Genomic DNA, 57,671 nt, shown 5'->3' with positions numbered 1-57,671 from the left:
ACGCCTGACGCGCCGATGGAAAAGACGCTGTCGTGCTCGACGCCGGTCAGCGCGATGGCCGGCATGCACGTGTACACGATCGAAGGGCTCGCGCAGGACGGCACGCTGTCGCCGCTGCAGCAGAGTTTTCTCGAATCGTTCGCGTTCCAGTGCGGCTACTGCGCGTCGGGATTCCTGATGGCCGCGACCGCGATGCTCGATCATCTGCGCGCGCAGCCGGTACCCGCCGCCGAGCTGGACGCGATGATCGAAACGTGGGTGGGCGGCAACGTGTGTCGTTGCACCGGCTACGTCAAGTACATCGAGGCCATTCGCAAGGTGGCGATGCGCTACACGAAGGAGGCGGCATGACGATCAGGACCTGCATCGCGGCGCTGGCGATGCTGCTGGCCGCGCCCGCCTCGTTTGCCGCGGAAGGCGCCGATGCCTCCCTGCACGAATACGCGCAGCAATGCACCGACGAAATCGGCGAGATTCCCGCGTTCGACTGCAACAGCGGGACGGACGTGCCGATTACCGTCAACGGCAGCGTGCCCGCGCGGTACACGGCTCACATGACCTGCGATCGGCCGGCGCTGTTGCCGTACGATGCGCCGACCTCCGGGCAATGCACGCCTTACTCGAAGATCCTCGACCTGTCTCACGGCGACACGCAGATCTCGGCGTTTTGCCGTCGCAAGCAGATCCGCGAGAACCGCAGCCCGTATTACGACGAAGTCGACATCGTGCTGCACCACGTGCGCAACGGCAAGACCTGCTGGTTTCATGCGGACAAGGGCGGCACGGGCGGCATGGACGCGTCGCGCGTGCCGCCGCCGAACGAGAAGACCCCGCCGCCCGGTCGTCCGTCGGCCGCGGAATTCTGGTGGAAACCGGCTGCGACCGCGACGAAGCGCTGTGTGTCGTGCCACGATGAGAGCCCGGTCATGTACAGCCCGTGGATCGGGCAGGTATGGAATCGCGTGCCGACCGATCCGTGGGGCAAGTACATCAATCTCGGTGCCGACTTCGCATCATGGACGTCGCACGCGATCAGCACGCCCGGTAACACCTGCATCGGCTGCCACCGGATCGGCGACCAGAACAGTTGCAAGATCTACGTGCCGCTCGCCGCCGGGTTGCTGCCGCCGCCGAAAGGCAGCAACCAGCTGGCGAGCAGCTATCCGCTGACGCACTGGATGCCGATCGACAACAACCGCAGCCGCGACGAATGGAACGCGGCCAACGTGAAGTCGGTGAGCGACCTGCTCGAGTGCTGTTCGGCCCGGGGCAAGAACGATCCGAAGTGCTCGTTCACGCCGGCGGCGCGGGCGGCGAAGTAGGGGGCCGACGAGCGGCACCCTCCGCATGCCCGCATGCTGGAGAACGAGTCGGCGGCGGGCCGGCATCTGCCCTGAATCCCGGACGATGCGCCGCGCCCGATTTCGCCGGCGCACGTCGCACGTAATGTGTCGGAAAGGTTCCACCCACACGACTGTCTCATCCGCCGAGCCAATCGCATCGATGCCTTGAGTTTCATCATCCGCCGCGCTACATTGCCGCTCGCAGCATTCCGCACGGACTCCTGCGCATCCTGTAACGCGTACGTAAGGAATCCCCGATGGGGCAACAGGCGGAAGGCAACGACGACATTCCCGGCAGCCCGGCCGGCCGCGACGCAGTCGCGCCGGTCGCAGGCGCCGCCGCGTTGCTGGTCGCCACGCTCGGCGCGCTGGGCGCCGTCGACTTCCTGCCCGCCGACCTGCGCTGGTGCGCACCGCTTGCCAGCGCCTGGTGCAATGTACTCGTCGTCGCGATCGGCGTGCTGCTCGCCGGCCGCGCACGCCGCCATCCTCCCGACATATCGGCCGCCACGCTGCTCGGCGACTGGCTGCGCGATGCATTCAGCCGCAAGCACGAGCCGGGACACGACGCCAACCCGTGGCCGGCGATCGCCGCCGCGCTCGCGTGGCAGCCGCCGTCGCCCGGGATGCTGGTGCGCGCGATGGCTGCGCCCGAGCCGACGCTCGCGGCCGGCGCGGCCTGCATCGTGCTCGCCTTCCTCACACTCGTCGCCGAACGCCACCATGCGGCGGCCGCCAGCCGTTCGGCAGTGTCCGCGTCGCTCACGCGGGTGCTGCGCGTCGCGCTCGTCACCGCGCTCGCGGGTGCGCTGGCCGCTGCATGGTTCGCATTCCGGCACCGCACCGCAGACGGGCTCGTGCAGGCGATCGCGCTGCTCAATGCAGCTGTTGCCGCCGAACTGGCGCTGCGCGGCGTGCTGTCGTGGTTTGCGGTGCCGCGCGGCGCCATCGTGCCGACCAGCGCGATCGCCGGGCTGCTGAGCCGGCGCCCGTCGCCGTTCGCGTCGCTCGGCGCCGAGCTGCGCCATCGTTACGGCATCGACCTGCGGCAGAGCTGGGGCTGGCGCAGCTTCGTGCGGCTGCTGCCCGGCGCGTTCGCCGCCACCGTCGCGTGTGCATGGCTGCTCACCGCCGTCGTCGTCCTGAACCCGGAGCAGCGCGCGGTCTATGAGCGCTTCGGCGCGCCGGTCGCCGTCTGGCAGCCGGGCCTGCACGTCGGCCTGCCCTGGCCGTTCGGGCGCACGCGCATCGTCGACAACGGCGCGGTGCACCAGGTCGCGATCGCGGGCAACGCGAACGACGGCAGCGCCGATACGTCGCCCGTGCCGGCCGACGGCCCGACACCCGAACGCCTCGACCGCCTGTGGGATGTGCCGCATCCGTGGGAAACCACCCAGGTGATCGCCGGCGCGAACGGCGACCGCCAGAACTTCCAGATCGTCAACGCCGACGTGCGGGTGGACTACCGGCTCGGCCTGACCGATGCCGACGCGCGCGCGGCGCTCTATCGCACGATCGACCCGGAAATCACGGTGCGCACGAGCGCCAATCGCGAACTCGTGCACTACCTCGCGTCGCATACGCTCGAAGCGCTGCTCGAAACCAACCAGGCCGCGATGGCCGATCAGTTGAAGCGCGCGATCCAGCAGCAGCTCGACCGGCTGCAAAGCGGCGTCGACGTGATCGCGGTCGTGATCGAGAGCGTGCATCCGCCGACCGGCGCAGCCGCCGCGTTCCACGACGTGCAGGCCGCGCAGATCCGCGCGCAGGGCAGCGTCGCGCAGGCGCGCGGCTTCGCGGCCGGCCTGCTCGGCAACGCGCAGCAGCAGGCGCTCGAACGGGTCGCGCACGCCGAAGCGCAGGCCGGCGACACGGTGTCGTCGGCGCGCGTGCAGCAGATCGATTTCGACGCCGATCTGGTGGCATACCGGCTCGGCGGCCCTGCGTTTCCGTTCGAGTATTACCTCGACCGGCTGCAACGCGGCCTGCGCGACGCGCGCATGACGATCATCGACGACCGGCTGGCCGACGGCACGCGGGCGACCGTCGATCTTCGCAATACGCCTGCCGGCGATCTCGCCGGCATCCATTGACATGTCGCGGCGATTTCCGCACGGACGGCGCGACACGGCAACCAGCCGTGTCGCCGCACCGCACGCGGGCGACGCCGCACCCGGGGCGACATCGTGAGTCTGTTTCATTCGCACGCGCATGATCATGCGCACCACGGCCATGGCCACGGCCACCACCATCACGCACATCACGGTGCGCCGCAGCCGCCCGGCGCGTTTCGCCTGCGCGTGGCCGTCGCGGTGCTGTGCGTGCTCGTCGCGCTCGCGGTCGCGAGCTTCGTGCAGGTGCGTGCCGGCGAGGCATCGGTGATCACGCGCTTCGGGCGGCCCGTGCGCGTGCTGCTCGAACCCGGGCTCGCGTGGCGCCTGCCTGCGCCGATCGATGCGGTGACGCCCGTCGACCTGCGCCTGCACACCACGTCGAGCGGCCTGCAGGACGTCGGCACCCGCGACGGGCTGCGCATCATCGTCGAGGCATACGTCGCGTGGCGCGTGCCGGCCGATGCGCGCGACATCGGGCGCTTCATGCGCGCGGTCGGCAACGAGCCGGACGAAGCGGCGCGGCAGATCCGCTCGCTCGTCGGCTCCGCGCTGCAGACGACGTCCGCCGGATACGATCTCGCGTCGCTCGTGAACACCGATCCGGCCCAGGTGAAGATCGGCGAGTTCGAAGATGCGCTGCGCCGGCAGATCGATGCGCAGCTTTATGCGGCTTATGGCGTGCGTGTTGCCCAGGTCGGGCTCGAACGGCTCACGCTGCCGGCCGTCACGCTTGCCGCGACGGTCGACCGGATGAGCGCGGAACGCGAGACGGTGGCCGCGCAGCGTACCGCGGAGGGCAATCGCGAGGCCGCGCAGATCCGTTCCGACGCCGAGCGCGACGCGCGCATCGCGCTGGCCGACGCGAACGTGAAAGCGGCCGGCATCGAAGCGCAATCGCGCAAGGATGCGGCCGACATCTACGGCAAGAGCTATGCGGGCAACCCGCACCTGTACACGATGCTGAGGTCGCTCGACACGCTGAATGCGGTGGTCGGCACCAATACGAACCTGATCCTGCGTACCGACGCCGCGCCGTTCCGCGTGCTCGTGCAGGGCCCGGGCGACGCGTCGGGGCAGGCCGCGCCGGCGCCCAACGCGCACAAGGCCGCGCGATGAGCGAGCCGTCCGCACCGCCGCTCGGGCCGGGCGCGCAGGCCGTGCGCCTGTCGTTCTGGTTCGTCGCCGCGCTCGCGGTGCTCGCCGCCTGCGCGTGGGCCGGCTCGAACATCCGGCGGATTCCGGCAGACAGCCGCGCGGTCGTGATGCGGTTCGGCGCGCTCGTGCGCACCCAGGACGCCGGGCTCGTGATCGCGTGGCCGCAGCCGTTCGAATCGGTCCTGCTCGTGCCGGGTGCCGCCCGCGTGCTCGAGCAGCGGATCCGCTCGCTCGACCGCGATCCGCGGGCGCTCGCGCTGTCCGCGAAGGGCGTCGCGCGGTTGTCCGACGCGCTGGCCGGTTCCGGCTACGTGCTGACGGGCGACGGCGGCGCGGTCGCGTTGAGCGCGGTGCTCTATTACCGGGTCAGCGATCCGTACGCGTACGTGCTGCAGCAGGCTCGCCTCGACGCGGCGCTCGAGCGGATCGTGTCCGCGTCGGCCGTCGAAGTTGCGGCGACCCGCGATCTCGACGCGATCCTGGTCGCGCGGCCCGAGCAACTGGCCGCCGACCGGCAGATGGCCGCGCGTCGCGAACGGTTGCGCGGCGATCTCGCCGATGCGATCGCGCGGCACCTGCGTGCACTCGACGCGGCGCACGCGGGGCTCGGCGTCGAAGTCGCGCGCGTCGACGTGCAGCCCGCGTTTCCCGGTGCGGCCGCCGATGCGTTCAACGCGGTGCTGACGTCGCTGCAGGTCGCCGAGCGGACCATCGCCGAAGCCCGCACCGCCGCCGAACAGCGGCGCCAGGATGCGCAGCAGGACGCCGACCGCATCGTCCAGGATGCGCAGGCCCACGCGGCCGAACGCGTCGCGACCGCCCAGACCGACACGCTTGACATCCGGCAGCTCGACGCGACGCTCCGCGAGAACGGCGATCCGGGGCTGCTGGCGCGGCTGTATCGCGATCGCGTGCAGCGCGTGCTGTCGAAAGCCGGACGCGTGACGACGATCGATCCGCACGATACCTCGAACCTGATCCTGCCCGGAAACGCCCGATGAATTCGCTCGCCGAACCGGCCACGCAGCCGGACGCCGCGCCTGCCGGCACGACCGCCTACGCGCTGTCCTCCGACGAGCGCCGCACGATCACGCGGCAGATCGCGCTGGCGCTGCTCGCGGGCGGCCTGCTCGTGCTGTCGTTCGCATGGCGCATGCTGTCGGTCGGCGGCGACACGCTTGCACAACTGCTCGCCGCGCTCGCGTCGCTGATCGTCGCGGGGCCGGTGTTCGCGAGTGCGTGGCACAGCCTGCGCGCGCCGAGCCTGCACGGCGTGACCGATCGCCTGATCGCACTCGCGATGCTGGCCTCGTGGGCGATCGGCGACATGACGACGGCCGCGCTGCTGCCGATCGTGATGACCTTCGGCCATGCACTGGAAGAGCGCAGCGTGCTCGGTTCGCAGGAGGCGATCCGCGCGCTCGGCCGGCTGACGGCCGGCCGCGTGCGTCGCATCGATGCCGACGGCCGTATCGTCGAAGTCGCGTACGACGCGCTGCGTGCGGGCGACCGCATCGAAGTGGTGGCCGGCGCGCGCATTCCGGTCGACGGCGTGGTGGTGGCGGGCACGTCGAGCGTCGACAACGGGCCGATCACCGGCGAATCCGTACCGCACGACGTCGAGGCAGGCAGCGCCGTGTATGGCGGCGCGCTGAATCTCGACGGCGTGCTGCGCATCGACGTCACGCACACGGGCAAGGATTCGACGCTCGGCAAGATCATCGCGTTGATGCAGCACGCGGAACAGGCGAAACCGCCCGTCACGCAGGTGCTCGAGCGGCACATGGGCGCGTATCTCGCGCTCGTGCTGCTGATCGCGGCGATCGTCTGGTTCACATCCGCGAATGCCTCGGCGATGCTCGCGGTGATCGTGGCGGCGTGCCCGTGCGCGCTGGTGCTCGCCGCACCGTCCACGGCCATCGCGGGAATCGCGGTTGGCGCGCGGCACGGCATCCTGTTTCGCAATGCCGCGTTTCTCGACAAGATCGCCGAAGTCGATTCGCTCGTGATCGACAAGACGGGCACGCTCACCCGCGGCGAATTGCAGGTGCGGCAGGTGTGGTTGCAACCCGGCGTCGACGGCGCGCACGCGCGTGCGCTGGCCGCGCGGCTCGGCGAAAGCAGCGCGCACCCGGCGAGCCGCGCGCTCGTCCGCGATGCCGCCGCGTCGGGCTTGACCGGCGCAGCGGTTGCGCCGTTCGAACGCACGCGGGAATTGCGCGGGCTCGGCGTCGTCGCCGACACGCCGGACGGCACGGCGGTACTCGGCCGGCCCGCGCTGCTCGCCGACCATGCCGGTGACCTGCCGTCGCCCCCGGAAGGATTCGACGGGCCGCTCGTCGGCCTCGTGCTCGATGGGCGGCTGCTCGCGTGGTTCGGTTTCGCGGATACCTTGCGGCCCGACGCGCGCGACGTGCTCGCCGAACTGCGGACGCTGGGCCTTGGGCGGCAGACGTTGCTGACGGGCGACCTCGAGCGCGTGGCCAGCAAGGTCGCGACCGAGACGGGCATCGAGACGGTGGTCGCGCAGGCGCTGCCGCACGACAAGCTCGACTACGTGATGCGCGAGATCGGCGCGGGGCTGCATCCGCTCGTCGTCGGCGACGGGCTGAACGACGTGCTGGCGATCAAGGCCGGCTCGACGAGCATCGCAATGGGCGAGCGTGGCGTCGACATCGCGATCGCATCGGCCGATGTCGTGCTGCTGGGCGACGACCTGAAGCGGATTCCGACCTGCATCCGCCTTGGCCGGCAATGCCGTCGCACGGCGACGACCAATGCGGCGATCGGCCTCGCGTGGACGCTCGCGGTGATCGCGCTCGCCGCGACCGGCATGCTCGGCGCGGTGTGGGCGGCGATCCTGCACAACGTCGGCACGTTCATCGTGATTGCGAACGCCGGGCGGCTGCTGCGGATCGACGAGGACGTGCACGGCGCGTGAGCGGTGGAGGGGGCCCGCCGTAGCCGGCTGCGGTCGTCACTGAAAGTGATGCACGTACCGCAGCACCATCCGCGTGCCTTGCGGCCGGTTGCGCGCATAGGTCTCGAAGTACGCGTTGAACATCAGATGATCCTGCGGCGAGAAGCTAACCATCGCCCCCGGGCCGATCGCGAACACGGCTTCTCGCGTGCCCGGCACGTCCTGCCCGTTTTCCTTCATGTCGGTGATCTGGCGCAGCCAGTAGCCGTTGAGCCCCAGCCGCAGGCCGGGGCGCACTTCATACTCGGTCGCGAAGTTCGCGTGGATCGCCTGGCCGGCCTGGGTCGACGACACGTCCGGGCCGAGCGACGTGGCCGGCTGATGGTTGGTCGCGTTCCACAGATAATGCAGCCGCCACGACACGGTCCACTTGGGCGTGAGCCACAGCGTCGCCGCCCAGTACGGATCGAACGACCAGACATGGCTGCCGGGATTGATCGCGCGCGACGGATCGTATGCGCCGGTCGGCGCGATGAACTGGAACTCCACGCGCTGCGCGAAGCGCGGGCCTTGCGCGCCCATCACCGGATCGAACTGGATGAACGGGCCGATCAGCAGGTCGCCGAAGCCGGCGCGCGCATTCAGCGCGACGTTGCCGATGCCGTCGTCGGTTCGCGCGGACGCGATCCACGGCAGGATCACGTCGAGGCCGGGATGCATGCCCGCGAACGTCCGCGGCGACTGATAGACGAGCTGGCTCAGCCCCGCGAACAGGTCGATGTCCTGCTTCGGCAACCCGACCTTGTTGCCCGCATTGTCGTTGACGCGGCCCGCCGTGTAGTACTGCAGGTACTGCGTGCCGTACCAGCCGGCGCCGGCCGGCGGCATCCCGTCGAGGAAGCTGGTCATGCCGAGGTTGACCGCCGGCAGGTCCGCCGCGCCGGCCGGCACGCTTGCGGCCATGCCGGCGATCGTGAGGCCTGCGACGACGAGCACGCGAGAGCCGAGTTTCATGTTCACCACCTCCTGGGATATTGATTTGTATAACTAATCAAATGGCGCGAAAAAGATCGGGATGATCGGCGATCGCGCGATACTGGCCCGCATGGAACACCAGCGGTGCACGACCGAACGCGTCGAACTGTTCGATCTGGCCGATGAAGAGCAGGTGATCGCCGCCTTCGTAATGGCCGACGTTGCGGCACACGAAGCGCGCTCGCGCCGTCGAGGCAGGGCACGCCGCCGGTTTCCGAATCGACGTGAAGCACGCCGTCGAACTTGTCGGCGCTGGGCGTCGCGAAGCGGCGCGACAGCTCGATCTGGTCGTGCGCGAGGATGTTGATCGCGAAATGGGTGGCCGCGACGAAATCCGGGCGGCTCGGCGCGACCTTGCGCAGGCTCCACAGCACGAGCGGCGGATCGAGCGACAGCGACGAGAACGAATTGGCGGTGAGGCCCACCTTGCGTCCGTCGGCCGCGCACGTGGTGATCACGGTCACGCCGGTCGGGAATTGCCCGAACGCGGCGCGCAACTGCAGCGGGTCGAGGGCCGGGCGAGCGGTAGCAGTCGTGTCCATGCCGGTTACTCCGTGCGTGCGCTGTGTTCGCGGATCATCGCCGCGCAGGCCGACGGCTCGAACCACCACGGCGAGAAGCGGCGCGGATCGTCGAAGCCGTCGACGATCGCCGCGGCGAGCGACGGCAACTGGCCGGCCGCGCCGAGCAGCTCGAGGATGTGCGGCGGCGGGGGCGTGAGCAGCGAGTTGGTCCAGCGCACGACATGCTGCGCATACGCCCAGTACCCTTCGAACGTCTGCTGCATCCAGTCTTCACCGAACGGCGCGGCATCGCGTGCGACGATCGCATCGAAATACGCCTTCGCGCATTTCGCGGCGTTGTTCGATCCCTGGCCGGTGATCGGATCGTTGACGACCACCGCATCGGCCATCCCGAACACCGTGCGGCCCGACGGCAACCGGAAGAACGGCTTGCGCACGGTCGGCGTGAAGCGTCCGGCGAGCGCGCCGTTCGGATCGGTGAGCTCGACGTCGCGGCAGCGATCGAATTCCCACGGTACGTACTGCTGCAGGAACGACAGGCTGCGGTCCAGATGCTGCTCGGGCGTCTTCACGTCGGCCCAGCAATCGAGCGGGCCGCCCGGAATGCCTTCGAACACCATGATTTCGCAGGGGCCCGTCGTGGTCAGCGCGGGGAACACGAAATACTCTCCGATGCCCGGCAGCAGGTTGAAGCGCACGCGCGAATACGGCTGGCTCGGCGTCATCCCTTTTACGTAGGTGAGGGCCAGCGCGCGTTGCGGGCGGTCGAACGCGCTGCGTGCAGCGTCGCGGCCGAGCAGGTTGACGATCTCGCCCTTGCCGGCCGCGAGCAGCACGAGGTCGTGGCTGCGCGCCAGCTCCTCGAGTTCGGGCACGCCGACGTCGGCAATGCGCACGTCCGCGCCCCGGCGCTTCACGCCGTCGAGCCAGTCGGCCATCTTCACGCGCTGGTCGACCGATTGCGCATAGCGCGTCAGCCGCGACGACCAGTCGATCACCTTGCGGCCGTTGCCGTCCGGATGCGGCACCGCGATGCCGATCCCGTCGACGGACGGGCACGCTTCCTCCCACGCGTTCAGGCCGAGATCGCGCTCGATCTGCAACGACGTGTGGAACATGCACTGGCTCGACATGACCTTGCCGGTGCGGATCTGTTCGGCGTCGCGGTTGGTCGCGAGCGTGACGTGATAACCCTGGTCGAGCAGGGCGAAGGCGAGTTGCAGGCCGGACTGGCCGGCGCCGACGATGGCGATGCGTCTCATGATGTGTCCTTGGTTGGCCGGATGCCGGCCGGAATCGAAATGATGGCGGGAAGCGGCGGTGACGAACGGTCACTCCGCGAGACGCGGAATGGCCGGCACCGCCTGTTCGGGGCCCATCGCGGCATAGCCGCCATCCACCGCGTAGTCGGCGCCGGTCACGAAGCTCGCCGCGTCGCTGCACAGGAACGTCACGACCTGCGCGACCTCCGACGGATCGCCGACGCGGCCGAGCAGGTGGAACGGCGCGGCGACGCGATCGGTCTTCGCGCGGTCGCCGTGCGTCAGCTCGTCCATCACGCGCGACCACGTCCAGCCCGGCGACACCGAGTTGACGCGAATGCGGTCGGGCGCGAGATCCATCGCCATGCTGCGCGTGAGCTGGCGGATCGCCGCCTTGGATGTCGGGTACAGCCAGCGGCCGGTTTGCGCGCACTCCGCCGAGATCGAGCTGAAGTTGACGATCGCGCCGCCGCCGCGCCGGACCATCTGCGGATGCACGGCCTTCGCGAGCATCGCCGCCGACACGACGTTGACGTCCATCGCGGCGAGCCAGTCGTTGCGGGTCGCCTGGATGCCGTTGTCGACGTAGCTGCACGCGAGGTTGACGAGCACGTCGATCGCGCCGAACCGCTCGACGATGGCCGCGACCGCATGCGCGATCGCGCGATCGTCGGTGATGTCGAGCGCGACGAACATCGCCCGTTCGCCGAGCGAATCGGCCACGCGCGCGCCGTTCTGCGCATCGAGATCGAGGATCGCGACGCACGCACCGGCGCGGCTCAGGTCCTGCGCGACCGCGGCGCCGATCAGCGTGGCGCCGCCGGTGACGATCGCGACTTTGCCAGCAAGGGCAGTCATGGGGTGTCTCCGGAAATCGTTGGGTGAGGGAGGGGCCGCGTCAATGCGCACCGGTCGATGGTTCGCTGTCCTGCCAACGGCGCATCAGGCCGTTCGACGGCACGGTTTCGTCGAGCAGCTTGCGGGCCGTTTCGACGCCCGCGACCGGCAGGCCGGCCGGATCGAGCAGGCCGATCTGCACGAGCACGCTCGCCTGGTCCCAGTAGATGTGCTCGTGATAGAGCTTGTCGCCGCGGAACTTGACGATCGCGACGAGCGGAATCTCGACGCGCTTGCCGGTCGGCGCGACGCCCGGCAGCATCCAGTCGATCTCGGTGGTGTGCGTGAAGCAGAACAGCAGCTCGTCGACGATCTGGCTCGCGCCGACCGTGCGCGAGATCGGCGTGATCGTTGTGTCCGGCGGATTCGCGTGCACGAAATGATGCGTGTAGAAGCGCTTGAGCTCGTCGTAGCCGACGCCGCCCGTCAGCGTCGGAATATGGTTGACGTACGGCTCGGCAACCATCGTCGCCATCGTGGCATCGACGTTGCGCGTGTCGAACTCATGTTGCAGATGCGCTTCCCACAGTGTGGACAGGTCGTAGTGCAGGCCGAGCGCGGCACGGAACGTGGCGATCGCGCGCTGATGGGCCATGCTCGCGGCGGCCTTGTCGAAATGATCGCCGCCGGCGCGTGCGAACGCGTGATCGACACCCGGATACACATATACTTCGACGCCGTGGCGCCCGGCGAGCGCGTCGGCAATGCGCTGCTGCGCGTCGGGCGGGCAGAAGCGATCCTGCCCCGCGATCTGCAGCACGAGCCGGCCGTGCAGGTGCGACGCCTCGTCGAGCGCCTGCTCGATGCCCACGCCGTAGTAGCTGACCGCCGCGGCCACGCCCGGCAGCCGGCACGCGGCGAGATACGCGAGCTTGCCGCCGAGGCAGTAGCCGAGCACGCCGGCTTCGCCGGTGCATTCCGGTAACTGCTTGAGTGCGTCCAGCGCAGCGCCGACATCCTCGACGCCCTTGTTCTCGTCGTATTCCTGATAAAGGGCCATCGCGCGTTCCAGGTCGGCGGCTGTGTAACCGAGTTCGATCCCCGGCGCCTGGCGCCAGAACAGGTCAGGCACGAGCACCGTATAGCCTTCCTCCGCGTAATAGTCGGCCGCTTCCCGCATCGTCGCGTTCGCGCCGAAGATCTCGTGACACAGCACGATGCCGGGCCCGGTGCCGCCGGCCGGCGTGCTCAGGTACGCGCGAAACGTGCCGCCGTCCGGCGACGGAATCTCGATGTGACGTCCTTGCATATGTCCCTCCATTCCAGTTCTTTGCTGCGACGGGCCCAGTATTGGCGGACGAAATGGGCACTTCTATCCGCTTTCTTCGGCCGGTATCCGCGAATTCCGGAAACCTGTTGCACCGGCCGCCGCGCGTGGGCAGGCGCGCGGCTGACTGCGGGTATGTGCGGATGCGGAAGCCCCGCACAGTTTTCTACGATGCGCGAACGGTCCGCTTCTTGCGTCATGTGGGCGGGACTCGCGTGCTTGGGCGTCCGGACTGTCCGGATACTCCGGACGCTATCCGGATCGTGCGGCGGATGCCCCCACATCGGGAATGCATGCACGGCGCGAGTGCAATGGAGCATGACGGGAGAACTTCGATGGCGCAATTTTCCGAAACGGGCTGGCTGCCGGATACGGCCTGTTTCAATCACGACAACCTGCTGCTGCAGTCGAACGACGTCGACGAGGTGCGCGCACGCGTCGCCGACGTTTTCAAGCCGCACCGGCTCACGCCGACCGGCGAATCGCGCGCGCTGCGCAGCTGCATGCATCACGCGCGCTGGGGCAACCTGTCGTTGAACCTGCTCGATTATGGCGGCGGCGTCAGCATCGAGCCCGGCCCGCTCGAGCACTTCTTCCTGTTGCAGATCCCGTTGCGCGGCGACGCGGAGATCGAGTGCGGATCGGCGCGTTTCGTGTCGTCGCCCGGCACCGCGTCGCTGATCTCGCCGACGCTGCCGCTGAAGATGCGCTGGGGCGACGCGTGTCCGCAAGTCATCCTGCGGATCGAGCGCGAAGTGATGGAGCGTCACGCGCAGCGGCATTTCGGCGACGACCGGCGCGCGCCGGTCGAATTCGAGCCGGAATTCAGCCTGTCGTCGTCGCAGGGCGCGTGTCTGATGCAGATGCTGCCGATCCTCGCCGGCGCGATCGCGACGGACGCGCATCCGCTGCGTCATCCGCTCGCGTTCGAGCAGCTCGAATCGACGCTGCTCAACCTGCTGCTGCACGGCCACCCGAACAGCGCGCGCAACGGCACGCGGCACCTGCCGGTGGCGATCGCGCCGTTCTACGTGCGGCGCGTCGAGGACTACATCCGTGCGCATCTCGACGAGCCGCTGACGATCGAACGGCTCGCCGAACTCGCCGGCGTCAGCCCGAGCACGCTGTTCGCCGGCTTTCGCCATCGCCACGGCACCACGCCGATGGGCTTCGTGCGGCAGTTGCGGCTGCAACATGTGCGCGAGGAACTGCTGGCCGACGCGTCGCCGGGGCTCGCGTCGGTGACGGACATCGCGCTGAAATGGGGCTTCGCGCACCTCGGGCGGTTCGCGATCGAGTACAAGCGGGCGTTCGGCGAGTCGCCGTCGGCGACGCTCAGGATGCGGCGCGGGCGCGCCTAGCGGCTCGCGCGGCAACCCGCTCGCCGATCCGCTACGGCAGCGGCACGCCCCAGACTGCCGTCACGTCCCCGCCGAGCCGCCATTCGGTGAACGGGCGGCGCGGCGCGATGATCGCCGGCAGCCGCGCGTCGTGAAAGCGTGCGTAGTACGGCTCGACCCAGCTCAGTTCATCGCGGAACGTCCACGGAAACAGGTCCTGCCTGACCGGCGTGATGGCCGTGAAGCTGGCGGGATCGTCGACCGCGTTGATGACCAGGTTCGCCAGGCGGCCGATCGCGCCGTCGTTTTCCCGATAGAGATCGATATGGCGCCGCTGCACGAGTTCCGCCGCGAACACGAGCGGGAGCAGCGCGAACGTGTGATAGTGCAGCGCGCGGTTGCCGCGTTTGACTTCGCGTGCCAGCGAACCGTCGGGGCCGATGTCGCGGATGCCTTCGCGTACCCGCAGCAGCCCCGAATCGACGAGGCTCGCGTTGCCGGTCACGGTGCCGATGGCGATCAGGTCGAGTCCGGCCCAGTACACGAGGTTGTTGTGCAGATGGTTGATCGCTTGCGCATCGCGGGTGGCGATCGCGATGCGTTCGAGCCACGGATCGATCGCGTCGAACCGCGCGCGGTTCGCGTCGCGTACGTCGCGCGGCATGCGCAGGATCACCATCGCGAAGTCGGTGCCGGCCCACGAGCGCTCGTAGTCGCCCTGGTAACCGGTGATCCGGCCCATCAGCGCATCGGCCCGCGCCCAGCTTTCCAGCAGGCTCACGGCGCATGACCAGTCCCCCTTGTCCGCCGACGCATTGAGCCGTGAAATGAAATCGCGCATCGGCTTGACCGCGCGCGCATAGCCGGCGGCGTCGTCGTAGTAGCCGGGCGGATCGATCGTCGTGACGGCGGCCGGGATGTCGCAGGCGCGTGCCGGCGGCACGGCACAGCACAGTGCGCTCACCGCGAGCCACGCGGCGAGCAGGGGGCGAGTCGACAGGCGGCGCATACGGTCCTCGGTGGTGACGTGACGGTGACGCGGCAAACACGGAAGCCGAACCGGGGGCGGACAATCTCGCGATGCAGGACGCGCGCGGCCGCCAAGGCACGACGAACCCCGGTGACGCGCGCGGGCCGTACAGCCCGCGGCGGTTTCCCGTGGCGCACGCAGTCTAGCGTCCCCATCTTTCATCCGCCTTGCCCGGCGCCGGCCGACGACGCACTTTCTTTTTCGAGACTGCGCCACGTTCGCCCGGTATCATCGCTGCGCTTGCGACCGACGCCATGGGCCGGTGCATGCCGACTCGCGCGCAACCAGCATCGCCAGGAAGACAACGCAGGGCGGACGCCGACGGCGCGTCGCGCCGCGATCGGGCCGAATCGGCCACCAGCACGACGGAGCAAGGAACGATGGTAACGGGGACGGGCGCGGCGCGACGCGCGAGGGCGATCGCGGCCGGGAGCGCATGGGTCGTGGCGGCGGCGGGCGGCGTACACGCGCAGGCATCGGGTGCGGCAGTCACGCCGCCGGCCGGCGCGGCGGCGGCCGTGCTGCCGACGATCGACGTGACCGGGAAGGCCGACGGCGCGTCGAGCGGGCTCGTCGGGCTGCGCACCACGGCCGGCACGAAGACCGACACGCCGGTGGCCGAGATCCCGCAAACGATCAATCTCGTGACCGCGCAGCAGATCGAAATGACCGGCGCGACCGACCTGAACCAGGCGCTGCGCTACGTGCCGGGATTTGCGACGTTCGGCGCCGACAGCCGCACCGACTGGTATGCGGCGTTGCGCGGCTTTACGCCGACGCTGTACGTCGACGGCGTCGCCGCGCCGAATACGCCGGTGATCGCGAACTGGCGCGTCGACCCGTACACGATCGACTCGATCGCCGTGCTGCGCGGGCCGACCTCGGTGCTGTACGGCGCGGGCGAACCCGGCGCGATCGTCGATGCGCATACGAAGCTCGCCGACGGCGAGCGCATCCGCGAAGCCGGCGTGCAGATCGGCAACGACGCGCGCAAGCAGTTCATGCTCGATGTCGGCGATACGCTCGACCCGGACGGCCGCTATGCGTACCGCTTCGTCGGCGTGGCACGCGACGGCAACGCGGTCACCGGCCCGAACGGCGACCGGCGCGTCGCGCTGGCGCCGTCGTTCCGATGGCGGCCGACCGCCGATACGTCGCTGACGCTCTCGGCGACGTTCCTGCAGGACGGCAGCGATATTTCGTCGAACTTCCTGCCTGCGTCGGGCACCGTGTTGCCGAACCCGAACGGCCGCCTGTCGCAGGACATCTACATGGGCGCGCCCGGGTTCAACGACTACCGGAAGAAGCAGTGGTCGCTCGGCTACGCGCTGGAGCATCGCGTGAATGCGATCTGGTCGCTGCACCAGGACGTGCGCTGGTCGCACCTGTCGCTCGACGACGCGACGGTGTTCGGTATCGGCTACGTGCCCCGCAGCAGCACCGACATGATGCGTTATGCGGGGCTGTTCCAGCTCAACTACAGCCGCTTCGACATCGACAACCACGCGCAGGCGCGCTTCGGCACGGGGCCGCTCGAACATACGCTGCTGCTCGGTGCGCAATATGACCGGCAGACGGCGACCCAGAGCGTGTGGCTCGCGCTGGCGCCGTCGCTCAACCTGTATCACCCCGTCTACCGGCCCGTCACGGACGCGATTTTCTCCGGCCCGACGTCGCTCGGCCACGTCGACCAGTACACGGCGATGAACACGTTCGGCGTGTATGCGCAGGACCAGATCCGCTGGCAGCGCTGGACACTGACGCTCGGCGGCCGCGAGGATTTCGTCAATGCGGGGTTCGACGACCGGAAGGTCGGCACGCAGGCGCAGCAGGATGTCAGTGCGTTCTCCGGGCGCGTTGGGCTCACCTATCAGGGCGACGCCGGGTTGTCGCCGTACGTGAGCTATTCGACGTCGTTCGATCCCGTCATCGGCGTGCGGATGTATGGCGGCGGCATGCCCAAGCCGACGCGCGGCAGGCAGACGGAAGCGGGGCTGCGCTGGCAGCCGCCCGGCAGGAACCTGCTGCTGACTGCGGCCGTCTACCAGATCGACCAGACCAACGTCGCGACGCCGACACCGGTGAGTCTCGACCCGACCGGCACGACGTCCGTGCAGACCGGCAAGGTGCGCTCGCGCGGGATCGAGCTGAGCGCGCTCGGCAAGGTCACCCGCGAGTTGTCGATCGTCGCGTCGTATGTGTATCAGGACGTCAAGAACGTGCAGGCGAACGACGCGTCGCTGAACCACTGGCCGGTGGCGGTGCCGCTGCCGCGGCAGATGGCGTCGATGTGGGCCGACTGGACCTGGCGCACGGGTGTCCTGTCGGGCGTCGGGGTCGGCGGCGGCGTGCGCTACCAGAGCGCGTCGGCCGGCGCACCCGACAACTCGCTGACCGTGCCGAGCGTGACGCTGTATGACCTGGCGCTGCACTACGAGATGCCGCACTGGCGGTTCGCGCTGAACGTCGCGAACCTGTTCGACCGGCGCTATGTCAGCGGCTGCCAGTCGTACGCCGTCTGCGTGTTCGGCAACGAGCGGACCGTGCTGGCCACCGCGAAATACAACTGGTAATCGCGTACGCGCGGAACGGCCCTACGCGTCGCGTTGCGGCTCCCGGCGCACGGCGCGTTCGCCGGTGTGGCGCTGGCGCCGCCACTCGGTCGGCGTGAGGCCGAAACGTTCGCGGAATGCGGTCGCGAAATTCGCCGGCGTGGAAAAGCCGATCTCCTTCGCGATGCTGGCGATGCTGAGCGACGTCGAATCCAGCAGGTCCTGCGCGATTCGCAGCCGCTCGTGCCGCAGATACTCGAATACCGTCTGGCCGAGGTTGTCGCGAAACGCGCGTGACAGCCGCTTTTCGTGCGTGCCGACCGCGCGGGCCAGCTGCTCCACCGTCGGCGGATCGTTCAGCGTCCGTGCCAGGTGGCGGATGGCCGCGCGCACGATGATGTCGTCGTCCTTGCCGGCCATGAACGGGCTGTCCATGTCGACCGGCCGCTCGCGCTTCGCACGCGCGAGCTGGACGCGAATCCGCGCGAGCACTTCGGCGGGCTCGAACGGCTTCACCACATAGTCGACGCAGCCGATGTCGAACCCCTCGAGGCGCTCGTGCAACGCGCCGGCCACGGTCAGGAAAATCACCGGAATCGCGCACGTCAGCGGATCGGCGCCGAGCAGCCGGCACGCGGTGAAGCCGTCCATGCGCGGCATGCGGACATCCATCAGGATCAGGTCGGGCACGAGCGCCTGCGCGCGCTGGCACGCCTGCAGCCCGTCGGATGCAATGCTGATCCGGCACCCGGTGCCGCGCAGGATGTCGATCAGCAAGCGAAGCTGGTCGGGCTGATCGTCGACGATCAGGATATGGGCGTCGCCCAATGCGGAGGTCGATGGATGCATCGTGCACCTGTTCTGGAATGGCTGCTGGCTGCGTTCCTGCGGGTGGTCGGCCCGGTTCGGATCAATCGTCGGAAGCTGCGCGATGGCGACGTACAAGCGCATCGATAGTCGAATGTCGCCCCACGACACGACGGACGGCCGGTCGGCGTAATGCCCGGCATGGCGGGTGTTGATCACCGATCCGGTAAAGGCGCGGCGTGTTGTCGTCGTCGCGCGCTGAAAGGTGCGCGCCGCCGGTATCGATTCGAGCCGAATTGTAGGGACATATTTCAATTCTCGCCAGACACATGGACTCTATTTGCTTCATGTCTTTTTCCGGATGATTCATCGTATATCGTGATTTTCGTTTGCGGTGCGGCATGTCGATGCCTGTCCATTTCCGCCATTTTCATTTGCGCCGCTACGTGCAGTCGCGCAGTTCCGCGTTTTTCGCGAAAAACATCGCAATGAATTTTTCTTCAATCCGTCTCAGCAAAGGTTTTATCCGCCCGATAAAACATCTCGATTAATTTCGATGGCGCGAAATCGTTTGCGAGATGCGCGTTTTTATCGCAACACCTTGAATATATTGAATTTTACAATCTATAAAGAATGTCGGCTTCAATAATTTTAAATCGTGTCTCATAATTCGTCCGAACTTTGAGTGCAGGGTTGCACCAAGCAACGCAAGGCACGGCGGGTTGTGACGGACGGTGTGCGGTTCGGGTCCGGGGCATCAATTGATGTGACTCCGAGCGCAGGTCCGTTGGGCGCAAGCGAAAATCCGGTTGCCGTGGGTGAAATAAAAGAAGCGGGGTGGGTCGCGGTCGGCGCGACATCAAATCAGGGGTGTCCATAACGGCGGGTTGAATCTCCGGATTCAGTCGCTGGGCGAATTCGCCCATATAAAACGATATGCATTCCTAATGCATCAACCGAATTAACGGAACGGGCCGTCACACGAACGACGTGCCCGCGCTGTCGAACGTCCCGTCGCCACCGGCGGACGATGCGTGTCGCCCTCGGCACGCTCGAGCCGCGCACGGGCAACGGGTTCCGCACTGAAGTCGCAATCGCAATCGCAGCTGAAGTCTTCAACAAAAGTAAGTAGTCCGTATTCAAACCAAACGCTACAAAACGGAGCAGAAGACCATGAAGAGGAAGCAGATTTCGGCGCTCGCCGCCGCCATGTTCACGGGTGCAGGTGTCCTGATCGCGGGTGCCGCGCATGCGGACAATTTCGTCGACCGCGGCAACCCGGACAACGCGCTGAACGGTCAGTGCATCGACGGGACGAACCCGCTGTGTGTCGCGACCAAGAGCGGGAGTTACGTGGCCGTGAGCACGGCCAACGTCAAGATGGGCACGAATGCCAAGGCCGGCACCAGCGGGATCGCGATCGGCGACCAGTCGAATGCCAGCAGCAATGGCGGCACCAGCAGCGGCGGCGCGATCGCGGTCGGCGTCGGCGCGCAGGCGCTGGCGAACTCGGCCACGGCGATCGGCACGGTAGCCGTCGCACAAGGCAACACGGCGCTCGCCATCGGTCGGCAGTCGGCCGCGGTCGGCGATTTCTCGATGGCGCTCGGCAACGTCGCCGATGCGCACGGCACGAGTTCTATCGCGCTGGGCCACTCGGCGCTCGCCAGCGGCGATCGCTCGGTTGCGATCGGCGGCGCCAACCCGACGTCGAGCGACGGCGTGTCGGCCGGCGCGTCGTATGACGCGGCCACCCAGACGCGCGCCGGCGGCACGCAATCCGTCGCGATCGGCGCAGGCGCGCAGACGAACGACAACAACCAGGTGGCGATCGGTTCGGGCAGTGTCGGTGCGAACAATGGCGGCACGCCGGTGTTCGGCGGCACGGCCGCGCCGGTTGGCGGCGCGGTGTCGTTCGGTGCAATCGGCAAGGAGCGCCAGCTCAAGAACGTCGCGGCAGGCGCGGCCGATACGGACGCCGTCAACGTCCAGCAATTGAAGAACGTGAACGGCACGCTCAGCACGAGCATCGCCACGGTCGACGCGCGCGTGACGTCGGTCGGCAATTCGCTGTCGACCACGATCTCGAACGTCGACCAGCGCGTGACCAACGTGGGCAACAGCCTCAGCACGAGCATCGTGACCGCCACGAAGAACGTCGTGAAATACACCGACGATTCGCATGCGGCGATCGCACTCGACGGTGCCAACGGCACGACGATCAACGGTGTCGCGGCCGGTGTCGCCGATACCGATGCGGTCAACGTCGGCCAGCTGAAGGGCAGCGTCGCGCCGCTGCAGACGTCCATTTCGACGGCGGCGTCGAACATCACGAACCTGCAGGCCAGCGTTACCGGCATCAACACGTCGCTGAGCACGGCAACCACCAATATCAGCAACCTGCAGGCCGCCGATGCACGCAACGTGAAGTACGACGGGCAGAGCGGCTTCGACTCGGTGACGTTCGCCGGCACGAACGGCACGACGCTGCACAATGTCGCGGCAGGTATCGCGAACACCGATGCCGTGAACGTCGGCCAACTGAACGGTGGCCTGTCGTCGCTCAGCACGAGCGTGACGAACAGCATCAGCACGACGCTGGGCAACCTGAGCACGTCGATCAACAACCAGATCGGCAACGCGACGAAGAACGCCGTGCAGTACGACGATGACGCGCACAGCGGCGTGACGCTCGGCGGCAAGGGCGCGCAGTCACCGGTCGGCCTGCACAACGTCGCGGACGGCATCGCCGCGAGCGACGCCGTGAACGTCGGCCAGCTCGGCAAGGCGACCGACACGCTGAACCAGTCGATCACGACCGTCAGCAACAGCGTCACGACGCTCGGCAATCAGGTGACGACGAACACGGGCAACATCGCCGCGCTTCAGCAGGACGCGTTGTTGTGGAACACGACCCTCGGCGCGTACGACGCAAGCCACGGCGGCAACGGCCCGCAACGCATCGGCAACGTCGCGGCCGGCGTCGCCAACACGGACGCGGTGAACGTCGGTCAGCTGACGAGCACCGTCGCACCGCTGCAATCGTCCATCTCGACGGCAGCATCGAACATCACGAACCTGCAGGGCACTGTCACAGGCATCAATGCATCGCTGAGCACCGCGACCACGAACATCAGCAACCTGCAGGCAGCCGACGCCCGCAACGTGAAGTACGACGGCCAAAGCGGCTTCGACTCGGTGACGTTCGCCGGCACGAACGGCACGACGCTGCACAACGTCGCAGCAGGTATCGCGAACACCGATGCCGTGAACGTCGGCCAACTGAACGGTGGCCTGTCGTCGCTCAGCACGAGCGTGACGAACAGCATCAGCACGACGCTGGGCAACCTGAGCACGTCGATCAACAACCAGATCGGCAACGCGACGAAGAACGCCGTGCAGTACGACGATGACGCGCACAGCGGCGTGACGCTCGGCGGCAAGGGCGCGCAGTCGCCGGTCGGCCTGCACAACGTGGCGGACGGTGTTGCCGCAGGCGACGCGGTGAACGTCGGCCAGCTCGGCAAGGCGACCGACACGCTGAACCAGTCGATCACGAATGTCAGCAACAGCGTCACGACGCTCGGCAACCAGGTGACGACGAACACGGGCAACATCGCCGCGCTTCAGCAGGACGCGCTCCAGTGGAACGCGACGCTCGGCACCTACGACGCAAGCCACGGCGGCAACGGACCGCAACGCATCGGCAACGTCGCGGCCGGCAAGAACGGCACGGATGCCGTCAACGTCGACCAGTTGAACGCGGCGATTCAGGACGGCACGAGCCAGCTCGACGCGCTCGCGGTGAAGTACGACGACGCGAGCAAGAAGCAGGTTTCGCTCGGCGCAGGCAACGGCGCGAGCCCGGTGCGACTGACAAATATCGCGGAAGGCAACGTCGCGGCCGGCAGCACGGACGCGGTCAACGGCGCGCAACTGCGTCGCGCGACCGACGGTACCGCAGCCGCGCTGGGCGGCGGTGCGACGGCGAATCCGGACGGCTCGATCAGCGCGCCGGCCTATAAAGTCGGCGGCGGCTCGTTCAACAACGTCGGCGATGCGCTCACGAACCTCGACGGCCGCGTCGGCAGCAACACGACGACGCTCGAGAATCACGAAACGCGCATCGGCAACGCCGAAACGAACATCGCCGGCAACACGGCCGCGATCGCCGGGCTGCAGCAGGACGCGCTCCAGTTCGACCCGAAGGCCGGCGCCTACAACGCGGCGCGCGGCGGCGCACCGACGAAGCTGACGAACGTGGCCGACGGCAACATCGCCGCGGGCAGCACGGACGCGGTGAACGGCGGCCAGTTGTCGGGCGTGAAGTCGTCGCTCGAACAGCAGATCACGCAGGTGTCCAACCAGGCGGGTGAGGCCGTGAAGAACGTCGTCAAGTACGACGTCGACACGAACGGCAACCGGCTGAATTCGGTATCGCTGATCGGCGGCGACACGAATGCGGCCGTCGTGCTGAAGAACGTCGCCGCGGGCACCGACGATACGGACGCGGTGAACGTGAAGCAGCTGAAGGGCGTGCAGTCGAGTCTCAACCAGCTCGGTGCGCTCGCGGTGCAGTACGACGACAGCTCGAAGAGCTCGATCACGCTCGGCGGCGCCGGCGGCACGCGCATCACCAACGTGCAGGCAGGCACGCTCAGCGCAACCAGCACGGACGCGGTGAACGGTTCGCAGCTCTACGCGACCAACCAGCAGGTCGCGAAGAACACGACCGACATCACGAACCTGCAGGGGAACGTGACCAACATCGCGAACGGCAAGGCGGGCCTCGTGCAGCAGCAGGATCCGAACGGCGCGATCACGGTCGGGAAGGACACCGGCGGCACCAGCGTGAACTTCTCCGGCACGTCGGGCGACCGCGTGCTGACCGGCGTCGCGGCGGGGGTGAACAACAACGACGCGGTCAACATGGGCCAGTTCAACAACGCGCTGAAGAACGTCGCGGCCAACGACCAGATCCGTGCGGCGGTGACCGATGCGAACACGTCGTGGATCGCGCGTGCCGATGCGGGTGCGATCGGGTCGACGGCAACCGCAACCGGCAAGAACGCGGTGGCGGTCGGCCAGGGCTCCGTCGCCGATCGCGACAATTCGTTCTCGGTCGGCGCGAAGGGCAGCGAGCGCCAGGTCACGAACGTCGCGGCCGGCACCGCGCCGACCGACGCGGTGAACGTGCAGCAGCTGAACGACAACCTGTCGGCCGCGTCGAATCAGGCGAAGGGCTACACCGACCAGCGCATCGGCCAGATGTACAACTCGTTCAACGACCTGAAGAAGGACATGTACGGCGGCGTGGCCTCGGCGATGGCCGTGGCCGGCCTGCCGCAACCGACGGGCGCGGGCCGCTCGATGGTCTCGGCGGCGACGTCGAACTATCACGGCCAGCAGGGTTTCGCCGCCGGGTACTCGTACGTGACGGAAAGCAACCGCTGGGTCGTCAAGGCGTCGGTGACGGGCAATGCGCGTTCGGACTTCGGCGCGGTGGTGGGCGCGGGTTACCAGTTCTGACGTTATCCGTGCAGCAATGATTGACCGGTGGTGCCGGGCAGTGGTCGTGATGTCCGGCACCGGCGGGAAATCCGTGGCCCTGGGGTGGGTTTGCCACCCTCGGGCCATCGACGCTTGATGCGTCGCGCAGCGTTCAGCCGCCGGCGCGGGTGTGCGAAGGCCGGATGCGTTCCGCCCAGTGCCGATCGTTGCAGCGCGCGACACCGCCGATCCGCACCACCCGCCACGCGACGCGCGGTTTGCCGCTCGGCCGGACTTCAAGAGCAAGAAACGGAGTGCCTACCTGTATGCAGCCGCTTACATTGCCGTGATGAACCTCACTCACGGGATGTGAAAACCATGACCTTGCTCGAAGGGAAAGTCGCCATCGTCACCGGTGCGTCCAGCGGTATCGGCCGAGCGATCGCGTTGATGTTCGCGGCGCACGGCGCGTCGGTCGTATTGGGTTCGCGAAGCGAAGCCCCGCTCAATCAGGTGGCCGACGCGATCCGTCGTCAGGGCGGCCAGGCGCGCGCCTGCGCGGGCGACGTCGGTCACGTCGATACGCATCGACGGCTCGTGGCGACGGCGCTGCGCGAGTTCGGCGGTCTCGACATCGCGATCAACAACGCCGGAACGGTCGGGCCGCTCAAACCGCTCGCCGACATGTCGCTCGACGATTGGCAGCAGACGCTGTCTACCAACCTGACGGCGGCCTTCCTGGGCGCCAGCAACCAGATTCCCGTGATGCTCGAACGCGGGGGCGGTTCGATCGTCTTCACGTCCAGCTTCGTCGGAACGAGTGTCGGGCTTCCCGGCATGGCTGCGTATGGCGCGTCCAAGGCCGGCTTGATGGGATTGGTGAAGGGCATCACCGCGGACTACGCGGCACGCGGGATTCGGGCCAATGCACTGATGCCGGGCGGGGTCGATACCGCGATGGCGGGAGACCGTGACCAGAAGGAATGGGCGGCCGGGCTCCACGCGATGAAGCGTATCGCGCACCCCGACGAGATCGCATCCGCGGCGCTGTTCCTGGCCAGCCCGATGGCCAGCTTCGTGACCGGCTCGGCCCTGTTCGCCGACGGCGGCAATGCGGCCGTGAAGTGACGTCCCGATGGCGCGCGCTCAACCGCCGGCGCGGGCCAGCCTGTCGATGACCGCGCGGGTGTCCGAAGGCCGCGTGATTTCCGTCCAGTGCAGATGCGCGAAGGCCGGGTCGTCCCGCAGGGCGGCGAACTTGATGCGATTCCTGGCGAACGTGGTGTACGACCACAGCAGCACCGACTCCCGCGAGAACGCCATCCGCAGCGATTCGCGGTTGCCGTGCGAAAGCTCGGTGCGCATGAACCCGCGGCTCAACGTGCGCCAGAGCACCCGGGAGAATACCGTCCGGCGTCCGAAGTTGAGCCAGACCACGTGCGTGGCGCTCGACCACAGCACGTCGCGCACGGCGCTGTAGTTCCCGTCGGCGACCCAGCGCTCGCCGGCCGTCGCGGCCCGCACGGCGTTCTCGAATTGCGCCGGCGGCACGGCTGTCCAGTCGGGGCCCCAGTACAGGCGATCCAGCTCGATGTAAGGGCAGCCGGCTGCTGCCGCCAGTGCGCTGGAGAAAGTGGATTTCCCCGCTCCGCTGGTTCCAACGACGACGACGCGCATGGGTTTGACGGCGGTTGAATGTTGAAGCCGCGTATTGTGCCTCATGCCTGGGCGACAACCGCGTGCACCACCGTTGACCGAGCATGAGCCTTCCGATGCAAAAGACAGTGTGACGTCCACATGCGATGGATTGCGCCGCGCCGCGCCACTCGAACGAACGATTCGTAGAAAGCATTATCTCGTGCGTCGCTCGGCAGTCATTGACTACGAATTTAAAGGCATCGTCGTCTAAAGCGATAAGCGAAGAGCCATTGAAATTTTCATTGGCACGCCGACAATGGCAACAATTCAAATAAATATTTAATAAAGCAAGTAGTATCTGCCGCTTTATCCCGGCTTCGCCTCATCCGTCCTCCCCGACGCGTGCCGCGCGCCGCCTCGCCACGGCAGCACGAGCCTCTCCGACACATTCCCCGATGCAACCTTGTCGATCCCGCCATCACGACCAACGAGATCATTTCAAGTTTCTCACCAAACCATGACTCGATTAACAGCAATGACAGAAAAAATTAAACTGTCAGAAAATATCTTGTAATTATAAAAATGTCCTTCTAGCATCCCTCTGCGGTTCGTGACACGTCTTACATCAAAAGTCTGTACTTGATGCATTTCTCGAACATCACCCACTTATAAGCCGGGGGATTACATGAAGAAACTGTCTCGTCTGCTGTCCATCTCCGCGATTACCGTCGCGAGTCTCAGTGCTTTTGCCCAGGCCGGCGACCCGTCGGCTGCGGTCGACAAGGCACTGCAACTGATCCAGCAGAACCCGTCCGCCTTCAGCCTCGCAGCCGGCGGCGCAGCACGCACGTTGAAGTTCGCAGGGCCGCAGGCGAGCGCGCCGGCGGATGGCGATCAGTTCCAGGTGCGCGACGTGATCGTCGACCCCGACGGCACCGAGCACGTGCGTTTCGACCGCTTCTACGCGGGCCTGCCCGTGATCGGCGGCGACGTGGTCGTCCACTCGCGCAACGGGCAGTTGAAGCAGGCGAGCGTGACCCAGCTCGCGCCGATCAATCTCACGGGCACGATCGGCAAGGTCGGAAACCGCGCGGTGGTACGCAACGCACCCGACATCGGCGCTGCGCGGGTCAAGCGCATCGCAGCCGCGCGTTTCAACTCGGACGTGCGCCGCGTCGAGGACGCGGAACTCGTCGTGTTCGCACGCGACGTCACGCCGACGCTGGCCTACGCGGTACGCGTCTACGGCAAGGCGACCGACGTGCATGGCGACGCGGTGCTGTACTACGTCGATGCGCGCACCGGCACCGTGCTCGACGCGCAGGACCTGATCAAGACGGCCGCCGCGACCGGCACCGGCCGCTCGCTGTACTACGGCAACCTGACGCTCACCACCGACCAGACGGGCACGAATGCGTACCGGATGCTCGATCCGAGCCGCGGCTCCGGCTCGGTCTACGACGGCCGCGGGCTGACCTCGGACGACGTCGAGCAGGCGACCGACCTGCCGATCTTCACGAGCAGTACGAACGTGTGGGGCAACAATACGACCACCGACCGGCAGACGGTCGCCGCCGACATCGACTATGGTCTCGCGCTGACTTGGGACTACTACAAGAGCGCGCACAACCGCAACGGCATCTTCAATGACGGCCGCGGCGTGAAGAGCTATGCACACGTGGTGTTCAACACGGGCAGCGGCACGACCGGCGCGAATGCGGCATGGCTGGATTCGCACGTGATGGTGTACGGGGACGGCCAGCCCGGCACCAGCCTGCCGAAACCGGTCGTGTCGGTGGACGTCGCCGGACACGAGATGAGTCACGGCGTGACCGAGGCCACGGCCAACCTGAATTACTCGGGCGACGCGGGCGGCCTGAACGAGTCGACGTCCGACATCTTCGGCACGCTCGTGAAGTACTACGCCAACAACCCGAACGATCCCGGCAACTACGTGATCGGCGCGCGCGTGGTGAGCGGCGGCCTGCGCAAGATGTACAAGCAGGATCTCGACGGCCGGTCGTTCAGCTGTTACCCGTCCGGCGGATTCTCGTGGTCGAATCCGCGCCACGATCCGCATTTCACGTCGGGCGTCGGCAACCGCCTGTTCTACCTGCTCGCGGAAGGCCCGACGGTGCCGTCGACCGATACCGGCCTGACGAAGGCGCAGCTGGTCTGCAACGGCGACACGACCTTCAGCGGCGTGGGCCGCGAGAAGGCCGGGAAGATCTGGTACCGGACGCTGACCGTGTATCTGAACGCCAACTCCAGCTACCCGAGCGCGCGTCGTGCGTCGATCCAGGCGGCGAACGACCTGTATGGCGCGAACTCGGCCGAAAGCGCCGCGGTCGCTCGTGCGTGGAGTGCGGTCGGGGTGAATTGATAGTGTCCGTGTGAGTGCGTTGAACGCCCGAAATGCGCGTGGCGGACCCGTCGCTTCGGAGTAGTGCGAACCAGTCGAAGCCACCCGATGCCCGGGCGAATAAAGGGCAGCCGTTGATCGACCGCCTGCGATTGCAGGCGGTCGATTTTTAGCATCCGGTTTTCATTCCACCCGCCGCCCAAACCCCCGTTCCCCCATCCCTCCGCGTTTCGGCACTTTTTCCCAAAAAAATATCTGCCGTGCAATCGTTTGCGCCCGGCCGCGCGGCGTTCAGTTTATTCATCGCATGCCGATATCGTGAAGGCGCGCCCGATCGAAGCGGCATGGCCGCCGCCGCGTCGATCGGGCATGGCATCGGCCCATGCGACGGATAGGGGAAGAAAGGTTTTGGTGACAGTTTTCGGGTGCATCGTTCATCGGCACAACCACTGGCTGGTGTTGCTTGCCGCACTGCTGTGCGCAGGCGGCTCGTGGGTCACCGCGCGCTTGTTCCAGCGCACGGTGAACACCTCCGGCACGCAGCGGATCGGCTGGCAGGTGCTGACGGCCATTTCGGCCGGCGTGGCGATCTGGTGTACGCACTTCATCGCGATGCTCGGCTTCGACGCCGGCGCGCCCGTCCACTTCAACCTGCCGCTCACGCTCGTGTCGCTGCTCATCGCGGTCGTGGGCAGCACGCTCGGCTTCGCGCTGACGACCTGTCGCATCGTCAAGGTCGCGCCCGCGCTCGGCGGCGCGATCGTCGGCGTCGCGATCGTGCTGATGCACTACACCGGCATGCTCGCGTGGCGGGTCGAGGGGATCGTGTCGTGGGACGTCGGCTACCTGAGCGCGTCGGTGGTCCTGGCGATGACGCTCGCCGCGCTCGCGCTGCACCTCGCGATGCGGCCGTCGCCGCACGCCGTCAACCAGATGGCCGGCGTGCTGTCGCTCGCGATCCTCGCGCTGCATTTCACCGGGATGTCCGCGCTGCGCATCACGCCGCTGACGCTCGACGGCAACTGGACCGACATGAGCGAGATGCGTCCGCTCGCGCTGGCGGTCGCGGGCACGTCGCTCGTGATCGTCTGCACGGGGCTCGTGAGCTACGTGATCGACAGCAACGTGCGGGCCGAATCGCTCGAACACCTGCGCCGGCTGGCGCTGAGCGACATGCTGACCGGCCTGCCCAACCGGGCCAGCTTCAACGAGCGGCTCGACCTCGAGATCGCGCTCGCGCAGGAACAACGCACGAAGCTCGCGCTGATCGGCATCGACCTGAACCGCTTCAAGGAAATCAACGACCTGCGCGGGCACCACGCCGGCGACGAGGTGCTGCGCATCCTGGCGCGCCGCATGGCGAACCTGCTGCGCGAAGGCGAATTCGTCGCCCGCATCGGCGGCGACGAATTCGCGGCGCTCTGCCGGATGGACGACGACACGCGCCTGATGGATCTGCTCGAACGGCTCGAGCCGGCGCTCTACAAGCCGGTCAGGCTGGACGACTACGAGGTCGTGCCGGGCGCGAGCTTCGGCGTCGCCATCTACCCGGACGACGCCGCCACCAAGGCCATCCTGATCAACAACGCGGACCTCGCGATGTACCGCGCGAAGGGCGGCATCGGGCAATCGATCTGCTTCTACGAGCCGGCGATGGACCTGATCGTCCGCGCGCGCCGCAGCCTCGCGGCCGACCTGCGCCGCGCGGTGGCCGACAACCAGCTGAGCATCCACTACCAGGTGCAGACGTCGCTCGCGACCGGCGAGATCCGCGGCTACGAGGCGCTGCTGCGCTGGCAGCACGCGACGCTCGGCACGATTCCGCCCGCCGAGTTCATTCCGCTCGCCGAGGAAAACGGCGTGATCCTGGACATCGGCGCCTGGGTGCTGCGCGAGGCCTGCGCGCGGGCGGCCACGTGGGAGCCGCCCTATGCGGTCGCGGTGAACGTATCGGCCGTGCAGTTCATGCACGCGGACCTGACGGCACTCGTGGCGGACGTGCTCGAAGCCACCCGCCTGCCGGCGTCGCGCCTGCAGCTGGAGCTGACCGAATCGACGATCTTCGCCAGCCGCGAGCGCGCGCTGGACACGCTGCGGCAGATCAAGGCGCTGGGCGTTAGCATCGCGCTCGACGATTTCGGCACCGGCTATTCGTCGCTCGACACGCTGCGCTCGTTCCCGTTCGACCGCATCAAGCTCGACCAGTCGTTCGTCGCGGACGCGGAAGCGAAACCGCAGGATCGCGCGATCATCCGCGCCGTGCTCGCGCTCGGCAAGAGCCTGGGCATTCCGATCCTGGCCGAAGGCATCGAGACGCACGACCAGCTGGCGCTGCTGGCCGACGAAGGCTGTGACGAAGCACAGGGCTTCCTGCTCGGCAGGCCCGCCCCCCTCAACGAGATCGTCGGCAGCGGGCAGATTGCGCTGACCGGCGGCGACCGCGTCCGCACGGCGGTTCCTGCGTCCGAATCGGCCGTCGCGGCCGATTTCGACCCGGACCCGCGCGGGTAACCCTCGACGCCGGACACGGCCGCCCGCTCCCGGGTTGCCGCCGGCAGGCTCACATGAAAATCCTCTACGTACGGATGGCAAGACTGGCAAGCCTCGCGGCGCCGGACCGGAACCCGGACCTGCTCGCGGCGCAATACCGGGTATTCGCCGGCCAGATCCCGGTGTCGTACCTGATCCTCATCTCGAGCACCTGGAGCCTCGCCGTCACGCACCTGGGCAGCACGCCGTGGTGGCTGTCGGTCGCGATGCCGGCCGCGATGACGCTCGCCGCGCTCGCGCGGCTGCTGCACTGGTACCGCACCCGGCTGCTGGCGCCGACGCCCGACACCGTGATGCGCGCGCTCACGGTCACGAACTGGCTGGTGATCCCGGTCGCGGTGACGTTCACCACCTGGGCGCTGCTGCTGTTCCCGTACGGCGATGCGTGGCAAAAGGCCCAGGTGGCGTTCTACATGGCGATCACGATGATCGGGTGCGTCTTCAGCCTGATGTACCTGCGGACGGCCGCGCTGAGCGTGGCCTTGATCGTCAACGTCGCGTTCATCGTGTTCTTCATCTCGACCGGCCAGCCGACGCTCGTCGCCACCGCGGTCAACATGGCCTTCGTGTCGGCGTCGCTGATCGCCGTCATCTCCGTCAACTACCGGAGCGTCCTGCGCACCGTCGACGCGCAGGACGAATCGCGTCTGCGCGAGCAGGCGCAGACGCGGCTGATGCGGATGATCGACGACATGCCGGTGGCCGTGATGACGGCCGACCCGGAGACGTTCCGCATCAACTACCTGAACGCGACGTCGCGCAACCTGCTGCGCTCGATCGAGCACCTGCTGCCGATCCGCGCGGACGACGCGCTCGGCGCGTCGATCGACTTCTTCCATCCGCACCCGCAGCACCAGCGCCGCCTGCTCGCCGATCCGGCGAACCTGCCGCATCGCGCCCGCATTCCGCTCGGGCCGGAAGTGCTCGACATCCAGGTCTCGGCCGTGCGCGACGCCCAGGGGCGCTACATCGGCCCGATGCTGTCGTGGTCGATCGTCACGCAGCAGGCCGAGGCGGAGGCGCGCATCCACCAGCTCGCGCATCACGATTCGCTCACCGGCCTGCCGAACCGCGCGACCTTCCTGGCCGAATTCGACGCGAGCCTGCGCCGTTCGGACAAGGTGCTCGCGCTGCTTTTCATCGACCTCGACGGTTTCAAGCTGATCAACGACGCGTGCGGGCATTCGGCGGGCGACGCGGTGCTGCGCCAGGTCGCGGAGCGCCTGCGCGGGCAGTGCCCCGAGCCGGGGATGATGCTGGGGCGCATCGGCGGCGACGAATTCGCGGTGCTGCTGCGCGACACCGACGCGGACCGCGCGATGGGCGCGGCCGCGCGGCTCGTCGACACGCTCGTCGCCCCCTATGCGCCGTCGCCCGACCGGCCGTTCCGCATCGGTGCATCGATCGGCTGCGTGCTGGCGCCGCATCACGGCAACGACGCCGGCGCGCTGCTGTCCCGCGCGGACATGGCGCTCTATGCGGCGAAGAAGGCCGGGAAGGGCACCTACCGGATGTTCTCGCCGGACATGGAAACGAGCGCGCAGGAACGGGTCGCGCTCGAATCGAAGCTGCGCGTCGCGCTGGACGAGAACCAGGGGCTGTACGTGTTCTACCAGCCGATCGTCGATGTCCTCACCCGCCGGATCACGGCGCGCGAGGCGCTGCTGCGCTGGCATCATCCGCGCACCGGCTGGATTTCGCCGGGCTGCTTCATTCCGGTGGCGGAGCGCGGCGGCCTGATCGACCGGCTCGGCCGCTTCGTGCTCGAGCAGGCCTGCCGGGAGGCGGCGCGCTGGCCCGACGGTGCGCGCGTTGCCGTCAACGTGTCGGCGGGGCAGCTCGGCCACGGCACGATCGCGCCGATCTTCGCGGCGGCGCTGGCCGGCGCGGGCCTCGCGCCCGACCGGCTGGAAATCGAGGTGACGGAAACCGCGCTGCTGCACGACGAGGGCAAGGCCATCGCGGACCTGCGCGCACTGCGTTCGATGGGCGTGCGCGTCGCCCTCGACGATTTCGGCACCGGCTTCTCGTCGCTCGCGCATCTGCGCGCGTTCCCGTTCGACAAGATCAAGATCGACGGCAGCTTCGTGCGCGATGCCGTCACGCGCCCGGACTGCGCGGCGGTCGTGCGCACGGTGGCCGATCTCGGCAAGCGCCTCGGCGTGACGACCGTCGCGGAAGGCGTCGAGACGGAGGAGCAGCTGGCGTGCATCACCGATGCCGGCTGCCGCGAGGTGCAGGGCTTCCTGATCGGCAAGCCCGCGCCGGGCGAGCAGGATGCGCCGGCCATCCGCTGGATCGAGCGGGCCGCGCTGGCGGCGCAGGCCACGGCCAGGCAGGCGTGAGCGGCGGGGGGACGGCCAAGGCCATCGTCTTGGCCGGCTGAAACAATTTGTTACAAAGAGCCGATTTCGTCCCCCTTGAAGTGAGCGGGGAGCACCGCTATTTCGCTTTCCGCCAGACAGTGGCACGGCTGCCCGGTAGCGACGCTTGCGTCGCCATGCCCGGCAGGCGGATTCCTTTTTCGAACCTTTAATCGCTCAGGAGATGAGAATGCAGATTCGTCCCCTCTACGACCGGGTAATCGTCAAGCGAATCGAAACGCAGCGGACGACGGCCTCGGGCATCGTGATTCCCGATTCGGCCGCGGAAAAGCCCGAGCAGGGTGAAGTCGTCGCGGTCGGCAGTGGCCGGCTGCTGCAGGATGGAACGCTTCGCGCGCTCCAGTTGAAGGCCGGTGACCAGGTTCTCTTCGGCAAATACGCGGGCCAGACCGTCAAGGTCGATGGCGAGGAACTCCTCGTCATGCGCGAGGAAGACGTCATGGGCGTCCTCGAAGCCGATACCGGCGCGTCCCGCAAGGCCGCCTGAGATCCCGGGCAGATCGCGACCCCCATCGGGTGTTCGCGACACATCGAATCAACGACTTCTATCCAGAGCAACAAGATGAGTGCAAAAGACGTCAAATTCCACGACAGCGCCCGCGCTCGCATCGTCGACGGCGTGAACGTGCTGGCCGATGCCGTGAAGGTCACGCTCGGGCCGAAAGGTCGCAACGTGGTGATCGAGCGCAGCTTCGGCGCGCCCACCATCACGAAGGACGGCGTGTCGGTCGCGAAGGAAATCGAGCTGAAGGACCGCTTCGAAAACATGGGCGCGCAGATCGTCAAGCAGGTCGCATCGAAGACCGCCGACGTGGCCGGCGACGGCACCACCACGGCCACCGTGCTTGCGCAGGCGATCGTGCAGGAAGGCATGAAGCACGTGGCCGCCGGCATGAATCCGATGGACCTCAAGCGCGGCATCGACAAGGCCGTGGCCGCCGTGCTGGATGAGCTGCGCAAACTGTCCAAGCCGATTTCCACGAACCGGGAAATCGCGCAGGTGGGTGCGATCTCGGCCAACTCCGACGAGGCGATCGGCAAGATCATCGCGGACGCCATGGAGAAAGTCGGCAAGGAAGGGGTCATCACGGTCGAGGATGGCAAGTCCCTCGAGAACGAGCTGGATGTGGTCGAAGGGATGCAGTTCGATCGCGGCTACGTCAGCCCGTACTTCATCAACGATCCGGAAAAGCAGGCGGCGTATCTGGACGACGCGCTGATCCTGTTGCACGACAAGAAGATCTCGAACGTCCGGGATCTGCTGCCGATCCTCGAGGCGGCCTCCAAGGCAGGCAAGCCGCTGCTGATCGTGGCCGAAGACGTCGATGGCGAAGCGCTGGCCACGCTCGTGGTCAACGCGATGCGAGGCATCCTCAAGGTCGTGGCCGTCAAGGCGCCCGGCTTCGGTGACCGGCGCAAGGCCATGCTCGAAGACATCGCCATCCTCACCGGCGCCACCGTCATCTCGGAAGAAACCGGCAAGCAACTGCAGAAGACCACGCTCGAGGATCTCGGCGGCGCGAAGCGCGTCGAGGTTCGCAAGGACGACACGATCATCATCGACGGCGCGGGCGACGCGCAGCACATCGACGCGCGCGTGAAGTCCATCCGTGCGCAGATCGAGGAAGCCACGAGCGACTACGATCGCGAGAAGCTTCAGGAACGCGTGGCGAAGCTGGCCGGCGGGGTGGCCGTCATCAAGGTCGGGGCAGCCACCGAAGTCGAAATGAAGGAGAAAAAGGATCGCGTCGACGATGCGCTGCATGCCACGCGCGCGGCGGTCGAGGAGGGCATCGTGCCGGGTGGCGGCGTGGCGCTTCTGCGCGCCCGTTCCACGGCGACGAGCCTGAAAGGCGCCAACGTCGATCAGGACGCGGGCATTCAAATCGTGCTGCGCGCGCTCGAAGCGCCGCTGCGCGTGATCGCCGCGAATGCCGGGGATGAACCGTCGGTCGTCGTGGCGAAAGTGCTGGAAGGCAAGGGCAACTTCGGCTACAACGCGGCCACCGGTGAATATGGCGATCTTGTCGAGGCAGGCGTGGTCGATCCGACCAAGGTCACGCGCACGGCATTGCAGAACGCCGCATCGATTGCCGGGCTCATCCTGACGACGGACGCGACGGTGGCCGAAGCGCCGAAGGATCCGAAACCGGCGCAGTCGGTCGCACCCGAGTTCGAGCACTGACCTCCGGCAGCGGGTCGTGTACGCACCGGCCAACAGTCGCGGCCGGTGCGAGTCGTTTGGCGCCGCAGGCTGCCTCACTTCATGCGGCGCCCTTTTTTGCCGATGATCGACATGAAACTCGAACTTTGCATTGACTCGAAACCGCTCGACATCGAGCTGGACGACGTCGTGGCAGGACTGCTGGCCGTTCGGCTCGACTTGCCGGCAAACGCCGATCACCGGGACGCCATCACCCGTTATCTCAACGAGAAGGGGGCGCCCTGGAGCCTCGACGCGGACCACATGCGCCGACGGATTCTTCGCCGACTGATCCTCGATATCGCCGATCCGGCACTCGTGATTCGCTATCTGATGGAGGAAGACTGAATCGGCCTGGCCGGTTCCAGCCGGCACGCGGCGCATGACGCGCGCTGGCATCCATCAGTTCTCCTCCCGATCCTGATTTGGCCGCGTGGATGCCAGGCAATCGCCGCGCGCTCGCCGGTTCGCCGCAAAGAATCCCCGCCGGGGTGCCCGGTCTGGGCTACGTCAGCCGATATCGATCGTGCGACTGGTGGACCTGACCGGCTCCGATTTCGGCACGGTCAACGTGAGGATGCCGTTGTCGAACTTTGCCAAGGTGTGCTCAGGGTCGGCATCGTCCGGCATCGGGATCGTGCGCACGAAGCGTCCATGGGCGCGCTCCAGCCGGTAGCAGCCGTTTTCTTCGCTGCGCACGTCCTGCCTTTTCTCTCCGCGCAGCACGATCGCCCCATCCTCGACGCTCACCTTCAGATCCTCGCGCTCCATTCCGGGCAGTTCGGCGGTCACGCGCAGCACCGGGCCTTCATCGACGACGTCGATGCGCGGCTGGAAGCGCGATGAACTGAAGTCGCCGAACCACCGTTCGAGCGCGCCGTGCCCAGCGAACGGGTCATGAAGGAATTCCTCCATGGCGCGCCATGGTTCTCGTGAAAACAGCCGTGAAATGTCGGGCCACGACGCACGCCCCGGCTCGCCTGTCGGCGGACTGTCCGGGCCTTCCGCGTCGGACTTGCGGGTAGCCCCGCGAAGGAACTTGAACGGGTTCCACTTTTTCGGATCGGCATTCATGGTGTCCTCCGGTTGATCTCCAGTCGGTTTCGAGCCTGGCGTCGCCGTCCGGTGCGGACACGCGCCGTGACGCGTGTCACGGGATCGCGTGTCCTCACCGCTACGCCTGCGTCGACGCAGGGGCGCGCGCTGCGCCGTGGCTCATGACGCGTCAGCGGGTCTTGATTTCGATGCGTCGTGGACGCGCTTCGTCGCGGCGCGGGATGGTCAGCTTCAGCACCCCGTCCTGAAGGCTCGCCTCGATCCTGGACGAGTCGAGATCCGCCGACAGCGTAAACGTGCGGGCGAAATGCGGCTCCCGAACCTCGGCATGCTGAAGCCGCAGATTGGCCGGCGTCGGCACCATGGCCTCGGCTTCGATCAGGAGGCTGCTGTCGTGAACCTTCACGTCCAGCTTGTCCTTCGTCACGCCGGGCAAATCGGCCCACAGCGTGACGCCTTGACTGTCCTCGTAGACGTCGACGGCCGGCACGAGTGTCATCCGGCGCACGGGCTGTCCGGTTTCGCGACGCGCCACGGTAGACGAGTCGCGTTCTGCCAATTGGGTCGTGTCGTTCATGATCGGCTCCTTCTCTTACTGGATAGCGATGGCGCGCGGCCGGGACGATTCGCGCTTGCCAATGCTGATGGATAGACATCCGTTTTCGTAGTGCGCCTGGACCTTGTCGGGATCGGCGGCCTCGGGCAGCTCGATGACCCGCCGGAACGTTCCGGCAAAGCGCTCTTGCGCATAGGTGCGCCGCTCACCCCCGGCGTCGGGTTGTGCCGGTTTGCGTTCGCCGCCAATGGTCAGCAGCCCCTTGTCGATCGATACATCGAGCGCGGCGGGGTCGACGCCGGGCGCGAACGCGACGATCTCGATGGAATCGTCTGTCGCACCGATATTGATCTGAGGGAACGTGCCGAAACGGCTCGCGCGAATGCTGGACGGGAAACCGCCGAAGCGTTGCGCCATCTGTTGCTGCAGGCGGTCGAACTCGCTGAAGAGGTCGGTTCCGAAATAGAGATCGCTCATGATCTTATCCTCCTGGCTTGTCGCAGCATGGAGGCGAACGGGCCTACGCGCTCCAGTTCGCCTGCCGGACTGCGTGGCAAACAAATCGAAACACGCAGCACGCGGAATGAAGCGACCCGCGTCTGCCTGAGCGAAACTTAAGATAGGAAGTCTGCGGAGAATTTCAAGGGGGAAACCGCCATTTTTTGCCCTTGAAATTGTCGCGCGGAACCCTATCATCGCGGCGAATCGGTACTGCGTTGCGGAGGACACCATGGAATTCGACACGGACTGGGTGACGCTCGGCAGACACCGTATTCGGCTGCGTTCGACGAGGGGGTTTCCGACCGAGTCGATGCGCACCGTGGCGGAGGTCGTCCGACTTGCGATCGACAACAACATGAGTGCGCGGGCGCGACTCGTCGAGGTCGTCTGCCGGCAGGAAAAGACTTACGACGTCGTCGTCGGCACCACGATGGCGGAGGACAAGTTTTGTGCGCCGCAACTCGAAGCGGCCGTCGCGGTGGTGCTGGGCCTGTTGCCTGACCAGATCAACATCACGGTCACGCCCGTCACGCAAAAGGAAGTCGATCTGCACTTCGGCGTGTATGAGCGGATGCTGTCGGAGAAGCTGGGTGCGACGTCGCCGATCCAGTGATCGGCCGGGGGGGCACGGGGCGGCGCGCCCATAGCGCGTATCGGATGGCGCGCGCACGGGACGGGTACGTGAATTGCTGAGGTCGTATCAGGAGGCCGCCATCATGAACGACCCTGAACCGCTCGAATTCGAGAAGTCCGCGCATGCGCCCACCGGCCCGAACTGGGTACGTCGGCTTGGCCCCGGCTTGATTACCGGCGCGGCCGACGACGATCCGTCGGGCATTGGTACGTATTCGCAAGCCGGCGCGCAGTTCGGATTCGAATTGCTGTGGACCCTCCTCCTGACCTACCCGCTCATGACGGCCATCCAGCTGGTGAGCGCGCGGATCGGGCGAGTGACCGGCAAGGGGCTGGCGTCGAACATGCGGGCTCACTACCCGATGTGGATGCTCTATAGCGCGGTCGTGCTGCTGATGATCGCCAACGTCATCAACATCGCCGCCGACCTGTCGGCGATGGGCGCCGCGGCCGGCTTGCTGTTCCCCGGGCCGCACCAGCTCTACGTGGTCGGGCTGGGTGGCCTGTCGGTCGTGCTTCAGGTGTTCGTTCCCTATGAACGGTACGCACGCCTTCTCAAGTGGACGGCGCTGATCCTGCTCGCTTATGTGGCGGTGGCGTTGATCGTCCCGATCCGGTGGAGCGAGGTGGGCCGTGCGATCGTATGGCCGCATATCGCGCTGACGTCGGACTACCTCACGACGGTCGTCGCTGTCCTCGGTACGACCATCAGCCCGTACCTGTTCTTCTGGCAGGCCTCGCAGGAAGTCGAGGAGCTGGAGTCCGCGCCGCGCGAGGGGCCGCTTTGCCGCGTTCCCCACCAGGCCCCGGCGCAACTGCGCCGAATCAGTTTCGACACCTGGCTGGGGATGGGCGTATCGAATGTCATTGCCTTCTTCATCGTGCTCACCGCGGCGGCGACGCTGCATACGCACCACATCGAGGTCAAGACGTCGGCTGACGCCGCGCGGGCCCTTGCCCCGATCGCCGGTCACTTCGCTTATATGCTGTTCGCGCTCGGGATCGTCGGTACCGGCCTGCTGGCGCTGCCGGTGCTCGCCGGGTCGACCGCCTACGCGGCTGCCGGCACATTCCGCTGGCGCAATAGCCTCGCCCTGAAGTTGACGCTCGCGCGGGAATTCTATGCGGTCATCGCACTGGCAACCGTGGGCGGCGTTGCCATCACGTTCATGCATTTCGATCCGATCCGGGCGTTGTATTGGAGCGCGGTGATCAACGGGGTAACGGCGGTCCCCATCATGGTCATCATGATGCTGATGGCGCGGAGCAAGCGGGTCATGGGGGAGTTCGCGGTTGCGGGGCCGCTTGCGTGGGGAGGGTGGCTTGCAACACTTGCAATGGCAATTGCAGCCGCGGGGATTTTTGTGCCGGGCTGAAGTCCGGCAGGCGGCCCCGGGAGTCGCCGAAAAGATCGATTGGCTCGGCGTCCTATTCCCGCATGGCGGCCTCCGATGCGTGGCCGGTGCCGGTTGGTTTCGGTATTCGACATAGCCGATTCATTCGGCACCGGTCTTCACCTGGAGCGGCAAAAGGACGAAGGGGCGCAGAGCGGTGACGCGTGACCTTGGCGAGCGCCGAGGAAACTGAACTCGACGCGCTGCTGCTTGTCCATCACGAGTGGCTTGCGTCCATCGCTACCTTGAGGTGATGGAGCGGGCGGCCCGGGCACCGGCCGCTGCGGTGCAGGCGGCAAGCGATGCGATGGCGGCGGATTCGCCTCGCGCGCCGCGTCATCGCAGCGACATCTTTCTCGCGTAAATCTATGGCATTTCGCCAGTCGGCGAAGTACCGTTTTTCTCAAGGAATACCGACCATGGCGGCAAAACGCCTTCGCATCAACATGATTACTCGTCGCCAGTCGACGTTCGATGGCCGGCATCTCGACACCGAGGCGGCACGCCGCTTCGACGCGCACACGCAGGATGCGACGCCTGCTCGTCTGAAAGGCACGCCGGGCGCCGAGGCCGAATGGCTGCCGCGCGTGAAGGTCAGCGAACGATAATCCGGTGACGCCGGACGAGCCGCCGCGCGATAGCGGCGATCTCGCCGTCCGGCGGCTTTTTCAATGTCAGACCGGCTCATGGCCGGCGCGGCAAGGTTGGCGAGATACAAGCCCGCCGGCCAGCCTGACTGCGGCCACGACGCAACGAAATCGCGATACGCATTGGTGCGTGCCCGCTCCATCGACATCGGGGCCGAGCCGCCCCATTCACCGCCCACGCCAACGCCCTGGATGAAACGCAATACGGTGGGGATAACGGCGCCCCGGATGCCGATCGCTGCGGCAAGTCGGAACACAGCGGCCATGCGACCGAGGTGATCGACGGTGTGCCGACCTGGCCTGCTCACCCTTTATGCGTCTTTCAACCAGGGCATTTCCACGGGTGACACGACCAGTTGCCGGAATTCGCGTTTCAGATCGAAGATGAACCCGACCAGGATCATGGAGTCGGCGTAAGGGATCGGAAAGACATGCGGATTTTCCGGCGTACGCAGCGGGCGCTCGGGGCTGTCGACCGTCGCCGCAGCGTTCTCGCGAACGCTTTCCAGTTCGTCGGCCATGGCCGGGCCACTGATTTGCAGCACTCGGCTACGCAGGTCACTGAAGGGCTCGATGCGCGCAGCGTCTTCGTGGTATTCGGGCACTTCGTAAACAAACCAGGACATTTTTCGTCTCCTGTGAGAAGGGGCGCTATTCTAACGCCGCGCGAGGATGCACCGAGCGTCGCGCGGCGGAATTCCTGGACTGGTTTGTGTCGTCAGCCCGAGGCGAGTGCCCCACGCGAGATCTTGATCCTTTTCTCGTTGTACCTGCGTGACATCGAGCCTCCCGTTCACGAGCCCGGTTTATCCCGCTTGCCTGACCGCGGTAGACATGTACTGTTCGCGGACGGCCAGCCCTCCGTATGGCAGGTGGGACGCGGTGACCGTTGCTACGTAATCCGAATAGGCGTAGCTCACCCGTGCAACCGCCACGGGTTTGCCTATCAGCGATTCCAGCGTCGTATCTCCCGACACGGATGTGGGTGCGCCGAGCACATCGTGCAGATTCCGCACGGCGATCTGCCAGCTTCGTCGCGTTTCATCTACGGACATGTCACGACGGTACACATTGACGGCCATCAACGTATGATCCGGCGCGAAACTGAACCATATTTCGCTCACGGGTGGGCCATTCGAGCCGAGCGATTCGGCTGGCACGCCTCGACAGCGCAGGTAGCGCAAGCCTCGGGACAATTCGACGCACTGCGCGTTGTATCGCGACATTCTTTCCGACACTTCCGCCTCCGTACTGCGATCGAGCTGCAGGCCGAACGCAGGACGGTGGGCGGCCGCCGATACACCTTTCTCCTGCAAAATCGCTTTGTTGCGAATCGACAGCACCGTTCGGGAGTCGACGGAATCCACCGGACACTTCACGCCCAGCTCGGTGAGGAGCCGTCGCCCTTGTGTCGTGTGCAACCCGCCGATCCCGGCAACACTCACGGAGAGTGCCGCAACGACCCACGCGATCACGTGGGTCCTTCGCAACGCCGTCAGCCCGTACATGATGTTGCAACCGTCGGAGGAAGATACACGGGGCCGCCGGGTGTGGCGCTGATGATGGTATTACGCAGGTTGAAGAGGGTGGGTACCGCACTGAACTGGAATTTTGTGCCGACCGGGATGCCGGCAGAGTTTTTCTCGGTGAGCGTGTACGTTCCATTGGTCGTCGACGTCAGTGCGGCAAAGTCCGCGGCCGGGAGCTTGCTTTGCAGCGTCGCGACGAGATCCACCATGAACTGGTCGAACACGCAGCCTGGAACGCCGACGTCGTTATGGGCCGTCGTCATGTCTTGACACATCTCCGGCTGGGCGTCGATGTCGCCGGCCACCTTGACGGGGCCAGGGTAGGTGTACGGACCGCCGAGGAGCGCTTCAAACTGCAGCGTGAGACAGGCTTCAAGCCGCGCAGGGGTGTCATGGGCGGCACTGCTGTGGCTCGCATTACCGGATACCGCCGCGAAATAGGGGGCTTCGACCGGGTCCGCCAACAGGCCTGCGACGGCTGCATTGACCACGCCGGCCACCACGCCGGGGGCCGCCGAATCACCGCCGAGCGCGGTCCAGATGGCCAGATTCTCCGGATGTTGGGCTGCCACGGGCGCAATGTCGTCTCCGCCTCCGCAAGCGCTGAGCGCGAACGGCGCCGCTGCGGCAACGACGATACCGATGAAAAGCTTCATGAGTTGTCTCCTCTGGATGCCATCGCGACGCCATTTCCCGAGGTGGGACACCGAGCACCTTGGCTGGATGACATACGCAGATACGGTGGCGGAGCGAGAGCGGATGCAGGGGCGGGTGAAGACGGGCAGGATTTTCGACACCCGGGCCGTTTCCTGGATCGCGGATCTGTTTGCGATGAAGGGTTCAACCGTGCATCCGCTGCGCGGCTCGACTCGTATCTCCGATTGCTTCCAGCCAACGGCGGCAATTTTACGGAGTACGAAAATGAAATCCTTCAGCAAAGCAAAACTGGGTGGCGTGGCGCTCGCCCTTGCATTCGCAACGTGCATGTACGCGCAGGCCACCGAGGCAGGATCCATGTCGATGGAGCAGACGGTCGAGGTGGGTGGCGCTGCGATGTACCCGTCGAGGAACATCGTCGAAAACGCGATGAATTCTCATGACCACACGACGCTGGTCGCAGCGGTCAAGGCGGGTGGGCTGGTCGACACATTGTCGAGCAAGGGGCCCTTCACGGTATTTGCACCGACCAACGAAGCATTCGCCGCGTTGCCGGCCGGCACGGTGCAGACATTATTGAAGCCGGAGAACAAGGCTGTGCTCGTCAAGGTGTTGACGTATCACGTCGTACCCGGACGACTCACGGCATTCGACCTTGCCAGGGCGGTCGAGCAAGGTGGCGGCAAGGCGACGCTGAAGACGGTCGAAGGCGATTCCCTGGTCGTCAGCCATGGCGCGAACGGGCTGGCCGTGACCGATGACAAGGGCAATGTCGCGCACGTCACGATCGGCGATGTCATTCAGTCCAATGGCGTGATTCACGTGGTCGACTCCGTGCTGATGCCCTGATACTTCAGCTTGTACCGGGAAGAAGGCGTGATGTGCGGAGGCAGGCCGGGCGCTTGCACATCACGTCGCCCCCCGGCTTGTCGTCGGGGCGCCCCCGTCACACGGTCGAGCCCGAACGTTTCAATCGGCCATTCGTGATTCGATTCCGGCCGGCAATCGAGCGTCACTTCATTTGGCTCTGTGTATTCAGGATCTCTACCGCACCGAGGGCGCGCGCACGTGCATCCTGGTGATCCACGATCGGAAAGGGATAATTTGCGCCGAGCGCGATGGATGCTTGTTGCAGCGCTTCAGTGGAAGCGACCCATGGGCTGTGGACCGCTTCGGCGGGGAGTGCAGATAGTTCGGGCACCCATCGCCGCGTGTATTCGCCTTTCGGGTCGAACTTCTTCCCCTGCAAAACAGGATTGAAGATTCGAAAATACGGGGCTGCGTCGGCGCCGCTTCCTGACACCCATTGCCACCCGGCAGGATTGCTTGCCTCGTCCGCGTCAACCAGCGTATCCCAGAACCATGCTTCGCCCTCGCGCCAATCGATCAGCAAGTGCTTGGTGAGAAATGACGCTGTCACCATGCGCACGCGGTTGTGCATCCAGCCCGTGCGCCAAAGCTCGCGCATGCCGGCGTCGACCAGCGGGTATCCTGTTTTCCCCGTTTGCCACGCGCGAAGCGCGTTGGCGTCGGTGCGCCACGGCATGGCGTCGAACTGACGCCGAAAATTGAACTGATGAAGGGGTTTGCAGTGATAGAGAAGGTAATACGAGAATTCTCTCCATCCGAGTTCACTGAAGAACTTGTTCAACGACTCATTTCTGGCATCGTCGATGCGCACCACTCGCCTGCTTCGCAGGGTGTCTACCGCTGATAACGTCGCGTACCACACCTGCCGGGGCGAGATATTTCCGAAGCGAAGATACGGAGAAAGCCGGCTCGTCGCCTGAGCGGCCGGAAAATCTCGAGCGCCGGCATAGTCGGAAAACGAGTTTTCAATGAAGGCCTCGAGTTGACGCCCGGCCGCTTCCTCGCCGCATCGCCAGGTCGCACGCAGACCCTCCGCCCAGTCCGGCGTCGAGGGCTGCAGCGCAAGTTCGGGGAGCGTGCAGACGTGTGCGCTGACGTTTCTGGAGACGGGAAAGAACGTGACCCGTGCGGGCGCCGGCAGCGGGCACGGCGGGAAAAAATTATCGCGGCGGGCGGCTCTCCAGTACGCGGTGAATACCTGGAACGGCATGCCTTCGCGCGTGGCGACTGTCCAGGGTTCCCGCAAAAGATGGCCATTGAATGTCGACACGTCGATACCGCGCCCGATCAAGTCTTGCTTGATCGATGCATCCATTTCCGTTTGCGCTTTCGCGTAGCGGCGATTCCAGAGAACCATTACCGCCTGGGTCTCGACGGCGAGGCTTCTGATGGCTTCGTGTTCGTTACCGCGAAGCACGAGCAGCGAGCCGCCGAGAGCGGCAAGCGAGTCATCGAGTGTTCTCAGGGACTCGTGCAGCCACCACTGTTGCGCGCCCCCCATGGGACGCCCGTGCTTCGGGGCCGGGTCGTAGACGTAGACGCAAACAACAGGATGGCCGGTACTGACCGCATGAGAGAGTGCGGGATTGTCGCCGATTCGTTGATCATCCCGAAACCAAACGATGACGGGGCGGGATTCATACGGCAATTCGGAGCGGGTCATGTGCGTAGCCTGAGAAGGTGCGTGGGCAATTTGAACGGGATCGGCGATAAAGCCGGCTTGCGGGGCTCCCGCCTCTATCCGGCGCGGGCGTCGTTCATGTCGTCTGCGCCGATTGGCGCAGGAGAATGGTTCGCTACGCCATCCCAATGGCTTGCAATCGCCAGCGCGGCCGGCAAGATGAACGCCCAGCCGGTTGCGATGACGACGAGCGCTGCAGCCGGATCCTTGAAATGAACGGCGCCCAGCGCCGCACCGGCGCGAAAGGACGCCGGGCCTGCGATTGCGCCGACGAGCGCCGAGATGAGCGGTCGCGCTCGAAGCCAGTGCAGCACGGTATTGAGTTGAATCGCGAACAGCGCCCACAGCCCCGCGAGCCAGTACGGCGCTGTCCCTTCGAGAAAAACGCCGTTCGGGTACACGAGCAGGCCGGAATGGGCAACGGCGCTGTCCCATAACCACCCGAACACCGTGACCGTGATCACGATCCGCGCTTCGGATGTGGGTCGACGCGCGAAGAGAAGATGGCCGACTGTCGCGATCAGCGCATACGTGACGCCCCACGCGGCGTGATGCGCTGCGGCCGTCATCACGCAGACCAGCCATCCTGTTTGGGTCGTCGCGAGATAGACGGACAGGCGAGCGGCATGAGAATTCTGCGTTTTGGACGTCAGTTGATTGGGACTGCTTCTCATGATCGCTCGCGCGGGATCGGCAACGGCATGCTCGCCATGCCGCCCGGTCGACGTTGCATCTTGGGGAATGCGGCAGGTAGAACGTTCATGGCAGGCGGCTCTCACTATCGTCGACGAGCGGATCCACCACCGCACGATTGCTACGCAGGGAGCGATAGTCGGCGTTCCGCGTTGATTCACTTATCCATTCCACATACGGCTCTCCATTGCGGACGGATGCACTTGCGCAGGGAAGATCGGGCTGTCGTTAAGGGGGCGGATGCCGTGCGATGCATGCATCCGTTTGCGCGTAGGCCCCGTAAACGACAGACAAGGCGGCGGATGCGGCCGGAATCGCCGGAGATGGGGATCCTCATGAACATGAAAGCCGGACTTGTCGTCCTGTCGGTGCTGCTCGCGGCCGGTCTCCTCGCCGCGTGTAGCCCGGTGCGGATCCTGAATGCGCTGACGCCGAGCTACACGTTCAGCCTGTTCGCCGGTATCCCGTACGGAGCCGGCGAACGCCACGTGCTCGACGTCTACTTGCCCACGCGCGTCTTGCGTCACTGGCCGGCCGATGCGAGCGCGGGCGCCCCGGTGGTCGTGTTCTTTTACGGCGGAAGCTGGCAGTCCGGCGAACGCAACGACTATCTGTTCGTGGGCGAGGCGCTCGCGTCGCGGGGCTTTGTTGCCGTCTTACCCGACTACAGGACGTATCCGGCGACCACCTTTCCCGGTTTCATCGACGATGCGGCGCAGGCGGTGGCGTGGGCACGCGAGCACGCGGTTGCGTTCGGCGGCGATCCACGTCGCCTGTTTCTGATGGGGCATTCTGCCGGCGCACAGATTGCCGCGTTGCTTGCGACCGACGGCAGCTATCTGGCGGCACGGGAGATGAGCAAGAGCGATATCGCCGGCGTGATTGGCCTGGCCGGCGCTTACGATTTCCTGCCGCTGCGCGACACAACGCTTGAGAGGATCTTCCCGCAGGAAGCGCGTGCCGCGAGCCAGCCCATTCGATTCATCGAGGGTACGGAGCCGCCGATGTGGCTGGCCGTCGCGGAGAACGACACGGTGGTCGAGCCCGGCAACACGACCCGCTTCGCGCGCGCGCTGCAAGACAGGGGCGATACCGTCGTGGTCATGCGTTACGGGAACGTGAGCCATGCGTCGATCGTCGGTGTGCTGGGCGCGCCGTTGCGACGCGTGGCGCCCGTGCTCGACGATCTCTCCGCGTTCGTGGATCGCGTCGCGAATGCGTCGAATGCCGGCACCACGAGCACGCCGCCGGCAGCGCCTGCCGCAGTGGCTCGCTCCTCGGTTTCGGCTCGGTGATCGAGGCAAGCCCCGGATTGCACGCGAAAGCGCATCGCCGCCTGTCGTCGTGGCAGGCCGGAACGGCCGGCGGCGCTTGCCGTGCTATAGCGCCTTCAGTTCCGGCGGCGTTCCGCCCAATCCCTCTTCGCGAAGAATGACGGCCAGCGCCGTCTCGAGCAATTCGGCTGCCCGATTCGCGGCGTCGCCAAGGTGGCGATGCAGCAGCGCATCGGCCGGCGATCGCGACACGCATTCGTCGCTGTATCGCTCGAACGCACCGAGCTGCATGATCAATTCGGACAGATGCCGCGGACACTCGCATTTGACGGTGGTGGACAGGCCGCTGAGCGACGCGAGCGTCGCATCGTCGAAGCGTCGCCGGGTGCGCAGCCAGAGCCCGCGATCCGCGTCATTCGCTTGGCGCGACTTGACGACGGCTTGTGCCAGTTTCGACATGATGGCGATCGGGTTGGTCTGGCCTTCCGTCGACCGGAACAGCTCGAACCCCGACAGACGCGCCAGCTCGACCGCCTCTGCCGTGCCGAACCCGTATACGACGGCCACGGCGTGCGCGTTGAGCTGTTGCGCCAAGGCAGCGAGTTGCGAAACGACATCTTCGTGGAGCGACGTGGTCATCGCGATGAGGGCGTCGACCGGCGTATCCGCGTGCGCGCTCGCGCCGTCGAGCGAGTCGATTCGCGCGGCGATCCGGATTCCCATGCGCTCGATCGCGGATTCCGGAATCGACAGCGCGCCGACGACCGCGAGGCTCACGCTTGCCTCGTGAAACGCCGCGTCACGCGTATTCGTCAACGACAGCGCTTCGAGTTCCTCGTGGCTCAGGCTGGCGATCGAGCCGATCGCGTGGCCCTGATTGACGAGCGTTTTCAGCAAACGAATTCGCTGGACGTCGTCGTCCGAGTACATCCGTTGGCCGGACGGCGTTTTGGGCGGAGCAACCACCCCATAGCGCCGTTCCCAGATTCTCAGCGTGGCTGCCGGCATGCGAGCCAGGCGCGCGGCCTCGCCGCTGCGATAGCGATGGGGCGTATCGCGATCCTTGCGAGGGGGCATCGTTGCTCTCCTGAAGTTGACGTACCGTTGTCTCAGGATTGTACGCAGTTTGCGTGAAATACGAAGCAGGAAAGTGATTCATCTTGCGGATTTTCGTCCGAAAAGGTGGTTCGTGAAGCGCGAGCCGGCTAGAATGCTTCGCAGCGGTGCCGCGAAGTGGCGATGCAGGTGTCTCGACAACCCAGGCGGCGATCATCAATCGCGAAGCGTCCCATGAAGACTTTAAGGCTTGTCCTCGGCGATCAGCTGGACCCGAATCATCATTGGTTTTCCGATGTCCGGGCCGAAACGATCTACGTGCTGATGGAAGTTCGGCAGGAAACCGACTACACGCTCCATCACGCTCAGAAGCTGATCGCCATCTTTGCGGCGATGCGCCGCTTCGCGACGCTGTTGCGCGATGCGGGCCATCGCGTGCACTACATCGAGATCGACGACCCGCTCAATCGTCAGGCCATTCCCGCCAACCTCGACAGTGTCGCCGAGCTTCATGGCGCCGCGTGCATCGAGTATCTGCTGCCGGACGAATGGCGGGTTGACCAGCAACTGAGCGCCTATGCGGAAGCGGCGAGCGTGCCGGTACGCGCGGTCGATACCGGTCATTTCCATACGACGCGCGACGAGGTCACGCAGGTGCTCGGAGCGGGCCGATCATGGATCATGGATCGCTTCTACCGGAGCATGCGCGTGCGGCATCGTGTCTTGCTCGACGGGGAAGGGCGGCCGGCAGGCGGGCAGTGGAACTACGATGCCGAGAACCGCCAGGCGTGGTCCGGCTCGCCTGCGGAACCGGCCGACTGGCGTCCGCATCACGATCATCGCGCGCTGTGGCAACAGATCGTTGCGGCGGGCGTGCGCAGCTTCGGGGAGCCGTCGGCCGGCGACTTCCGCTGGCCCGTCGATCGAGCCGAAGCGCTCGCCTGCCTCGACGCCTTCATCCTGCACGCGCTGCCGTTCTTCGGGCAGTTCCAGGACGCGATGCACGGGAGCGCGCGGCGCCTGTTCCACTCGATGCTGTCGTTCGCGCTCAATGTGAAAATGCTGAATCCGCGCGAAGTCGTCGCGCGAGCCGAGCACGCGTATCGCAGCGGTGCGGCGCCGCTTGCCGCGGTCGAAGGGTTCATCCGGCAGATCCTGGGCTGGCGCGAGTTCGTGCGCGGCGTGTACTGGGCGCGCATGCCGGGCTATGAAAACAGCAATGCGTTCGGTCATCGCCGCCCGTTGCCGCATTGGTTCTGGGATGGCCGCACGCGCATGGCCTGCATGTCGCATGCGCTGCGGCAGTCGCTCGAAGACGCGCATGCGCACCATATCCAGCGGCTGATGGTGATCGGCAACTTTGCGCTGCTGGCCGGGCTGGATCCGCACGAGGTGCATGAATGGTATCTCGGTGTCTATATCGATGCGTTCGAATGGGTCGAGATGCCGAACACGCTCGGCATGAGTCAATACGCCGACGGCGGCGCAATGGCGACCAAGCCGTACGTTTCCAGCGCCGCGTACATCCATCGGATGAGCAATTACTGCAAGGGCTGCGCGTACGACCGCAATACCCGAACCGGCGCGCGCGCATGCCCGTTCAACGCGCTGTACTGGGACTTTTTCGACCGGCACCGCGGCGCGCTGCAGCACAACCACCGGCTTGGGATGGTCTATCGGCAGCTCGCGCGCTTTGATGACGAGGCGCTCGAAGCGATTCGCATGCAGGCGGACAGCGTGGTGCGGAATATCGACTCGCTGTAGGCCGTTCCGTCATCGGTCGCCGCCGTTCAGAGCGTGATCAGGGTGTCGGCCACCGCGCCGCCGAGGCCGGTGCCGCTGAGCCACGCGCCTTCGATCTTGCCGCCGCCCAGCCAGTCGCCGCACAGTCCGATGCGCGGGCCTGCCCGCCACGCAAAGCGGCCGGGCGTCGCGACAGACGACGGCGCCGGCTCGGCATAGCGCCAGCGATGGGCGGTTGCCGTGTCGGCGGTGGCGCCCACGATGTCTCGAAAGGCATCCAGCAGCGTGCGCGTTATCTGCTCGGGCGGCGCCTCGAGATGAGCCTGGCTCCAGTCGGGCGTCGCGTGCAGCACCCACGTGCTCGCGCCGGTGCGCCCGGGCTTGGACGTGTCGTGGGCGATCCAGCCAAGCGGGCCGGAATTGACGAATGCGGCGTCGAATCCCGGGTCCGGCACATGGCCGCACTGCGCCATCACGGCCCAGGCCGGGCGCATCCCGGTACGCTGGGCAATCACCGCGAGACCCGGTTCGGCGCGCCGCAGGAGCGGGACGGCCTGCGGCGCCGGGACCGCGACGATGACGACGTCGTGACGCGCGTCCAGCGCACCATGCTCGGCCGAGATCAGTCGCCAGCCATGTTCGTCTCGCATCAACGCCGTGATCGTCGTCTCGGGCACCGTTTCGATTCCGGCCGACAGGTGCCGAGCCGGTGCAGTCATGCCCGGCATGCCGACATATCGCTGAGCTGGCGCGAGCAGTGCCCGTGGCCAGGCCGAACCGATCGATGCGACGCGCGCGGCCCACGGGGCGGCTGCGCCGCCGGCGACCCATCGCGATATTTCGGCGACGAAGGCCGGATGTTGCGCGGTGAAATACTGCGTGCCGTGATCGGCTTGCCAGCCGTCCGCGCGGCGCGTACTCATTCGCCCGCCGACGCCACGGCTTTTCTCGTACACCGTCACTCGGTGGCCCGCATCGGTGAGGACGCGCGCGCAGGCCAGCCCGGCGATTCCCGCGCCGACGATCGCGATGCGGGCGCGTGAATCGGAAAATGAGGTCATCTGATTCGTCTTAAAAAATGCAGAATATTGCGCAAATTCCTCGCGCTTATACCTGATTCTACGTCATGTTCGGCATAGGAGGGCTATATTTGAGCCGAGCGACACGTATATCGTGACTCATTTTATAAATGTGAGTCGAAATATCGCTTCATCCTGATGAGGGATGGCATAGAATAGAACTCGTAAACGAATGGCACGGCGCGGCCCGCGCCGCGCATCTGGCGGCGGTCGTCAAGCGCCGTGCGCGCAGGGCGCTTGCAAACAGGAGTCACCATGGCTTTTGTCTGGATCTGCGGGGCAACGGGGGCCGTTGGCAGCGCACTTGCGCGGCGGCTGGACGCCAAGGGCGTTTCAATGGTGCTCACCGCCCGACACGCCGACAGTCTCAGCGCCCTTGCCGACACGATGTCGCGCGAGCGCGTGGTCGTTGCGCCCGCCGACGCGACTGACGCGGTGGCGCTCGATCGGGCGCTCGAGGCAGGCATCGAGCGATTCGGCGTGCCGGACGGGCTCGCGCATTGCGTCGGCTCGATCGTCGTCAAGCCGATGCATTCGACTTCGGATTCCGAACTGTACGACGCGTTCGCGGCGAATTACTTCTCGGCATGGAACGCATTGCGCGCGTTCGTACGCGTGTTGCTCGCCGCTCAGGCCGGGGGCAGTGCGGTGCTGTTCGGCAGTGTCGCGTCGAGAACCGGGTTCCCGAACCATGAAGCCATCGCCAGCGCGAAAGCCGCGGTTGGCGCGCTCGCGCTGGTGGCGGCCGCCACCTACGCGGCGCGCGGGATTCGCGTCAACTGCATTCATCCCGGCCTGATCGTCTCGGCGATGTCCGCGCGTCTGACGAGTGCGCCGCAGGTCGCGAAGCGCTTCGCGGACGCCAATCCGCTCGGACGACTCGGTGTCGGCGACGATCCCGCCGCGCTTGCGGCGTTCCTGTTGAGCGCCGATGCGTCATGGGTGACCGGCCAGCAATTCGGCGTCGATGGCGGCCAGGGCGCGCTGATCGTTCCGCCGAGGTCATGACATGCGTGCGGCGCTGCATCGTTACCGCGTTCCCGCAGCGTTGGCACTGGCCGGGCTGGCGCCGTTCGTCGCGCTGTCGTGGCTGAGTGTCCACGCGTCGGCTGCCAATGACGATTACGTGCACGCGCTGCTGAACTACGCCGCGTGTATCGCGTCGTTCGTCGGGGCCGTGCATTGGGGTGTCGCGCTGCGCGCATCCGAATCGCCGACCCGCCAGCGAATTCTCTACGGGTGGAGCGTGATTCCCGCATTGTTGGCGTGGGCCGTGCTCATGATGCCGGGCGTCGGCGCGCGGCTCACCGGAATGGCGATCGTGCTCGTCGCCTGCGCGGCCGTCGACGGCGTCCTGTGGAGCAAGGATTTCATTCCGGCCTGGTATTTCGCGTTGCGGTGCCTGTTGACGACTGTGGCAGGTCTTTCGCTGCTGTTCGCCACGCCTTCGATGAACGGGTGAGCCGGATCCTGCCGTCACGACGTTTCGGGCAGCTCGCCGACCCGAGTGCCGGAACATCGGATTGGGCGACATCACGATGAAATATCGCAGGCCTGCGGTCGCGATGCTGCCGCTTCTCCATCGAGCCGGCGGCGGGCTGCCGCCACCGCAGCTCATGCCGATTCAACGGCCGCGCGGACCGACCCGCGCAGCGCGATCGAACCGCGAAGCGATTCGCGCGCTCATTGCTCGAGATACACCTTGAGTCGCATCAGGCTGCGGCGAATCCAGCTCTTCATCGTGCCGAGCGGCACCTGCATGCGTTCGGCCAGCTCCGCGTACGACGCGCCGCCATGAAACGCTTCCCGCAGCACATACGCCTGCCGCTCGCCCAGATGCGCGAGCCCGCGCTCCAGACGCAGGCGCTCCTGGCTCGCCTGCGCACCGAGATCGGGCGTCGGGTTTTCGTCGGGGATCGACAGCGCCAGTTCGTCGTCGAGCGGAAGCTCACGGTGCTGCCGCATCCGGTCGATGGTCCGATTGCGTGCGAGCGTCATCAGCCATGTCATCGCCGTGCCGCGTCCGGCGTCGAATGAATCGGCGCGACGCCACGCCGTCGTGAACACGTCCTGAAGCAGGTCCTCCGCTTCGTGGCGGTCGCGGATCATGCGGACGATCGCGCCGTACAGCCGCGCCGCCGTCAATCGATACAGCTGCGCGAACGCGTGCTCGTCGCCGGCGGCGACGCGCGCCAGCAATTGGTTGAGCTCCGCCTGCGCGTCGGGTGCTTCGTCCTGCTGAACGACCGCATCGGCGGTGAGTTCGGTTCTGCCGCCGGGGCGCGACCGCGCGTGGGACGCGCCCCGGCGCGGCTGCCTGCCTGAATGCGGCGTCGTCGATCGACCCTGGCCGGAAGACGGGCGGAGTGAGTCGTGCGAACAGTTCATCGGGAACTCCGTATGGCGTTGCGCTTCCTGCTGTTACGCGCACGCGCTGACGAGCGGCGCGGCGCATGGCCGGGCACGGTGCCGGCCCATGCGTCGCGCATGCCCGTCGCGCGCTTTACGCATGCTTTCCGGACAACAACGCGAGAAACTCCCGGCGAAGCGATGCGTCCGCGAGAAATTTCCCGCGCATCACGCTGTTGGTCATTTTTGCCTGGTCGTCCTTGGTGCCGCGCCAATGCATGCAGAAGTGCTCGGCCTCGAGTACGACGGCAAGCCCATCGGGCGAGATGCGCGATTCGAGGAGGTCGGCAATCTGCTTGACCGCTTCTTCCTGGATCTGCGGGCGCGTCATGACCCAGTTCACCAGCCTTCCGTACTTCGACAGGCCGATCAGATTCGACGCGGCGCTCGGCAGCACGCCGATCCAGATGCGGCCCATGATCGGGCAAAGATGATGCGAGCAGGCACTGCGCACGCGCAGCGGCCCGACGATCAGCAGCTCGTCCAGCCGCTCGACGTTCGGGAATTCGGTGACGGCCGGCGCCGCGTCGTAGCGGCCCGCGAACACTTCGCGGATGAACATCTTCGCGACGCGCCGCGCGGTTTCCCGCGTGTTGTGGTCGTTGTCGACATCGATCACGAGCGAGCGCAGCACGGCTTCCATTCCCTGCGCAACTTCGTTCTGCAGAGCATCCAGCTCCCCGTCGCGCAGGTGCACGGCGATGTTGTCGTTTGCATGGAAGCGCGCGCCCGCGTTCTCGAGCCGACGACGGATGATGTGCGACAGAGGAATGCCCTCGTCGATCGCAGTCAAGGTGTGCTCGGGAGCGTCGATCAGATTGCCCATTTCGGTTCGTTTCTCGAGGTTAGGGGGATGCGATGGATCGCGACTGAGGCGATGCGATGGTTTGCCTGTATTCGTTGCGTAAAAAACGGGTGAACGCCGCCGCTATTTCGACGACGCGTCGACCGGGTGCCGCTCACCTGCGCGCGCGCGGGCGTGCATGGCGGTCCGGCAACGTCACCGGAGATCCGGCCCGGATCCCGCACGACGGACCCACTGGCGTTGCCGGGGCCCAGCCGCCGACGTCGCGGCGGAACCGCACCACGGGGTCGTTCGCCGTCGGCGTGGCTGCGAGCATGACGGCGGCGGATTGTTGCAACGTGGTCAGGACGAATGTGTGGTCGATGCGCCCGCCCACCGAGCGAAACAGGTGGAACCCTGCCAGGCGGATCAACGCGAGGGCCTGCACGCTGCCGTACTCATAGATGATCGCGGCCGCGCGGACACGGCGCGCCTGTGCCAGCGACACGAATTGAATCGCCAGATTCATCTGCAACGACGAAACCTCGGCGATCAGCGCGTCGACGGCCTGGCCGGGCTGTCGTAGCGCCCGCGACACCGATTCGACGCGCTCGCTGACGTGCAGGCCGACTTGCTCGATCGTGTCGTCGGAGGCGGTCAGGCCGCCGGTGACGAGCAGCGTCGGACATGCCCGAGCCGCGACGGGGGTCGATTGCCGTTCGGGCAGTGCGCCATTCGGGCTGGCGCCTGCGCACCGGTCGGTCAGCTGTGGCGAGCGGTGCCGGCAGCGTTGGCCGCGCTGCAGCGCAGCGACCCGCAAGCGCGCTGCAATCGGCCGGTCGGGCGCCGCACCGGCGTGGTGTGACGGGCTGCGTGCCGGGGCGACGGACACGCGCACCACCAATGAAGCCGGACACGCCGGAAACCGGCGCGGCTTGATGTCGTGATTACGTGTTGGCACGGGGCCTCCCTCGGTCGATTCATGCGGCACAGCTGGATTGTATGCAAATTTTCCGGAAAGTGAAGCGGAAAAGTGATTCATGAAATAATTTGTACCGGAAGTTTGTGCGTCAAGTACCGCGTCAGCATCGGGAAATTGCGTTTTCAGCATGTGAGCGCTCATTTTTATAAGCGAATTGCGTGTCTGTATCGCATGCGAAACGACTTTCGGGGTCAATGGGATGATGATCAAGGTGGGTCAAGATGGGCCGGGAAGTACGCAGGATGGCATGCGATTTCGATGCATGAATCGATCGTGTCTCGCATTTGTGAGTCGATGCTACGGGATCCGGCCTGCGGCCGCTCGCGCCAACGAACATGGCCGGGCGTTCACGCAGGCGTCGGGCAACTGGGACAGGCCGGAGTGAGCCGTCTGAAGGCAACCGGGCATGCAGCAATCCAGACGGCCGCGAGGAAGGGGGGCGCTCTCGCGAGCGCGCCTGCGCGCACCGGTGCCGATCGATCCGCGGTGCCCGAAACCGGGGCGAGCATTCCGTCTCGGCTCAATCGAAGCGCTATCCAGGCCCGCGCGCCGCTCGCGACCGGCTCACCAATGCGAAGTCAACGACGCGCAGCGTCTGTCTTCATGCGGGCACGCGGCCGCCGGTTCCGACGGCAACGCTCCGAGCAATATCGGACTTCGTCCCAAGCGGCTTTCCATTTCTTTCTCCAGCTGAAAGGCAAGCCGCAGGTCTCGCAGGTCTTCTCAGGCAAGTGCATCTTGTCGACCATGGCGAATCACGTAGCGAGACGGATCTCTGACGAACTGCCCGGCCGAGCGACGTTGCAGCGTCGATACACCGGACCCGTCGCCATCACTCAGCGTCGACTCAGCGCGCATCGTCGCCCAGCAACTGACGGCGCAACGCTTTTGCCCGCGTGCGCGGGTCGAGCCAGATCGCGAAGAAGGCGCGCGCGAACGCCGGGTCGGTCACGTCGGCCGTGAGGCGGCCGTTGGTGTAGAAACGTGCGCCGCGCTCGGGCATGTACACGCCGCACAGCACGTCGCCGCGCGATACGTCGGTGAACGCCCGTTCGATATCGCGGCGCCATGCATCGAGCGTCGCGGCGGGCAATGGCGCGGGTGCGAGGCGCTCGATCTCGTCCATGCCCGTCGAGACGAGCCGCTCGCCTTTCACGTCATGACGGTAGGCCAGCGACAACGCAAACGGCGTGTCGAACGCGCCCGGCGGCCGGGGCGCCCACAGCTCGGCGTCGTACAGACAGATGCCCAGGATGCAGAACCGGCCGGATCCGATCAGGCGGGCCGATGCGATGTCGTCGACGCAGCTCGCGCCGGCGGACAAGGGGGCAGCCAGCGCCGCAGCCGCGGCCGCAGCCGCAGCGAGCATCGCAAGCCGGCGCCTCATGTCAGCCGCCCGACGACACGATGAAATGCATCACGTCGGTCCGCCGCTCGGCAAATCCCGCTTCGCAATAGGCGAGATAGAGGCGCCAGGTACGAATGAACGTCTCGTCGAACCGTTGCGCGCGCACCGAGTCGATGCGCGCCTCGAACGCGGCGCGCCAGGTGCGCAGCGTGCGCGCGTAGTCGTCACCGAACGCGAACACCGGTTCGGCGGCCAGGCCGGCCCGCCGCGCGGCATCGACGAAACGCTCCGGGCTCGGCAGCATCCCGCCGGGAAAGATGAACTCGCGAATGAAGTCGCTCGACGTGCGATACGCGTCGAATAGCGACTCGATGATCGTGATCGACTGAATCAGCGCGCGCGCACCGGGCTTCAGGCGCTGCCGGAGTGTGTCGAAGTACACCGGCCAGAACGTTTCGCCCACGGCCTCGAACATCTCGATCGACACGATCGCGTCGTATTGGCCGTCGACGTCGCGATAGTCGCGCAATTCGAGCGTGACGCGATCGGACAGCCCGTCGCGCGCCATGCGCTCGCGGGCCAGCGCGTATTGCGCCTGCGAGACGGTGACGCCATGCACGCGGATGCCTTGCCGTGCGGCATGCGCGGCGAACCCGCCCCAGCCGCAGCCGATCTCGAGCACGTGCATGCCGGCGCGCAGGCCGAGCGAATCGACGATGCGCTGATACTTCGCCGTTTGCGCGTCGGCGAGCGAACGCTGCGCGTCGCCGTCGAAGCAGGCGCTCGAATACGTCCACGTGTCGTCGAGCCACAATCCGTAAAAGTCGTTGCCGAGATCGTAGTGCGCGTGGATGTTGCGGCGGCTGCCGGCCCGCGTATTCATCCTCAGCCGGTGACGCAGCGCGTACCAGAGGCGCGCCAGGCGGCCGCCGGTCACCGTCTTCGCGATCACCGGCTGGTTGCGGATCGCGAGGCGCAGCAGCGCGACGAGCTCGGGCGTGTCGATCCAGCCGGCGCGATACGCTTCCGCGAAGCCGATGTCGCCCGCGCGCAGGATCGCACGGCATGCCCGCCAGTCGCGCACCTGCAGCGTCGCGGCCGGCTGGCGGTGGGGATCGCCGAACACATGCTGAGCGCCTTCGGGCGTCACGAGCGTCAGGTGCCCGTCGTGGATTTGCCGGAGCAGCGCGATGAACAACCGGGCCGAGAGCGGCATCGCCGGTTGCGAGGCGGAAGACAGCAGGCGCAGCAAGGTCATGGTCGAGCCTCGTGATCGGACATCGCCGAGCGGCCGCGTGGCGACGCGCCCGGCGAACGGGACAATGGTGAATCGGCAGCGGCGGAACGGCCGGGGGGCGTCTTGCCGTGGAACGGCACGCGCGCGAGCCACAGCCGCAGCGCTTGCCAATGAATGCGAATGACGACGTTGATCGCGTTCAGCGGCTGCCGGGCCAGCGCGCGCCATGCGCGTGCCGCCGTCAGCGGCGCGGACCGCATGCCGATTGCCGTGCGCAGCAGCAGGCCGTCGTCGTCGCGATAGTCGATCGCCACGCTCAGATGGTCGCCGCACTGACGCACGCGAAACGCGTAGTCTCCGACGATGTCGCAAAACGGCGAGACATGAAACGTCTTGCGGCAGACGAGCACGGTGTCGGCGTCGATTGGCGCGTGGCGCGGCGCACTCAGCAGGTAGCCGTGGTGCGCACCGAACGTATTGCGCACATCGGCGTACAGCGCACGCAGCCGGCCCGCGCGGTCGTAGCAGTACCAGAAGCTCACCGGATTGAATGCGTAGCCGAAGACGCGCGGGATCGTCTGCAGCCAGATCGGGCCGTCGGCGGGGATGCCGGCGTGCGCGAGGGCATCGCGCATCCACGGGCCGAGCGCGCGGCCGTCGCGCGGGCCG

General features: G+C 66.5%; 49 protein-coding genes and 3 pseudogenes (2 of these 52 only partly in view). 25 read left to right on the top strand and 27 right to left on the bottom strand.

Translation table 11 applies throughout. From position 1 onward, the window contains the following. The 6 genes from CFB41_RS32555 to CFB41_RS32530 form a co-directional block, all read left to right on the top strand. Nucleotides 1–351, top strand: the 3' portion of a protein-coding gene (locus CFB41_RS32555; RefSeq protein ID WP_089444303.1) for a (2Fe-2S)-binding protein. 168 nt of this gene lie to the left of the window's left edge; 351 of the gene's 519 nt are visible here — the last part of the coding sequence; the start codon falls outside the window, past its left edge; its stop codon occupies nt 349–351. Further along, entirely contained in the window at nt 348–1,322 is a 975-nt protein-coding gene (locus CFB41_RS32550; RefSeq protein ID WP_089459429.1) for a hypothetical protein, read from the top strand. Before CFB41_RS32555 ends, CFB41_RS32550 begins: the two co-directional genes overlap by 4 nt. A gap of 278 nt (nt 1,323–1,600) precedes the next feature. Beyond that, nucleotides 1,601–3,436, top strand: coding sequence for a protease modulator HflK (gene hflK, locus CFB41_RS32545; RefSeq protein WP_089459428.1), 1,836 nt, complete (start codon nt 1,601–1,603; stop codon nt 3,434–3,436). 93 nt (nt 3,437–3,529) lie between these two features. Further along, on the top strand, nt 3,530–4,573 hold the full coding sequence (hflC, locus tag CFB41_RS32540) for a protease modulator HflC (protein WP_089459427.1): 1,044 nt from the start codon (nt 3,530–3,532) through the stop codon (nt 4,571–4,573). After that, nucleotides 4,570–5,613: a protease modulator HflK gene (hflK, locus tag CFB41_RS32535; protein WP_089459426.1), complete on the top strand. Its 1,044-nt coding sequence runs from the start codon at nt 4,570–4,572 to the stop codon at nt 5,611–5,613. The genes hflC and hflK (CFB41_RS32535) overlap by 4 nt, the downstream gene beginning before the upstream one ends. Continuing rightward, nucleotides 5,610–7,553, top strand: coding sequence for a cation-translocating P-type ATPase (locus CFB41_RS32530; protein ID WP_089459425.1), 1,944 nt, complete (start codon nt 5,610–5,612; stop codon nt 7,551–7,553). Before hflK (CFB41_RS32535) ends, CFB41_RS32530 begins: the two co-directional genes overlap by 4 nt. A 36-nt stretch (nt 7,554–7,589) precedes the next feature. On the opposite strand, the gene CFB41_RS32525 is transcribed toward CFB41_RS32530, so the two are convergent. The 5 genes and pseudogenes from CFB41_RS32525 to CFB41_RS32505 all read right to left on the bottom strand — a co-directional run bounded on the left by CFB41_RS32525 (nt 7,590) and on the right by CFB41_RS32505 (nt 12,499). Further along, entirely contained in the window at nt 7,590–8,546 is a 957-nt protein-coding gene (locus tag CFB41_RS32525; protein WP_089459741.1) for a transporter, read from the bottom strand. Nucleotides 8,547–8,583: 37 nt separating this feature from the next. After that, a pseudogene (locus tag CFB41_RS32520) lies at nt 8,584–9,109 on the bottom strand (flavin reductase family protein). Nucleotides 9,110–9,114: 5 nt separating this feature from the next. After that, nucleotides 9,115–10,353, bottom strand: coding sequence for a styrene monooxygenase/indole monooxygenase family protein (locus CFB41_RS32515; RefSeq protein ID WP_089459424.1), 1,239 nt, complete (start codon nt 10,351–10,353; stop codon nt 9,115–9,117). Between the two features lie 69 nt (nt 10,354–10,422). Further along, nucleotides 10,423–11,211 carry an SDR family oxidoreductase gene (locus CFB41_RS32510; RefSeq protein ID WP_089459423.1) on the bottom strand — a complete coding sequence of 263 codons (789 nt, stop codon included), beginning with the start codon at nt 11,209–11,211 and terminating at the stop codon, nt 10,423–10,425. 40 nt (nt 11,212–11,251) lie between these two features. Beyond that, nucleotides 11,252–12,499, bottom strand: a complete 1,248-nt coding sequence (locus tag CFB41_RS32505; protein ID WP_089459422.1) for a dienelactone hydrolase family protein — start codon at nt 12,497–12,499, stop codon at nt 11,252–11,254. 353 nt (nt 12,500–12,852) lie between these two features. Here CFB41_RS32505 and CFB41_RS32500 point away from each other — a divergent pair, with 353 nt between their 5' ends. Further along, nucleotides 12,853–13,878 carry an AraC family transcriptional regulator gene (locus tag CFB41_RS32500; protein WP_089459421.1) on the top strand — a complete coding sequence of 342 codons (1,026 nt, stop codon included), beginning with the start codon at nt 12,853–12,855 and terminating at the stop codon, nt 13,876–13,878. Between the two features lie 31 nt (nt 13,879–13,909). Here the strand turns inward: CFB41_RS32500 and CFB41_RS32495 are convergent, their stop codons facing one another. Next, nucleotides 13,910–14,866: a mannuronate-specific alginate lyase gene (locus tag CFB41_RS32495; RefSeq protein WP_089459420.1), complete on the bottom strand. Its 957-nt coding sequence runs from the start codon at nt 14,864–14,866 to the stop codon at nt 13,910–13,912. Nucleotides 14,867–15,267: 401 nt separating this feature from the next. Between CFB41_RS32495 and CFB41_RS32490 the strand changes: the two genes are divergently transcribed. Beyond that, complete coding sequence (locus CFB41_RS32490; RefSeq protein WP_089459419.1) at nt 15,268–17,460, top strand: TonB-dependent siderophore receptor; 2,193 nt, start codon at nt 15,268–15,270, stop codon at nt 17,458–17,460. A gap of 21 nt (nt 17,461–17,481) precedes the next feature. On the opposite strand, the gene CFB41_RS32485 is transcribed toward CFB41_RS32490, so the two are convergent. Together CFB41_RS32485 and CFB41_RS37885 are read right to left on the bottom strand one after the other, a co-directional pair. After that, nucleotides 17,482–18,288: a response regulator gene (locus tag CFB41_RS32485; RefSeq protein WP_089459740.1), complete on the bottom strand. Its 807-nt coding sequence runs from the start codon at nt 18,286–18,288 to the stop codon at nt 17,482–17,484. Between the two features lie 61 nt (nt 18,289–18,349). Then, nucleotides 18,350–18,616 (bottom strand): hypothetical protein, encoded by a 267-nt coding sequence (locus tag CFB41_RS37885; protein WP_144029980.1) that lies wholly within the window; start codon nt 18,614–18,616, stop codon nt 18,350–18,352. An 803-nt stretch (nt 18,617–19,419) separates the two neighbouring features. On the opposite strand from CFB41_RS37885, the gene CFB41_RS32480 reads away from it, so the two are divergent. Both CFB41_RS32480 and CFB41_RS32475 read left to right on the top strand, forming a co-directional pair. Then, a complete protein-coding gene (locus CFB41_RS32480) occupies nt 19,420–23,775 on the top strand; it encodes a YadA-like family protein (protein ID WP_089459418.1) in 4,356 nt (1,451 codons plus the stop codon). 339 nt (nt 23,776–24,114) lie between these two features. Then, nucleotides 24,115–24,864 carry an SDR family oxidoreductase gene (locus CFB41_RS32475; RefSeq protein WP_089459417.1) on the top strand — a complete coding sequence of 250 codons (750 nt, stop codon included), beginning with the start codon at nt 24,115–24,117 and terminating at the stop codon, nt 24,862–24,864. A gap of 18 nt (nt 24,865–24,882) precedes the next feature. On the opposite strand, the gene CFB41_RS32470 is transcribed toward CFB41_RS32475, so the two are convergent. Next, a complete protein-coding gene (locus CFB41_RS32470; protein WP_089459416.1) occupies nt 24,883–25,413 on the bottom strand; it encodes a toxin in 531 nt (176 codons plus the stop codon). Between the two features lie 646 nt (nt 25,414–26,059). On the opposite strand from CFB41_RS32470, the gene CFB41_RS32465 reads away from it, so the two are divergent. From CFB41_RS32465 to CFB41_RS32440, 6 genes are all read left to right on the top strand, one after another. Continuing rightward, entirely contained in the window at nt 26,060–27,757 is a 1,698-nt protein-coding gene (locus CFB41_RS32465; protein ID WP_089459415.1) for a M4 family metallopeptidase, read from the top strand. A 390-nt stretch (nt 27,758–28,147) separates the two neighbouring features. Continuing rightward, complete coding sequence (locus CFB41_RS32460) at nt 28,148–30,247, top strand: bifunctional diguanylate cyclase/phosphodiesterase (RefSeq protein ID WP_256941332.1); 2,100 nt, start codon at nt 28,148–28,150, stop codon at nt 30,245–30,247. Between the two features lie 53 nt (nt 30,248–30,300). Then, nucleotides 30,301–32,631 carry a bifunctional diguanylate cyclase/phosphodiesterase gene (locus CFB41_RS32455; RefSeq protein ID WP_089459413.1) on the top strand — a complete coding sequence of 777 codons (2,331 nt, stop codon included), beginning with the start codon at nt 30,301–30,303 and terminating at the stop codon, nt 32,629–32,631. A 208-nt stretch (nt 32,632–32,839) separates the two neighbouring features. Beyond that, a complete protein-coding gene (gene groES, locus CFB41_RS32450; RefSeq protein ID WP_089444281.1) occupies nt 32,840–33,157 on the top strand; it encodes a co-chaperone GroES in 318 nt (105 codons plus the stop codon). A gap of 75 nt (nt 33,158–33,232) precedes the next feature. Further along, nucleotides 33,233–34,855, top strand: a complete 1,623-nt coding sequence (gene groL / locus CFB41_RS32445) for a chaperonin GroEL (RefSeq protein WP_089459412.1) — start codon at nt 33,233–33,235, stop codon at nt 34,853–34,855. 111 nt (nt 34,856–34,966) lie between these two features. Beyond that, entirely contained in the window at nt 34,967–35,221 is a 255-nt protein-coding gene (locus CFB41_RS32440) for a hypothetical protein (RefSeq protein ID WP_089430122.1), read from the top strand. A gap of 162 nt (nt 35,222–35,383) precedes the next feature. Here CFB41_RS32440 and CFB41_RS32435 read toward each other — a convergent pair whose 3' ends face one another. From CFB41_RS32435 to CFB41_RS32425, 3 genes are all read right to left on the bottom strand, one after another. Further along, the gene (locus CFB41_RS32435; RefSeq protein ID WP_089459411.1) at nt 35,384–35,947 is read right to left on the bottom strand and encodes an Hsp20/alpha crystallin family protein; all 564 of its coding nucleotides are present in this window, start codon (nt 35,945–35,947) and stop codon (nt 35,384–35,386) included. A gap of 151 nt (nt 35,948–36,098) precedes the next feature. After that, nucleotides 36,099–36,506: an Hsp20/alpha crystallin family protein gene (locus CFB41_RS32430; RefSeq protein WP_089459410.1), complete on the bottom strand. Its 408-nt coding sequence runs from the start codon at nt 36,504–36,506 to the stop codon at nt 36,099–36,101. A 15-nt stretch (nt 36,507–36,521) separates the two neighbouring features. Further along, on the bottom strand, nt 36,522–36,962 hold the full coding sequence (locus tag CFB41_RS32425) for an Hsp20/alpha crystallin family protein (protein ID WP_089444277.1): 441 nt from the start codon (nt 36,960–36,962) through the stop codon (nt 36,522–36,524). Nucleotides 36,963–37,215: 253 nt separating this feature from the next. Between CFB41_RS32425 and CFB41_RS32420 the strand changes: the two genes are divergently transcribed. From CFB41_RS32420 to CFB41_RS32410, 3 genes are all read left to right on the top strand, one after another. Beyond that, the gene (locus CFB41_RS32420) at nt 37,216–37,599 is read left to right on the top strand and encodes a hypothetical protein (RefSeq protein WP_089444276.1); all 384 of its coding nucleotides are present in this window, start codon (nt 37,216–37,218) and stop codon (nt 37,597–37,599) included. 103 nt (nt 37,600–37,702) lie between these two features. Beyond that, the gene (locus tag CFB41_RS32415; RefSeq protein WP_089459739.1) at nt 37,703–38,995 is read left to right on the top strand and encodes an NRAMP family divalent metal transporter; all 1,293 of its coding nucleotides are present in this window, start codon (nt 37,703–37,705) and stop codon (nt 38,993–38,995) included. Nucleotides 38,996–39,381: 386 nt separating this feature from the next. Further along, complete coding sequence (locus tag CFB41_RS32410) at nt 39,382–39,621, top strand: hypothetical protein (RefSeq protein WP_256941368.1); 240 nt, start codon at nt 39,382–39,384, stop codon at nt 39,619–39,621. Between the two features lie 74 nt (nt 39,622–39,695). Here the strand turns inward: CFB41_RS32410 and CFB41_RS38815 are convergent. The 4 genes and pseudogenes from CFB41_RS38815 to CFB41_RS32390 all read right to left on the bottom strand — a co-directional run. Continuing rightward, nucleotides 39,696–39,902: pseudogene (locus CFB41_RS38815) on the bottom strand (MFS transporter); the annotation flags it as partial. A 69-nt stretch (nt 39,903–39,971) separates the two neighbouring features. Continuing rightward, nucleotides 39,972–40,286, bottom strand: coding sequence for a hypothetical protein (locus CFB41_RS32400; protein WP_046546935.1), 315 nt, complete (start codon nt 40,284–40,286; stop codon nt 39,972–39,974). 180 nt (nt 40,287–40,466) lie between these two features. Further along, nucleotides 40,467–41,168 carry a hypothetical protein gene (locus CFB41_RS32395; protein ID WP_089459409.1) on the bottom strand — a complete coding sequence of 234 codons (702 nt, stop codon included), beginning with the start codon at nt 41,166–41,168 and terminating at the stop codon, nt 40,467–40,469. After that, a complete protein-coding gene (locus CFB41_RS32390; RefSeq protein WP_089459408.1) occupies nt 41,156–41,845 on the bottom strand; it encodes a hypothetical protein in 690 nt (229 codons plus the stop codon). The genes CFB41_RS32395 and CFB41_RS32390 overlap by 13 nt, the downstream gene beginning before the upstream one ends. 328 nt (nt 41,846–42,173) lie before the next feature. Here CFB41_RS32390 and CFB41_RS32385 point away from each other — a divergent pair, with 328 nt between their 5' ends. After that, on the top strand, nt 42,174–42,695 hold the full coding sequence (locus CFB41_RS32385) for a fasciclin domain-containing protein (RefSeq protein ID WP_242808803.1): 522 nt from the start codon (nt 42,174–42,176) through the stop codon (nt 42,693–42,695). Between the two features lie 163 nt (nt 42,696–42,858). Here the strand turns inward: CFB41_RS32385 and CFB41_RS32380 are convergent, their stop codons facing one another. After that, nucleotides 42,859–44,379: a deoxyribodipyrimidine photo-lyase gene (locus tag CFB41_RS32380; RefSeq protein ID WP_089459407.1), complete on the bottom strand. Its 1,521-nt coding sequence runs from the start codon at nt 44,377–44,379 to the stop codon at nt 42,859–42,861. Between the two features lie 74 nt (nt 44,380–44,453). Further along, entirely contained in the window at nt 44,454–45,071 is a 618-nt protein-coding gene (locus CFB41_RS32375; protein WP_089459406.1) for a DUF2878 domain-containing protein, read from the bottom strand. 354 nt (nt 45,072–45,425) lie between these two features. Between CFB41_RS32375 and CFB41_RS32370 the strand changes: the two genes are divergently transcribed. Further along, complete coding sequence (locus CFB41_RS32370; protein ID WP_089459738.1) at nt 45,426–46,385, top strand: alpha/beta hydrolase; 960 nt, start codon at nt 45,426–45,428, stop codon at nt 46,383–46,385. An 84-nt stretch (nt 46,386–46,469) separates the two neighbouring features. On the opposite strand, the gene CFB41_RS32365 is transcribed toward CFB41_RS32370, so the two are convergent. Then, entirely contained in the window at nt 46,470–47,441 is a 972-nt protein-coding gene (locus tag CFB41_RS32365) for a MerR family transcriptional regulator (protein WP_089459405.1), read from the bottom strand. A gap of 213 nt (nt 47,442–47,654) precedes the next feature. Here CFB41_RS32365 and CFB41_RS32360 point away from each other — a divergent pair, with 213 nt between their 5' ends. After that, complete coding sequence (locus CFB41_RS32360) at nt 47,655–49,184, top strand: cryptochrome/photolyase family protein (protein ID WP_089459404.1); 1,530 nt, start codon at nt 47,655–47,657, stop codon at nt 49,182–49,184. A gap of 26 nt (nt 49,185–49,210) precedes the next feature. Here CFB41_RS32360 and CFB41_RS32355 read toward each other — a convergent pair whose 3' ends face one another. Beyond that, entirely contained in the window at nt 49,211–50,224 is a 1,014-nt protein-coding gene (locus CFB41_RS32355) for an NAD(P)/FAD-dependent oxidoreductase (RefSeq protein WP_089459403.1), read from the bottom strand. A gap of 273 nt (nt 50,225–50,497) precedes the next feature. Here CFB41_RS32355 and CFB41_RS32350 point away from each other — a divergent pair, with 273 nt between their 5' ends. From CFB41_RS32350 to CFB41_RS38910, 3 genes and pseudogenes are all read left to right on the top strand, one after another. Beyond that, the gene (locus CFB41_RS32350) at nt 50,498–51,250 is read left to right on the top strand and encodes an SDR family NAD(P)-dependent oxidoreductase (protein WP_089444265.1); all 753 of its coding nucleotides are present in this window, start codon (nt 50,498–50,500) and stop codon (nt 51,248–51,250) included. 1 nt (nt 51,251) lies between these two features. Then, nucleotides 51,252–51,704, top strand: a complete 453-nt coding sequence (locus CFB41_RS32345) for a DUF3429 domain-containing protein (protein ID WP_089459402.1) — start codon at nt 51,252–51,254, stop codon at nt 51,702–51,704. 55 nt (nt 51,705–51,759) lie between these two features. Continuing rightward, nucleotides 51,760–51,843, top strand: a pseudogene (locus CFB41_RS38910) (succinate dehydrogenase, cytochrome b556 subunit); the annotation flags it as partial. Between the two features lie 82 nt (nt 51,844–51,925). Here the strand turns inward: CFB41_RS38910 and CFB41_RS32340 are convergent. The 7 genes from CFB41_RS32340 to CFB41_RS32310 form a co-directional block, all read right to left on the bottom strand. After that, nucleotides 51,926–52,630, bottom strand: a complete 705-nt coding sequence (locus CFB41_RS32340; protein ID WP_089459401.1) for a sigma-70 family RNA polymerase sigma factor — start codon at nt 52,628–52,630, stop codon at nt 51,926–51,928. 115 nt (nt 52,631–52,745) lie between these two features. Further along, the gene (folE, locus tag CFB41_RS32335; RefSeq protein WP_089459400.1) at nt 52,746–53,477 is read right to left on the bottom strand and encodes a GTP cyclohydrolase I; all 732 of its coding nucleotides are present in this window, start codon (nt 53,475–53,477) and stop codon (nt 52,746–52,748) included. A 133-nt stretch (nt 53,478–53,610) separates the two neighbouring features. Further along, complete coding sequence (locus CFB41_RS32330; protein ID WP_256941330.1) at nt 53,611–54,546, bottom strand: hypothetical protein; 936 nt, start codon at nt 54,544–54,546, stop codon at nt 53,611–53,613. Nucleotides 54,547–54,995: 449 nt separating this feature from the next. After that, nucleotides 54,996–55,154 carry a DUF2256 domain-containing protein gene (locus tag CFB41_RS32325; RefSeq protein WP_373558640.1) on the bottom strand — a complete coding sequence of 53 codons (159 nt, stop codon included), beginning with the start codon at nt 55,152–55,154 and terminating at the stop codon, nt 54,996–54,998. 110 nt (nt 55,155–55,264) lie between these two features. Then, complete coding sequence (locus CFB41_RS32320; RefSeq protein ID WP_089459397.1) at nt 55,265–55,804, bottom strand: chalcone isomerase family protein; 540 nt, start codon at nt 55,802–55,804, stop codon at nt 55,265–55,267. Nucleotide 55,805: 1 nt separating this feature from the next. Then, nucleotides 55,806–57,023 (bottom strand): cyclopropane-fatty-acyl-phospholipid synthase family protein, encoded by a 1,218-nt coding sequence (locus CFB41_RS32315; RefSeq protein ID WP_089444258.1) that lies wholly within the window; start codon nt 57,021–57,023, stop codon nt 55,806–55,808. After that, nucleotides 57,020–57,671, bottom strand: the 3' portion of a protein-coding gene (locus tag CFB41_RS32310; RefSeq protein WP_089459396.1) for a DUF1365 domain-containing protein. Its footprint extends 203 nt past the window's final position; the window shows 652 of its 855 coding nt (coding positions 204–855); its start codon lies off the right edge, out of view; it ends in the stop codon at nt 57,020–57,022. The genes CFB41_RS32315 and CFB41_RS32310 overlap by 4 nt, the downstream gene beginning before the upstream one ends.

It is taken from the genome of Burkholderia sp. AU33803, from assembly GCF_002223095.1.
In the GTDB taxonomy this organism is placed as follows: domain Bacteria; phylum Pseudomonadota; class Gammaproteobacteria; order Burkholderiales; family Burkholderiaceae; genus Burkholderia.
This window is presented reverse-complemented; position numbering and strand designations above follow the sequence as displayed.

Coding starts and splice junctions, on each gene's coding strand:
- CFB41_RS32500 (WP_089459421.1), top strand. CDS start 12,853: ATGGCGCAATTTTCCGAAACGGGCTGGCTGCCGGATACGGCCTGTTTC.
- CFB41_RS32315 (WP_089444258.1), bottom strand. CDS start 57,023: ATGACCTTGCTGCGCCTGCTGTCTTCCGCCTCGCAACCGGCGATGCCG.
- CFB41_RS32425 (WP_089444277.1), bottom strand. CDS start 36,962: ATGAGCGATCTCTATTTCGGAACCGACCTCTTCAGCGAGTTCGACCGC.
- CFB41_RS32435 (WP_089459411.1), bottom strand. CDS start 35,947: ATGAATGCCGATCCGAAAAAGTGGAACCCGTTCAAGTTCCTTCGCGGG.
- CFB41_RS32345 (WP_089459402.1), top strand. CDS start 51,252: ATGCGTGCGGCGCTGCATCGTTACCGCGTTCCCGCAGCGTTGGCACTG.
- CFB41_RS32525 (WP_089459741.1), bottom strand. CDS start 8,546: ATGAAACTCGGCTCTCGCGTGCTCGTCGTCGCAGGCCTCACGATCGCC.
- CFB41_RS32510 (WP_089459423.1), bottom strand. CDS start 11,211: ATGACTGCCCTTGCTGGCAAAGTCGCGATCGTCACCGGCGGCGCCACG.
- CFB41_RS32410 (WP_256941368.1), top strand. CDS start 39,382: ATGGCATTTCGCCAGTCGGCGAAGTACCGTTTTTCTCAAGGAATACCG.
- CFB41_RS32330 (WP_256941330.1), bottom strand. CDS start 54,546: ATGCTGAAAACGCAATTTCCCGATGCTGACGCGGTACTTGACGCACAA.
- CFB41_RS32320 (WP_089459397.1), bottom strand. CDS start 55,804: ATGAGGCGCCGGCTTGCGATGCTCGCTGCGGCTGCGGCCGCGGCTGCG.
- CFB41_RS32355 (WP_089459403.1), bottom strand. CDS start 50,224: ATGACCTCATTTTCCGATTCACGCGCCCGCATCGCGATCGTCGGCGCG.
- CFB41_RS32415 (WP_089459739.1), top strand. CDS start 37,703: ATGAACGACCCTGAACCGCTCGAATTCGAGAAGTCCGCGCATGCGCCC.
- CFB41_RS32350 (WP_089444265.1), top strand. CDS start 50,498: ATGGCTTTTGTCTGGATCTGCGGGGCAACGGGGGCCGTTGGCAGCGCA.
- groL (WP_089459412.1), top strand. CDS start 33,233: ATGAGTGCAAAAGACGTCAAATTCCACGACAGCGCCCGCGCTCGCATC.
- CFB41_RS32325 (WP_373558640.1), bottom strand. CDS start 55,154: ATGCACTTGCCTGAGAAGACCTGCGAGACCTGCGGCTTGCCTTTCAGC.
- CFB41_RS32390 (WP_089459408.1), bottom strand. CDS start 41,845: ATGAAGCTTTTCATCGGTATCGTCGTTGCCGCAGCGGCGCCGTTCGCG.
- CFB41_RS32420 (WP_089444276.1), top strand. CDS start 37,216: ATGGAATTCGACACGGACTGGGTGACGCTCGGCAGACACCGTATTCGG.
- hflK (WP_089459426.1), top strand. CDS start 4,570: ATGAGCGAGCCGTCCGCACCGCCGCTCGGGCCGGGCGCGCAGGCCGTG.
- CFB41_RS32505 (WP_089459422.1), bottom strand. CDS start 12,499: ATGCAAGGACGTCACATCGAGATTCCGTCGCCGGACGGCGGCACGTTT.
- CFB41_RS32490 (WP_089459419.1), top strand. CDS start 15,268: ATGGTAACGGGGACGGGCGCGGCGCGACGCGCGAGGGCGATCGCGGCC.
- CFB41_RS32480 (WP_089459418.1), top strand. CDS start 19,420: ATGAAGAGGAAGCAGATTTCGGCGCTCGCCGCCGCCATGTTCACGGGT.
- CFB41_RS32340 (WP_089459401.1), bottom strand. CDS start 52,630: ATGAACTGTTCGCACGACTCACTCCGCCCGTCTTCCGGCCAGGGTCGA.
- CFB41_RS32370 (WP_089459738.1), top strand. CDS start 45,426: ATGAACATGAAAGCCGGACTTGTCGTCCTGTCGGTGCTGCTCGCGGCC.
- CFB41_RS32485 (WP_089459740.1), bottom strand. CDS start 18,288: ATGCATCCATCGACCTCCGCATTGGGCGACGCCCATATCCTGATCGTC.
- CFB41_RS32475 (WP_089459417.1), top strand. CDS start 24,115: ATGACCTTGCTCGAAGGGAAAGTCGCCATCGTCACCGGTGCGTCCAGC.
- CFB41_RS32365 (WP_089459405.1), bottom strand. CDS start 47,441: ATGCCCCCTCGCAAGGATCGCGATACGCCCCATCGCTATCGCAGCGGC.
- CFB41_RS32465 (WP_089459415.1), top strand. CDS start 26,060: ATGAAGAAACTGTCTCGTCTGCTGTCCATCTCCGCGATTACCGTCGCG.
- CFB41_RS32495 (WP_089459420.1), bottom strand. CDS start 14,866: ATGCGCCGCCTGTCGACTCGCCCCCTGCTCGCCGCGTGGCTCGCGGTG.
- CFB41_RS32440 (WP_089430122.1), top strand. CDS start 34,967: ATGAAACTCGAACTTTGCATTGACTCGAAACCGCTCGACATCGAGCTG.
- CFB41_RS32375 (WP_089459406.1), bottom strand. CDS start 45,071: ATGAGAAGCAGTCCCAATCAACTGACGTCCAAAACGCAGAATTCTCAT.
- CFB41_RS32430 (WP_089459410.1), bottom strand. CDS start 36,506: ATGAACGACACGACCCAATTGGCAGAACGCGACTCGTCTACCGTGGCG.
- CFB41_RS32380 (WP_089459407.1), bottom strand. CDS start 44,379: ATGACCCGCTCCGAATTGCCGTATGAATCCCGCCCCGTCATCGTTTGG.
- CFB41_RS32530 (WP_089459425.1), top strand. CDS start 5,610: ATGAATTCGCTCGCCGAACCGGCCACGCAGCCGGACGCCGCGCCTGCC.
- hflK (WP_089459428.1), top strand. CDS start 1,601: ATGGGGCAACAGGCGGAAGGCAACGACGACATTCCCGGCAGCCCGGCC.
- groES (WP_089444281.1), top strand. CDS start 32,840: ATGCAGATTCGTCCCCTCTACGACCGGGTAATCGTCAAGCGAATCGAA.
- CFB41_RS32470 (WP_089459416.1), bottom strand. CDS start 25,413: ATGCGCGTCGTCGTCGTTGGAACCAGCGGAGCGGGGAAATCCACTTTC.
- CFB41_RS32385 (WP_242808803.1), top strand. CDS start 42,174: ATGTACGCGCAGGCCACCGAGGCAGGATCCATGTCGATGGAGCAGACG.
- CFB41_RS32400 (WP_046546935.1), bottom strand. CDS start 40,286: ATGTCCTGGTTTGTTTACGAAGTGCCCGAATACCACGAAGACGCTGCG.
- CFB41_RS32455 (WP_089459413.1), top strand. CDS start 30,301: ATGAAAATCCTCTACGTACGGATGGCAAGACTGGCAAGCCTCGCGGCG.
- CFB41_RS32395 (WP_089459409.1), bottom strand. CDS start 41,168: ATGTACGGGCTGACGGCGTTGCGAAGGACCCACGTGATCGCGTGGGTC.
- CFB41_RS37885 (WP_144029980.1), bottom strand. CDS start 18,616: ATGAATCATCCGGAAAAAGACATGAAGCAAATAGAGTCCATGTGTCTG.
- folE (WP_089459400.1), bottom strand. CDS start 53,477: ATGGGCAATCTGATCGACGCTCCCGAGCACACCTTGACTGCGATCGAC.
- CFB41_RS32515 (WP_089459424.1), bottom strand. CDS start 10,353: ATGAGACGCATCGCCATCGTCGGCGCCGGCCAGTCCGGCCTGCAACTC.
- CFB41_RS32360 (WP_089459404.1), top strand. CDS start 47,655: ATGAAGACTTTAAGGCTTGTCCTCGGCGATCAGCTGGACCCGAATCAT.
- CFB41_RS32550 (WP_089459429.1), top strand. CDS start 348: ATGACGATCAGGACCTGCATCGCGGCGCTGGCGATGCTGCTGGCCGCG.